Below are 57,671 nucleotides of genomic sequence, written 5' to 3'. Positions count from 1 at the left end.
GAGAACTATTTGGCGAGTTTCCAAGTAAAGATTTCCCTTTAATGGCTAAAATTGTTGATGCTGAGGCACCTTTATCAATACATGTTCATCCTGATGATTCATATGCTTATGAAAATGAAAATGGTCAATATGGCAAGTCCGAATGTTGGTACATTATCGAAGCGGAGGAAGATGCTGAAATTACCATTGGCACTAAAGCATCATCTCGTGAAGAATTTGAACAACAAATAAAGGAAGGCAAGTTCCAAGAAAACTTAAGAAAGATTAAAGTTAAACCTGGAGACTTTTATTTTATTCCTGCTGGCACAATTCATTCTATAGGCGCTGGAATCATGGCATATGAGACAATGCAGTCATCTGACGTATCATATAGAGTATATGACTATGATCGTAAACTTAATAACAATGAACAACGGACACTAAATGTCTCTAAAGCATTAGACGTAATGGAGTACTCTAGTGAACTGCCAAGTATTGTACCTCAGAACGAAGTGATAGAGAATCACAATTGCACCCACGTAGTGTCTAATGACTTCTTTACTATAGTAAAATGGGAAATTTCATGTACATTAAATTATATGAAGCCACGTGAATTTTGCTTAATTTCTGTATTAGAAGGTAATGGTAAAATTATTATTGATGGTGAAATTTTTGAGATTGAAAAGGGAACTAATTTTGTTTTAACATCTGAAGATTTAGATAGCGTATTCGAAGGTGATTTTACGCTTATAATTAGTTATATTTAAACTTGATTAAAAATAAATTGCTAGTAATTATATAGAGATTAATCATACAAGGAGCGTTAGTTTTGAAGCAATTTTTATATATTTCTCTCATTTGTGGAATGATTTCAGGAGCTGGAATATTTTTACATATGCCACATTACCCTACATTAATTCTACCGAGAGTTGTAGCAATTGTAGGTATTATTAGTGCTTTGATTACGATTAAAGATAAAGATATTAATGCTATGCTTAAATTAGGTGGAGTAATGATTAACGTCATTCCGTTATTAGGTAGCATGATTACACCTCATTAATAAAGTTGTTTATTAATAGGTTATGTAAATGTTTATTAAAAGTTTTAATGACTTTTTATTCGAAGCTAAGACAGATGAGTTGTCTTAGCTTCTTTTTCTTAAAATGATAAAAACAGCTAATTGTTAGAGAATATTGAAAATGTGTGATAAAAATTATGATAAAATGGATTTAAAATTTGTATCAAAGTATTCGTAATACACATTTATTTAAATTATAGGTTAGATAAGGAGTATCATAATGACTGAGGAAATTAACTATTTTTGGCTAAATTGTGGTTATAATAGATGGAATCATAATGAACCCCTTGTAGGTCAAACAACTTTATTTGAATCGGGTGCACATTTCAATCCTTCTCAAGGATTTCGTGCTTTTAAAAAGGCCAAAGCAGGAGATCAAGTCATCTTTTATCAAGTACAAACTGATTCTGGTTTATTAGGTATTGGCGAAATTATAAGTGTTCAAGCAGGTGCTCAAAATAAAATCAGAGTAGAATTTAAATTCAATGAAGAACTGAAATCATTGACGACCGACTATTTAAAACGAAGTGAAGCTTTAGATTTTCGTATGAATAATATGAAAGAAACGTTGTTTAATCAAATTAAACAATCAGAATTTGATTTAATTGTAAGTTTAGGAAAAGGGGAAACTAAAATCCCAAGATACTTTTTATTATCTGAAACAGATGACTTTGAACCAGGTAAAAATTATACAATTTTTACGCATACTTACAATGGAATAAAAAGAAATGGTTATCACTTCTATACACAACTTGAAGTTGGAGATAATATTATTATCTATAATAAAGAAAAAGATCAATCAGTAGTAGGTATCGGCGAAGTGTCTCGTCATATTCATGAGAAACCTCCAATTCCAGGTAGAACGAATAGTACGGCTATAGAAATCTTGTATGGCAAGAATATTAACCCAATTTCTTTAGGTCATTTAAATAAACATCAGAAATTAAAGAATTTATATTTCTTACAAGAAAATGCTAAACAAGCTATCGCGAGTATGTCACAAACACAATATGATGCTATATTAGAAATGAGTGACAATAATGGTATTAAAAATCCATTCGAGACTGTTCAAAAATCAGAAGTCACTGAATATCAAAATGATAATTCACTCAAACCATTTATATTATTAGTTGTTGATAGAAAAGAAGAAGGCTTAAAAGCAGCTAATGATTTATTACAAAAAACAAATGCAAATCCTGTCATTACTAGTGGACATCCTGATTTTACAGAGGATATGTTATATGGCAAATATTTACCAAATGAATCAGGCGCTCTATATTATCGCGAAGGATTTATTACGCAATTAATGCCTACCAAAGATAAAAATTATTTAGTTATTGATAATTTTAATCGTATCAATCCAGATATCTTCCAAACGTACATTAATGTATTAGAAGGTTATGAGGTGACATTACCTAGGTACAATAAAGATGGAAGTATGATTAAATGGTCTAAGAACAAAGATTCCTTCTATCACTTTAATCCTAATTGGCATATTATTGGTGTAACATATGATTCTATAGAGGACATTAAACAGAAGTATTCTCAACAGTTTCTTAAGTATACGCGCATTGTACGCGTTAATCATTCAGAGTAAGTTAGTTTAATAGAACATTTTAATTAAATTTTAGAAATTAAATTTGAAATGACTCTCCTCAAACTCTTTACGTTAATAAGTGAAAGTTTTGAGGGGAGCTTTTTATGTTTTAAAGATTCTTAATCGCCATTAAGTTAAATACAAATGCTTTTATTTCAATTAATTAAAATTACTAAAGAAATGTTTGTAAATGAGGAGGCGGCCGTGTTTATGATGTTTTGAAAAAAGGAAATGTAATTGTAAGAGTTAATAAAGGAGGTATTTAATATGCCTATTATATATTATGACGGTAATTGCATTTATTGTTATAATTATGCGATTTGGCTTATTCAAAATGGACTTTCTAAGAGCTATGAGTTCGCAACTATAAAAGGTGAGATTGGCGAACAATTTTTTAATCAACACCCCGAAGCCAAAAATAGAAATAGTGTAATTTTGCAAAAAGGTGAGCATTTAGAATATAAATCAGACGCGATTGCTACGCTTATTACTTCGTTGCCAAACAATAAAAAATGGTTAGGTATAGGTCTAAGAGTACTGCCGAAACCAATACGTGATTTAGGTTATAATTTATTTGCTAATAATAGAGATAAAATGTGGAAGACACACTGGCATAAGCCTACTGAATATGAAAAATCATTCTTTTTAGATGATAATGCTAAAATCAAGTTAACTTAATTGATAATTTTGACTACTAATTGATAATATATAGGTGGAAGTCAAAAAGTAAAAATAACTTTCAATATTAGAAAATATTAGAATTTGTATGTAATGAGTTCATTGATCAATACAAATAAGCATCGTCATAATTTCGACAACAATTTGAAATAATTATAAATAAAAGTGTGATTTTGCTTTACAGATTATAATTATTATAATATAATAATTATTGTAATCAAGGAAAGCTGATTAATTAAGGAGTGTATTTTAAATGAGTAATCAACAAGATGTAGTAAAAGAATTAAATCAACAAGTAGCAAACTGGACAGTAGCATACACAAAATTACACAATTTCCATTGGTACGTAAAAGGACCAAACTTCTTCTCATTACACACTAAATTCGAAGAACTTTATGATGAAGCTAGCCAATATGTAGATGATTTAGCAGAAAGAATCTTAGCTATTGGTGGTAACCCGATCGGTACTTTAACTGAAAGTTTAGATAAATCAATTGTTAAAGAGGCTGGAAAAAATTATGCAGCTGAACAAATGGTAGAAGAACTTTCACATGATTTCACTAATATTTCTAAACAATTAGAACATGCAATTGAAGTAGCAGGTAATGCAGGTGATGATGTATCAGAAGATATGTTTATTGGCATGCAAACTTCAGTTGATAAACATAATTGGATGTTACAATCTTATTTAGGCAAATAATTTGATAGACAACGTTTTAAAAAATAAATTTGGACATAATTGCTAAAAATAATAGCAGTAAGAAGATTTCAATTAGAATCTTCTTACTGCTACTTTTATTTTCAACACTAAGTACTAGTGTTGAACCTTTAATATTTTATTCAGCGATTTCAAGTGCAATTTCCATCATTTGAGTGAATGATGTTTGTCTTTCTTCTGCACTTGTAGCTTCATCACGTAAAATATGGTCACTAACTGTGAAGACGCCAAGTGCTTTTTTGCCTGCATTGATGGCATTTAAATATAAACCTGCAGACTCCATTTCAATTCCTAATATACCCATTTTTTTCCATGCATCGTTAAATGTTGCATCTGCATTATAAAAAGTATCAGATGATAATACATTTCCCACATGTGAAGTAGCACCAATTTCGTCTGCTGCTTTTTTAGCTTTAGTAATTAAGTCAAAATCAGCAATCGGCGCAAAATGTCCAGGAATATTAAATTGATCTACATAATTTGAATTTGTTGATGCAGCTTGAGCAATAATTACATCATATAAATTAACATCCTCTTGAAGTGCACCACATGAACCCACGCGAATAATTGTTTCTACATCAAAGAAATTATATAACTCATAAGAGTAAATACCAATACTTGGAATTCCCATTCCTGACCCCATAACTGAGATTTCTTTACCTTTATAAGTTCCTGTGTAACCAAACATGTTGCGTACTTCATTAAACTGTTCAACATTTTCTAAGAAGTTATCCGCAATATATTTAGCACGTAGCGGGTCACCAGGCATTAATACAGTTTTAGCAATTTTTACACCATTTGGTTGAATATGAGGTGTACCATTCGTCATAAGTTATCTTCTCCTTATTATTTAAGTTATCAATATAGATTAAAAAGCTTTATATCACAATATAAGATAACATTTGTTTATCTTTTATGCGAATTTTTGTACTATATAATTGTAAGTAAATATTATGTGATTATTAACTAAGTGTGAAGCTGTATAACAAATTAAATTAAAATTTAGTGACTTCTAGACACATTTTTCTGTCATCTTCAGAAGTATACCAGGACTTATATTTGTATGCTAGTTCCATTCTTAGTAAGCAGTTACATATATTTTGAAAAATGGAGGAACGGAAATGAACGTAGCAAAATATATAGATCATACTTTACTAAAACCTGATTCAACTAGAGAACAAATTGATAAAATTCTTGAAGAAGCTAAAAAGTATCAATTCAAATCAGTGTGCATTAATCCAACTCATGTTAGTTATGCAAGTCAACAATTACTAGATACAGATGTACTTGTGTGTACTGTAATCGGATTTCCATTAGGGGCAACTACGACTGACGTAAAGGTCTTCGAAACTGAAAATGCAATTAAAAATGGTGCTTCAGAAATAGATATGGTTATTAATATTGGGGCTTTAAAAGATCAACGCTATGATGAAGTGCAAAAAGATATTGAGGGTGTTATCGCAGCTGCTAATGGAAAAACAGTTAAAGTGATAATTGAAACAGTACTTTTAACTGATGAAGAAAAAGTTAAGGCTTGTGAATTAGCTGAAAAAGCAGGCGCTACTTTTGTTAAAACATCTACAGGATTTGCTGGTGGGGGAGCTACACCAGAAGACGTCAAATTAATGAAAGATACTGTAGGCAACCGCTTAGAAGTAAAAGCATCTGGAGGAGTGAGAAGTCTAGAAGACTTTGAAAAAATGATTGAAGCAGGTGCGACAAGAATTGGTGCAAGTGCGGGAGTCCAAATTATAGAGGGTCTTGATTCCAACTCAGATTATTAAAAGATTCATTTAAGGGAATGATTTTTATGAGAATGATAGATATTATTGAGAAAAAACGTGACGGACATGCGCTAACAGAAAAAGAGATTGAATTTTTTATTAATGGTTATACGAAAGGTGACATCCCTGATTATCAAGCTTCGAGTTTAGCTATGGCCATCTTTTTCCAAGACATGAATCAAGAAGAAAGAGCAGCAATGACGATGGCAATGGTTAATTCAGGAGATAAGATTGATTTATCTCAAATTAAAGGCGTAAAAGTGGATAAGCACTCTACTGGTGGTGTAGGAGATACGACAACATTAGTATTAGCGCCTTTAGTAGCGTCATTGGGTGTACCAGTAGCTAAAATGAGTGGTCGTGGTTTAGGTCATACTGGAGGAACGATTGATAAATTAGAATCAGTAAATGGTTTTAATGTAGAGATAAGTGAACAAGAATTTATTAAACTTGTTAATGAAGATAAAGTTGCTGTGATAGGTCAATCTGGAAATTTAACACCAGCTGATAAAAAACTATATGCACTAAGAGATGTTACGGGTTCTGTTAATTCTATTTCATTAATCGCGTCATCAATTATGAGTAAAAAAATCGCAGCTGGTGCAGATGCAATTGTTCTTGATGTAAAAACCGGGAGCGGTGCTTTCATGAAAACATTAGAGGAAGCAGAAGCATTAGCACATGCAATGGTAAGTATAGGTAATAATGTAGGTAGAAATACTATGGCGATTATTTCTGATATGAGCCAACCATTGGGTCGTGCAATTGGTAATGCTTTAGAATTAAAAGAAGCGATTGAGACACTAAAAGGCCAAGGGCCAAAAGATTTAACGGAACTTGTATTAACATTAGGCTCACAAATGGTAGTGTTAGCTCAAAAAGCGCAATCATTAGAAGAAGCACGTCAAATGCTTGAGGAAGCTATTCAATCAGGTAAAGCTTTAGAGAAATTTAAAACCTTTATTAGTCACCAAGGTGGTGATTCGTCTATTGTTGATGACCCAGATAAGTTGCCTCATGCGAAGTATCAAATTCATTTTCAAGCGAAAAAGGATGGCGTGATTACCAAGATAGTTGCAAATGAAATCGGTGTTGCTTCAATGATGCTTGGTGCAGGACGTCAAACGAAAGAAGATAAAATTGATTTAGGTGTAGGGATTGTTCTAAATAAAAAAGTTGGGGATTCTGTCAAAGAAGGAGACAATATTCTCACAATTCATAGCAATAAAGAAAATGTTAATGAAATATTAGACAAATTAGACGAGAGTATTACAATTGAAGAAAAAGGTGAAATACCAACCTTAATTCACAAAATTATAACCGAGTAGGAGATGTAAAGAATGACTACAGCGTTTAATCGAATCCATCTTATCGTTATGGACTCAGTAGGTATTGGTGAGGGTCCGGATGCGGCTGCATTTAAAGATGAGGGTTCTCATACACTCAAACACACTTTAGAAGGATTTAATCAAGAACTTCCAAATTTACAACGACTTGGATTAGGAAATATTGATTCTTTACCAGTAGTTTCTAAGGTTGAAAAACCAGGTGCATTTTATACAAAATTGAGCGAAGCTTCAGTTGGTAAAGATACAATGACTGGGCATTGGGAAATTATGGGTTTAAATATTATGCAACCATTTAAAGTATATCCTAATGGTTTCCCAGATGAACTTGTTAAGGAAATTGAAGAGATGACAGGACGTAAAGTTGTTGCGAATCGTCCCGCTTCAGGTACTCAAATCATCGATGAGTGGGGCGAACATCAAATGAAGACAGGCGACTTAATTGTTTACACAAGTGCTGACCCTGTACTTCAAATTGCTGCTCATGAAGATATCATTCCACTTGATGAATTATATGATATATGTGAAAAAGTTCGTGAATTAACTAAAGACCCTAAGTATTTAATTGGACGTATTATTGCAAGACCATATGTAGGTGAACCTGGCAACTTTACACGTACATCAAATCGCCATGATTATGCATTGAAACCTTTTGGTAAAACAGTGATGAATACGTTACAAGATAATGATTACGATGTCATTGCTATTGGTAAAATTAATGATATTTATGATGGTGAAGGTGTGACAGAAGCCATTCGTACCAAAAATAATATGGATGGTATGGACAAACTCATTGAAGTAGTACAAAAAGACTTTAAAGGGATTAGTTTCTTAAATTTAGTAGACTTTGATGCGCTTTATGGTCACCGACGAGATAAAGAAGGCTATGCTCAAGCTATTAAAGACTTTGATAATCGTTTACCGGAATTAATTGAACACTTACAAGAAGACGATTTAGTGATTATTACAGCTGATCACGGAAATGACCCAATAGCCGATGGTACGGATCATACACGCGAATATATACCAGTATTAATGTTTAGTCCTAAGATTAATCAGTATCATGAACTATCTCAAGACACGACATTTAGTTCAATCGGTGCTACAATTGCAGATAACTTCAACGTAGAATTACCAGAATACGGTAAAAGTTATTTAAAAGAAATGGGAGTTGAACACAAATGAAATTCTTAAGATTTCTATTAGGAATCGCATTTGGAACAGCTGGCGTATTACATTTTACGAATGAACGTCAATTTAGAAATATTGTTCCAGATTATTTACCTTTACAAAAAACAGCTGTATTAGTTACAGGTGTTTTTGAAATCTTCTTTGGAATGATGCTATTAATTCAAAGACTAGCAAGTTGGTCGAAGAAAGGAATTAACTTATTCCTATTAGCAGTATTCCCTGCAAATATTTATATGGCACGTAAAAAATTACCATTGGGTGATAAAGAAGTTCCTAAATGGGCACTTTATTTAAGATTACCATTACAATTTGTATTAATGGGTATTGTTAAGAAACTATAATTCATTATTGAACTACAACTGCTATTGAGTAGTTGTAGTTTTATTTATTTTTAAATGGGAAAAACCATGCATCATTAAATAATGAAAAAGATAAAAGGGAGTTTATTTAAATGATAGTTATTACAGGTGCAACGGGTACATTAGGAAGAATTGTAGTAGAAGAAGCTTTAAAAGTATATCCCGCAAATGAATTGGGAGTAAGCGTGAGAGATGCTTCAAAAGCACAAGACTTAGCTGATAAAGGTGTAAGTGTAAGGGAGGGCGATTTCAAAAAGCCAGAAACTTTAAAACAAGCCTTTGAAAACGCGGATCAATTATTAGTTATCTCAGGAAATGGACAAGGTGATGAACTTGTTGAAGCTCATAAAAACGTGATTGAAGCAGCTAAAGAAATTGGTGTCAACCGTATACTATATACTAGTCAAATTGGAAGTGCGCCTCAATCACACTTCCAACCTATGGTAGATCATTATAAAACTGAGCAAATGTTAGAAGAAAGTGGTTTGAACTTTATTGCTTTTAGAAACGGTTTCTATTCAGCAAATGGTCAGCAATTTTTCTTAGGTGGATTACAAGATAATCAACTTAAATTACCTAAAGATGGTCCGGTAAACTGGACAACACATGAAGACTTAGCAGAAGGTATGGTTAAGATTTTACAAGATGAGCAATTTAAGGAACGTTACCCTCAGCTAACAGCATCACGCACATTAACAATGGAAGATATAGCAAAAGAATATAAACAAGATGGCATCGAAAGAGTGATTATTAGTAACGATGAATATAAAGAAACTTTAGGATTTATACCTAACTTATCTGAAGAAATGAAACAAATGTTTGTCGATATTTTCGAAGCAAGTGTTGATGGTGATTTTGATAAATCTTCTTCTTTATTGGAAGATTTATTGGGACGTAAACCTCAAGATATCGTTGAAATTCTAAATAATAAATAATTATGCAGTAAAAGAAAGACTCTAGATCATCTTGCGATAAGCAAGTAAATCTAGAGTCTTATTTAATATTAAATTCATTTATTTTCCCGTACCGTAAATATCATTCCATTGGTCGCGTTTATTTAAGAAAGCTTGAGCAATTTCTTTAGCACCTTCTAATGAATGGCTTGCTGCCCATCCACATTGCACTTCATTACAAGCTGGCACTTCTGTAGCATTTAAGACATCGTTCAATGTCTTTTCAACAATATTTAAAACATCATCATAATCGTCATGATTAATAAATGATACATAGAAACCAGTTTGGCAACCCATAGGACTTAAATCAACAACTTTATCAGTGTGATTTCTAATGTTTTCGGCCATTAAGTGTTCTAAAGAATGTAAACCAGGCATTTCCATATGTTCTTTATTAGGTTGTTTGAAACGGATATCATATTTATGGATAATATCTCCATTCAATCCTTCCATCGTACCCGCTAAACGGATAAATGGTGCAACAACTTTAGTATGATCTAAATTAAAACTTTCAACGTTCATTTTAGGCATGATTGTGTCCTCCTTATTGCAATTACGCAATTTATTGTTCATTTCAATAATTTGATTGTAACAATCCTCGATGTGAATGACAATTTTGAAAAAAGTAGCAAAGCAATTAGCGTTTGAATTGTAAGAAAATTGTGTATATATGTTAAAAAGTAATGACAACAATTATTTATTCCGATAGAATAAGTAATAATTAAATTGAGGAAAGTGAAAAAAGCTAGTGTATGTTAGAAAAAAGTTAGTTATCTTTCCTCATCTTTAAGTAATAGTTTTGAGTAATAGTCATTAAATAATGAGTATGAATAAAGTATAAACTGAATTAAGCTAGTAAGGTTTTCAAGGGAGTTAGGTACAATGAGTGCAAAACAAGAGATATTAGATTTTATAGAAAATAAAAAATATGATTATGTTGAAATCAGTCATCGTATACATGAGCGCCCTGAACTAGGAAATGAAGAAATATTTGCGTCAAGAACGTTAATCGATATTCTAAAATTGCATGAATTCGAAATAGAAACAGATATTGCTGGACATGCTACAGGTTTTATTGCCTCATACGAGTCTGATAAACCAGGTCCTACAATTGGTTTCTTAGCAGAATATGATGCACTACCTGGACTAGGACATGCATGTGGTCACAATATTATTGGAACAGCAAGCGTTTTAGGGGGTACAGCTTTAAAACAAGTTATAGACGAGATAGGTGGTAAAGTTGTTGTACTAGGATGTCCGGCTGAAGAAGGTGGAGAAAATGGTTCTGCTAAAGCGTCTTATGTTAAAGCAGGCATTATAGAAGATATAGATGTTGCGCTCATGGTACATCCAGGTAATGAAACATATCGTACCATCAACACTCTGGCAGTGGATGTATTAGATATTCAATTCTATGGACGAAGTGCTCATGCTTCTGAAAATGCAGACGAAGCACTTAATGCCCTTGATGCTATGATTTCTTATTTCAATGGTGTTGCACAGTTAAGACAACATATAAAAAAGGGACAACGTGTACATGGCGTTATATTAGATGGTGGGAAAGCTGCAAATATTATACCTGATTATACACATGCTCGTTTTTATACCAGAGCTACATCTCGTAAAGAACTAGATGTATTAACAGAAAAGGTGAAGGAAATTGCGCGTGGGGCAGCCATTCAAACAGGTTGTGATTATGAATTTGGTCCCATTCAAAACGGTGTAAATGAATTTATCAAATCGCCTAAATTAGATGACTTATTTGAAAAGTATGCTGAAGAAATGGGAGAGGAAGTCATTAATGATGACTTCGGTTATGGTTCAACAGATACGGGTAACGTGAGTCACATAGTTCCGACTATTCATCCTCATATTAAAATTGGTTCACGTAATCTTGTAGGGCATACACATCGTTTCAGAGAGGCGGCTGCAAGTGTTCATGGTGATCAAGCTTTAATAAGAGGAGCTAAAATCTTAGCCTTAATGGGCTTAGAATTAATTGAAAATGAGAAGTTATTCAATGAAATTGTTGAAGAACATACTCATATAAAGGGGCATGTTAAATAATGAATGAAAAAGTATATGGTCCGATGTTGACTTTAAGTGATTTATACAATGATGATGTGGTTTATACATCTAGACCTTCATATATCTCTAATCCATGGTTAAAACCTGATGAACATCAATCTAATTTTTTAACTGGAAGAGAATTACTCATCGCTAATCGCTTTCCAGTTATTGTGCATGAGGCAAGTGTTACTGAGAAATTAGCATACCTATTTGAATTAGTAGGAAAGCAAATTCCAACTCACATTTACAAGTTTAATAATAAAGAGACATATGAAGAATTATTACAAACTTTAGCTCATAAAGATGGTAAGAAAATTTATTTTCAATATATACATGATGAAGATATTTTAGAGAAAGAGTATTATGCACTTAATAAAGACATATTTGTTGCTTTAAATAATAAATCAAGGATACCTGAATGGACGAACAACAAATATTTACCTGATAGAGAGATTGTACCTATAGAAGAATTTGAAACTCGAATTAAGTCTTGGTCTTATCCATTCGTAATTAAACCCGGAGATGACTTACCTACAGCAGGTGGCTATGGTGTAATGATTTGCTACAATGATCAAGATTTAGAACAAGCTAAAATTCGCATTAAAGAAGCCACTGAAGCTACAGATTATTTAATAATTGAACAAAAAATTGAAGCGGTTAATAACTACTGCGTTCAATATGCTTATGATCCTGATTTGGGAATTAAATATTTAGGTACAGCCCAACAACTAACGAATGAGTATGGTTTTTATAACGGGAATGAAAATGTTAATGATGTACCTGAGCATGTCATTGATGCCGGCAAAGAAATTATGGAGATAGGTGTGAGTAAAGGATTCTTTGGGGTTGCTGGATTTGATTTGTTAGTAGATAAAAATAATGACGTCTTTGCAATTGATTTGAATTTTAGACAAAATGGTTCAACAAGTATGTTGTTGCTCGCAAAGGATTTAGCAAAAGGATATCATAAATTTTATAGTTATTTTTCTAACGGTGATAATACACATTTTTATAATACAATTATTAAATATATAAAGAAGGGTGTTCTTTATCCACTTTCATATTATGATGGCGATTGGTATGGCAAAGATAAAGTGAATTCTCGATTTGGATGTATATGGCACGGATCAAGTAAAGAAGAAATTATTCAGCATGAAAATGAGTTTATTAAAGAATTAGGTTTATAAGTCATACTCGACAAATGCAAATAGATATTTAGTAAAATTTATATTTTCGAAATTTTCAGAAATAACCAGATTTAATTACAGGATATAACGAAATAATATTATTAATTGTACACGATTGACTATCAATTATTAGTCGTTTAACATTTAAATTGACACACTATACGAATAACTAATGAATTGAGGGTTTGACATGTCGTACAAATATGAAGCATTTTTCAAGGATATTTTAATAAACGAATATATTTATTTTGCTTCAAAAAATAAGAAGTTAGTAAGGTTAAATCAAAAAGAACAATCTTATATTGCTATGTGGACAGATGAAGCTATGGCTGAATCATATTTATCTCAACATTCTATAGATTATGATAAGGTTGTTCGAGCTGATATTGACAGATTCGTCACTTATGAATTAGATGATTTATTTGATGAAGGTGATGAAATCTTAGTTAATGTAAATAATGAAGAAGATGGACAACTAGTGGATGTTATTAAAATGACTGATGAATTGATGTCAGAACTTGATGACATCAGAATTAAAGAATTTGTTAAAGATGTAGCTAAATACGATGAAGTTTATGGTTTAACTAATAAAAATGAGAAAAACTTTGTCATGATTAGTGATGATGAACATCAAAAACCTCATATTATGCCGGTTTGGAGTATTAAAAATCGTGCGTCTAAGGTACGAGATGAAGATTTTGAGGAATGTGAAATTATCGAAATTGAAGGTAAAGTTTTTGGAGAATGGTTAGATAAGTTACGTGATGATGATAAAGCAGTAGCTATTGACTTAAAACCTGGAGTCGTGGGCACAGTTGTATCTGCACAAAAATTATCTAACGAAATAACTTTTTAACTTATTAAATAATGACAACGGTAGTGAATGGGAAAATTAATTTTAAAAAATTATTTTCCTTTAACTCACTACCGTTGTTTTATTATTTACAAATGTAAAGCACCTAGTGCACCTGAAAATGCACCATTTTCAATATAATAAGGTTTAAAACCTCTCAATACTGTATAATTTTCAATTACTTCACGTAGTAAATTATTATTATTAAATGATGAACCTATATATACTACATTTTCGGTTTGATACTCACGGGCTAAGGTAATAGCCATTGTTGTAATGACTTCACCAACTACACCAATCACTGATGAAAGCTTATCTGCGGATGAGAAATTGTTATCTAGGTGATGTAACACATTCCCAAAGTTTGCAGCAGTTAAATCTCCTGAAATAGGTGGTTCGCTGTCTTTGTATATATGTTTGACTTTTAAATCAATAGAATCCCGGTCGCCTTTTTGTGCTAAATTAGTAAGCTCTGTATAGTCAGTAATATTTGATAACAAGTAACCTAACCCTTGAATCATACCGCCACCGGTACCTACACCACCCACACGTTGTTGATCCTGACCATTAAAATAGTGCAATGAAGTCCCTGTACCAACATTAGCAAATATGTAAGTATCAATATGATGACCTTGTTCTTCTAACAATATACGCAACCCTCTGGACGATGCATCAAATTCAACATAGCTTTGTGCTGAAATTTTGATATGCTCAGCAATGACGCCAGCATTACCACCAGTTAAGTTAAGCGACTCAATGTCTTCATTATTTAGCCAGTCAATGACTTTATCAATATTTGTTGTAAGTTCTGTTCGATAAAAGCGTTCATTACCTTGTTCTTGAACTATCTTTATTAATGTACCTCCGGCATCAATACCTACCTTCATTTGACTCTCACTCCACATTAAAAATATGTCACTCACTATAGTATATTAAAATCTCTGAAAAACAAGCATTATTTAAATAAATTTAAATTTAAGGTTGTTTAATTTCTTAATAGGGTAATGCTATTGTAAGATAAATTTTCAAAAAGAAAATTGAGCTAAATAGTAATCAATATTTATTTCATATATAATAGAAGTTGTAATTAACGAATAGGGGATTAAATAAATGTTTATCAAAAAAGAATTTGAAGGTATTACAGTCCAAGTGTTTGAAGAAAAGTATCGTGAAGCAGTGAATGAATTTAAATTAAGTGAGAGACAGCAGATTTATTCCTCATTACCTAAAACAGTTTTGGATGATGCTTTAAATGATGAAAACAGAGTAGCCAATATTGCAATGAATCAAGAGGGACAAGTGGTGGGATTCTTTGTCTTACATCAATATTATCAACATGAAGGCTATGATACACCTGAAAATGTCGTTTATGTTCGATCTCTATCAGTAAATGAGAAATATCAAGGTCATGGTTATGGAACGAAGATGATGATGTTCTTACCTCAATATGTGCAAGAATTATTCCCAGATTTTAATCATTTGTATCTAGTAGTTGATGCTGAAAATAAAGGAGCGTGGAACGTTTATGAACGCGCTGGCTTTATGCACACTGCTACCAAAGAGGAAGGCCCTATTGGTAAAGAACGACTCTATTATTTAGACTTAGATTCTAAACATGTTTCTTCACTTCGCTTAGTTGAAAGCGAAACTTCAAATGAGGCTAATATTCATGTAATTAATTTACTTAAAGATAATGAAAAAGTTGGATTTATTGCTATTGAACAGATTGAAGATAGAATGAGAATTTCAGCAATAGAAGTTAATAAAGAGCATCGTAACGAAGGTATAGCGGAAAGTGCTCTAAGACAATTGCCAACTTATATTCGTAAACATTTTGATGATATCAAGGTTTTGGCTATAACGTTATATGGAGAGAATAATGAATTAAAACCTTTGTGTGATAATAGTAATTTTGTGGTTATTGAAGAAGCTGAAGACTATGTTCTATTTGAAAAGTATATCAACTACTAGACTATCAACTGAAAGTTTACATCAATTGAACTATGAGTAGTGATTGCGAAATCAGTAGTTGTCATTTATAATTTATTTTTGTTACTATTAATTAATGAAAATTTGACGTTTAAATAAGAGAAAAATCCTTTGAAAGGAAGTATTTTAATGAAAATTCAAGATTACACAAAAGAAATGGTTGATGAGAAGTCATTTATCGATATGGCTTACACTTTATTAAATGATAAACAAACAACAATGAATTTATACGATATTATCGACGAGTTCAAATCTCTAGGTGGTTATGAGTATGATGATATTGAGAATCGTGTTGTTCAATTCTATACTGACCTTAATACAGATGGTCGTTTCTTAAATGTCGGCGAAAATCAATGGGGACTTCGCGATTGGTACTCTGTAGACGATATTGAAGAAAAGATTGCACCTACAATTCAAAAATTTGATATTCTTGATGACGATGATGAAGAAGATCAAAACCTTAAATTATTAGGTGAAGATGACATTGATGAGGACGATGATATTCCTGCTGAAACTGAAGATCAAGAAACTTTAAATGATCCAGAAGACGAAGAAGTAGAAGAAGAAATCAATGATTCAGATATCGTGATTGAAGAAGATGACGATGATGATATTGCTGAAGAGGAAGAAGAAGAATTTGAAGATGAGGAAGATTTCAACGACTAATTCTTATTTTCTGAACTTTAAAGTGGGACTTTTATTTTTAATTAAAAGATGATAGAATTTTATTCGGGCTCCTTTAATTAGGACACGTGTATTAACTAGATACGCTCCCCCTTACAATTGTTGTGAGAGGGAGCGTTTTTTTATTTTTAAATGACTAAATATTTTAAAGTGAACAGAATTGTAGAGTAATTTAAAATCTATAAACATGTCATATCATGGTCGTCATGTTACTCACAATTTTAATTAATATAATAACAACGAGGTAGCAACCCTAAATTATACAGGAGGTCAGACAATGACAAAATTTATTTTTGTAACAGGCGGAGTAGTGTCATCATTAGGAAAAGGGATTACGGCCGCTTCTCTAGGAAGATTGCTTAAGGATAGAGGTCTTAAAGTTACAATTCAAAAATTTGATCCATATTTAAATGTGGATCCAGGTACTATGAGTCCATATCAACATGGTGAGGTATTTGTAACTGATGATGGCGCAGAAACCGACTTAGACTTAGGTCACTATGAGCGTTTCATCGATATTAATTTGAATAAATATTCTAATGTGACTGCAGGTAAAGTATACTCTCATGTATTAAAGAAAGAACGACGTGGTGATTACTTAGGTGGAACAGTACAAGTTATCCCACATATTACAAATGAAATTAAAGAAAGATTATTATTAGCTGGAGAAAGTACAAACGCTGACGTTGTTATTACAGAAATAGGTGGTACGACTGGTGATATTGAATCACTTCCATTCTTAGAGGCAATTCGTCAAATAAGAAGTGATTTAGGTCGCGATAATGTAATGTATGTACATTGTACTTTATTACCTTACATTAAAGCAGCAGGTGAAATGAAGACGAAACCCACTCAACACAGTGTGAAAGAATTACGTGGTTTAGGAATTCAACCTGATTTAATTGTTGTTAGAACAGAATACGAAATGACTCAAGATTTAAAAGATAAAATTGCATTATTCTGTGATATAAACAAAGAAAGCGTGATTGAATGTCGCGATGCTGAATCACTTTATGAAATTCCACTTCAATTAAGTGACCAAGATATGGACGATATCGTCATTAAACGTCTACAATTAAACGCTAAGTATGAAACTCAACTTGATGAGTGGGAACACTTATTAGATACTGTAAATCATCTTGATGGCAAGATTACAATAGGATTAGTTGGTAAATATGTTAGCTTACAAGACGCATATTTATCAGTTGTTGAATCATTAAAACATGCTGGCTATCCATTCAAGAAAGATGTTGTTGTTAAATGGATAGATTCAAGCGAAGTGACTGATAATAACGTTGAAAGTTATTTATCTGACGTTGATGGTATCTTGGTTCCAGGTGGTTTCGGTTTCCGTGCAAGTGAAGGTAAAATTTCAGCTATTAAATACGCCCGTGAAAACAACATTCCTTTCTTTGGAATTTGTTTAGGTATGCAACTTGCTACTGTTGAATATGCACGTAATGTTTTAGGGTTAGAGGGCGCTCATTCAGCTGAATTAGATCCAAGTACACCATACCCAATCATTGATTTACTACCTGAACAGAAAGATATTGAAGATTTAGGTGGTACACTTCGACTTGGTTTATATCCTTGTCATATTAAAGAAGATACACTTGCAGAATCTATTTATTCTAAAAATGACATCGAAGAACGTCATCGTCATCGTTATGAATTTAACAATGAATTTAGAGAGCAATTAGAAGATAAGGGAATGGTATTCTCAGGTACAAGCCCTGATGGACGTTTAGTAGAGATTGTTGAAATTCCGGAAAATGACTTCTTCATTGCATGTCAATTCCACCCTGAATTCTTATCAAGACCCAACCGTCCTCAACCAATCTTTAGATCATTTATTGAGGCTTCACTTAAATATCAACAACAATAATCGTTAATTGATTATATTTAAAATTTAGATAAATAAGTATTAAAACCAAAGCAGTAAGAAGATTGATAACAATCTTTTTACTGTTTTTTTATCTGTATATTGTGTCGTGTGCTTTCACATTCTTAAGAGGCTACTTTTACAAATAAACAGACTATATAAATAAAGTACTTTTAAAATAAAAAAAGAGATTGCTAATTTTTTATAGCAATCTCAATTATTTTTTAAGTGTATCTTGAGTTAATGTTTAAAATAATGAAGTGTATAAATTTATGAAAATTTAATATGAATAGAGATAAGTTTGATACCTGATTATATAGTTTGCGCAAATGTAGAAGCTTAAGTTATAGATTTAAATCTCGTGTCATCTCTATCATTTGAGTGTAAATTTCATAATATACATAATTAAATGCCATCGCATGAGGTTGAACAATCTTATCGTAATCTTCAGTATAAACAATAGGTCTAGGTGTTGAAAGGTTAACGTAATGCATTAAATGTTCTGGAAAATCATCACGTTTTGGATTGTTACAAACTAATACAAAATCGACATCTAATTCAATTAAACGTTGAACGTCTTGCTCTACATCCTCATTGTAAAAAGGTGAGAATAAAAACACTCTATCTGTAGAATCAATTTCACTCATAGATTTTAAGTCATCTAGTGAACGGCTTGATTCGAGCTTTTCATTACTATTCAATACAAAAGCTTCATAAAATTTTAAATCTTCATATCCTTTAACGTAAACATACCCCTCACCGCCAATAGCTTGTATTAAACATTGTGCTGCCATTTGTATATCTAATGCTTGCTTTTCAAGCCTATTAAAGATACCAGTCAATTGAGTATTTAGAATTTTTGACATGATTTTCCTCCATTCTTTTCAATAAAACATTTTAAATAATACACTAGAGTAATGCAATATTTGACTGATTGTTAAAATGAATGCGGTTGCAACAGTTTAAAATCTAAGGATTGTGAAAATTATTAATATTATATAAAGTATTCGAATGCATTAACTATGTATTTTTGATATAATGATTTTTGAAAAATACGTGCACTTATGCACTCAAGGAGGAACTTTCATGCCTTTAGTTTCAATGAAAGAAATGTTAATTGATGCGAAAGAAAACGGTTATGCAGTTGGTCAATACAACTTAAATAACCTTGAGTTTACACAAGCTATTTTAGAAGCTTCACAAGAAGAGAATGCACCTGTTATTTTAGGTGTATCTGAAGGTGCTGCTCGTTATATGAGTGGTTTCTACACTGTAGTAAAAATGGTTGAAGGTTTAATTCACGATTTAAACATTACAATTCCAGTTGCAATTCACTTAGACCATGGTTCAAGCTTCGAAAAATGTAAAGAAGCGATTGATGCTGGATTCACTTCAGTAATGATTGACGCTTCACACAGTCCATTCGAAGAAAATATTGAAATTACTTCTAAAGTAGTTGAATATGCACATGAAAGAGGTGTTTCTGTAGAAGCTGAATTAGGTACGGTAGGCGGACAAGAAGACGACGTAGTAGCTGACGGCGTTATCTACGCTGATCCTAAAGAATGCCAAGAATTAGTTGAAAAGACTGGCATCGACACTTTAGCACCTGCATTAGGTTCAGTTCATGGACCTTACAAAGGTGAACCAAAATTAGGATTTAAAGAAATGGAAGAAATTGGCGCTTCTACTGGATTACCATTAGTATTACATGGTGGAACTGGTATCCCAACTAAAGACATTCAAAAAGCAATTCCTTATGGTACTGCTAAAATCAATGTAAATACTGAAAACCAAATTGCTTCAGCTAAAGCTGTTCGTGATGTATTAAATAACGATAAAGATGTTTACGATCCTCGTAAATATTTAGGACCAGCTCGTGAAGCAATTAAAGAAACAGTAAAAGGTAAAATTAGAGAATTCGGAACTTCTAACCGAGCTAAATAATTTGATAAATCATTATCATAGACCATTGAACAAAGGTTTCAATGGTCTTTTTTATGGAATATTTTAGAAGATGAAGACTGATAGAATCCCCTTTTAATCAAGGTTTTAAAATGCATAACGACGGGAGTTTGCCACTAGTAAATGAGCTAGGCATGCATGAAATGACAATGAGTGAAAGGGTTTGTCTACAGTCTGAGCCCATTGAACAAAGGTTTCAATAGTCTTATTTATGCTATACTTGAATCAGAATGAAATTCATTTAAATGAATTTCCTCAAATTAATCAGATGTTACATAAAAATAAAAGATATATAAATCATAAATAAACAAAAATTTAACGATTAAGAAGTTGTATATGAGGTAATAGTCTAATATTAATTATTAGAGTATTATTATATAGCGAGAAACTTTGACACTATTTATGTGTAAAGTTGCTAAAATAACTTAACATTGATTAGATTTGAACTATTTTACAAACAAAGTAAAATTATTTTATAATGCTAATAATGTGAAATTTTAAAACGAAGGAAACAAAGGAGATAAATCATATGGTTCAAGAGGTAATAAAAATAAGAGGTGGACAAACACTAAAAGGAGAAGTAGAAATTAGTGGAGCGAAAAATAGTGCAGTAGCTATTATCCCCGCAACTTTATTAGCTCAAGGACATGTAAAGTTGGAAGGTCTTCCCCAAATCTCTGATGTAAAAACTTTAGTAAGTTTGTTAGAAGATTTAAATATTAAAACGACTTTAAAAGGCAAAGAATTGGATGTAGATACAACTGAAATTGAAAATGCGCCGTTACCTAATAATAAGGTTGAATCATTGCGTGCATCTTATTATATGATGGGAGCGATGCTAGGACGTTTTAAAAAATGTGTCATTGGGCTACCAGGTGGATGTCCATTAGGACCACGTCCTATTGATCAACATATAAAAGGTTTCAAAGCATTAGGGGCAGAAATTGATGAATCAAGCGATACTTCTATGAAAATTGAAGCTAAAGAATTAAAAGGTGCAAATATCTTTTTAGATATGGTTAGTGTTGGTGCTACAATAAATATTATGCTTGCTGCTGTACATGCTAAAGGTCAGACTGTCATTGAAAATGCAGCTAAAGAACCTGAAGTTGTAGATGTCGCTAACTTTTTAATGAGTATGGGAGCTAATATTAAAGGCGCAGGAACAACTACCATCAAAATTAATGGCGTGGAAGAGTTGCACGGTTCAGAATATCAAATTATTCCTGATAGAATTGAAGCTGGTTCTTATATGTGTATGGCTGCTGCTATGGGTGAAGAAGTTGTATTAAATAATATTGTACCTAAGCATGTAGAAGCGTTAACTGTTAAATTGAGAGAGCTTGGTGTTGATATCCAAATAGATGATGAGAAAGCAATTATTCGTAAACAATCACCATATAAAAATGTTGATATCAAAACTTTAGTTTATCCTGGCTTTGCTACGGATCTTCAACAACCTATTACACCTTTATTATTTATGACTAATGGGCCATCATTTGTTACAGATACCATTTATCCAGCTAGATTTAAACACGTTGATGAACTACAACGTATGGGCGCAAATATTTATGCTGATGAAGGTACAGCAACTATTAAACCTTCGCGTCTTGAAGGAACAGAAGTATATGCAAGTGATTTACGTGCCGGTGCATGTTTAATTACTGCGGGATTAATCGCTGAAGGTGTAACAACAATATTCAATGTAAAACATATATACAGAGGTTATACAAATATTGTTGAACATTTAAAATCACTCGGAGCAGATATTTGGACTGAAGAAATTTAAGGTTTTATGGTATAATATTTATATTAATAATTGGAAGACAAGAGAGAAATGCCTACAATTATAAGCATATTAAATGTGAGGTGAGGCAAATGGAAATCTGTCCATATCTTGAAGAAACCTTTAAAATTGTTGGTCGTAGTTGGAATGGGCTAATTATTAATTATTTATCAAGATGTGAAAGTCAATCAGCTCACTTTTCCGATATGAAAAGAGATCTAAAGACGATCACTCCTAGAGCTTTAAGCTTAAAATTAACCGACCTAGGAGAATGGAAACTAGTAGAGAAGCAAATTATTTCATCTAGCCCATTAGAAATTGTTTATCAATTGACTGATAAAGGACAAGCTTTAGCCGAAGCATTAAAGCCTATGGAAGCTTGGGCACAAAAATACGTTGAGTTAGAAGCAAATTCTTCAAAATAAATAAGACATGATGAACTGTTTATAAAGTAAAAAACTTTATAAGCAGTTTTTTATGTTGATGCAAAATGATGCTTTATAATTTCCAATATAAAATGAATTGAGCGTAATTCATTTTAGTGTTGCATATGTTTAAAGTAACGCTTTAAAGGATAGAATACACATATAACTTTTCTAAGGAGTGAAGATTTAATATGAGAAATTTCACTAAACAATATATTAATGGCGAATGGGTTGATAGTGCGAGTGGCGAAACAATTGACGTAATCAATCCTGCAACTGAAGAAGTGATGGGATCTGTAGCTAACGGGAATGAAGAAGATGTTAACAAAGCTGTTGAAGCGGCTGACAAAGTTTATTTAGAATTTCGTCATAGTTCAGTTGAAGAACGTAGAGACTTGTTAGATAAAATTGTAAAAGAATATGAAAATAGAAAAGACGATATTATCCAAGCGATTACAGATGAATTAGGTTCTCCATTATCTGTTTCTGAAAATGTTCACTATCAAATGGGACTAAATCACTTTACGGCAGCAAGAGATGCTTTAGATAATTTTGAATTTGAAGAGCAACGTGGAGATGATTTAGTAGTTAAAGAAGCTATTGGTGTCTCAGGATTAGTTACACCTTGGAATTTCCCTACTAATCAAACATCATTAAAATTAGCTGCTGCATTTGCTGCAGGTAGTCCAGTAGTTCTTAAACCTTCTGAAGAAACACCATTTGCAGCTATTATCTTAGCAGAAATCTTTGATAAAGTTGGCGTACCTAAAGGTGTATTCAATTTAGTTAATGGCGATGGTGAAGGAGTAGGAAATCCATTAAGTGAACACCCTAAAGTGAGAATGATGTCATTTACTGGTTCTGGCCCAACAGGATCTAAAATCATGGAAAAAGCCGCAAAAGACTTCAAAAAAGTGTCTCTAGAACTAGGAGGAAAATCTCCTTATATCGTTCTTGACGATGCTGATATCAAGGAAGCAGCTAAAGCTACAACTGGCAAAGTTGTTAATAACACTGGCCAAGTATGTACTGCAGGTACACGTGTACTTATACCTGAAAGCATTAAAGAAGATTTCTTAACAGCAGTTAAAGAAGAATTTAGCCAAGTTAAAGTAGGAAATCCTCGTGAAGATGGTACACAGGTCGGACCAATTATCAGCAAAAAACAATTCGATCAAGTTCAAGACTATATTGATAAAGGCGTAAATGAAGGTGCTGAATTATTCTACGGTGGCCCTGGTAAACCAGAAGGCCTTGATAAAGGTTATTTCGCACGTCCAACTATTTTCATCAATGTAGATAACCATATGACAATTGCTCAAGAAGAAATCTTCGGTCCAGTTATGTCAGTGATCACTTATAATGATTTAGATGAAGCAATTGAAATTGCTAATGATACTAAATATGGTCTTGCTGGCTACGTTATTGGTAAAGATCAAGAAACTTTACGTAAAGTAGCACGTTCAGTTGAAGCAGGAACTATTGAAATCAATGAAGCTGGTAGAAAACCTGACTTACCATTCGGCGGTTATAAACAATCAGGTTTAGGTCGTGAATGGGGCGACTATGGTATTGAAGAATTCTTAGAAGTTAAATCAATTGCTGGTTATTTTAAATAATTGAATAAATTAATTAAAACTTGCAATTAAACGATGCACGGAACTATATTAGTTCCGTGTTTTGTTTTTATTGTTATATTTTCTAAATTCATTTTGTAATTAAATTGAAAATTTGCTATAGTTATTCTAGTAATTAGAAGGTCATGACACATTTGAATATAAAATAAAGACGATAAGGCTTACTGAAATTATTAAATTTTACTCGCACATCTTAAAATTTAATAATTTCATTTAACGTCTATATTTAATATTTATATGTCAAAGTCTCGCAATATAAAAAATAATGAAATGGGTGCAAGTCTATGCCTGAAAGAGAACGAACATCTCCTCAGTATGAATCTTTCCACGAATTATACAAAAACAACACTACTAAAGAGCTCACTCAAAAAGCCAAATCTTTAAAATTAACAAATTATAGTAAATTAAATAAGAAAGAGTTAGTTTTAGCTATCATGGAAGCTCAAATGGAGAAAGATGGCAACTACTACATGGAAGGTATCCTTGATGATATCCAACAGGATGGGTATGGTTTCCTTAGAACCGTTAACTATTCTAAAGGTGAAAAGGATATATATATTTCTGCAAGTCAAATCCGACGTTTTGAGATCAAACGTGGAGACAAAGTAACTGGTAAAGTACGTAAACCGAAAGATAATGAAAAATATTATGGGTTACTTCAAGTCGATTTTGTGAATGATCAAAATGCAGAAGAAGTTAAAAAACGCCCTCATTTCCAAGCGTTAACGCCACTCTATCCGGAAGAAAGAATTTTATTAGAAACGCTTCCGACTAATTATTCAACTCGAATTATGGATTTAGTGACGCCGATTGGTTTAGGGCAACGTGGTTTAATTGTAGCGCCACCTAAAGCAGGTAAAACAAGTTTATTAAAAGAGATTGCTAATGCGATTGCTACAAATAAACCTGAAGCTCAACTTTTTATTTTACTAGTAGGTGAACGACCTGAAGAGGTAACTGATATTGAACGTTCAGTTGAATCAGCGGAAGTAGTGCACTCCACTTTTGATGAGCCGCCAGAACATCATGTCAAAGTAGCAGAATTATTATTAGAACGTGCTAAAAGATTAGTTGAAATAGGTGAAGATGTTATCATCTTAATGGATTCTATTACACGTTTAGCACGTGCTTATAACCTTGTAATCCCACCGAGTGGACGTACGCTATCTGGTGGTTTAGACCCTGCTTCACTGCATAAACCTAAAGCATTTTTCGGTGCAGCAAGGAACATCGAAGCAGGTGGTAGTTTAACCATATTAGCTACTGCACTTGTTGAAACTGGTTCAAGAATGGATGATATGATTTACGAGGAATTTAAAGGTACAGGTAACATGGAATTACACCTTGATCGTAAATTATCAGAACGCCGTATCTTCCCAGCAATTGACATTGGTCGTAGTTCAACACGTAAAGAAGAATTACTTATCTCGAAAGCTGAACTTGACTCATTATGGCAATTACGTAACTTGTTCACAGACTCTACAGACTTTACTGAACGTTTTATTCGCAAGTTAAAACGCTCTAAAAATAATAAAGACTTCTTTTCACAATTACAAAAGTCAGCAGAAGAAAGTACAAAGACAGGTAAACCAATTATCTAAGTTATCTTTGATAAAGGGTTGCGTTTTGATTTGATAACTATTATAATTACACAGTATTGGGTAAAAAACTCACAAATAACTCTGTTCCAGATGGTTCAGGGCAAAGGAGCTGAAAGAAATGAAACAAGGAATTCATCCTGAATACCACAAAGTTATCTTTTTAGATACTACTACAAACTTTAAATTCTTAAGTGGTTCTACTAAAACATCTTCAGAAACTATGGAATGGGAAGATGGAAATGAATACCCAGTTATTCGTTTAGACGTATCATCTGATTCACATCCATTCTATACTGGCCGTCAAAAATTCGCCGCTGCGGATGGTCGTGTGGAACGCTTCAACAAAAAGTTTGGTTTCAAATCAAACAACAACTAAATTTGAATTTCAACTGTCTACGTATCCATATAGGGAATGTAGACAGTTTTTTTATTTTTTAACCCTTTATTATGTGAGTAGATTTTGTTTTTACTTAATTTGTTTGTAAAATGAGAGTATCGTCGTTTAATTTAGAATAATACTTTGAAAATGCATTTAACTACTCATAAAATATGATATAATTAAGCGATTATGTTTTGAAAAAAGGTGGAACTCTCAATGTATGAAACGTACCATTCCGGATGGATTGAAACAATTACTGGAAGTATGTTTAGTGGTAAATCAGAAGAGTTGATTCGTCGTTTAAGACGAGGGATTTACGCGAAACAGAAAGTCATTGTTTTTAAGCCAGCTATTGATGATCGTTACCATAAAGAAAAGGTCGTCTCACACGATGGTAATGAAATTGAAGCGATAAATATTTCTACGTCAAGAGAAATTTTAAACCAAGATTTAGACAATGTAGACGTTATCGGAATAGATGAAGTGCAGTTTTTTGATGGTGAAATAGTAAATATTGTAGAACAACTGGCTAAAAATGGTCACAGAGTTGTTGTTGCAGGTTTAGATATGGATTTTAGGGGAGAACCTTTTGAACCTATGCCGAAATTATTAGCTGTTAGTGAACAAGTGACTAAATTACAGGCAGTTTGTGCTGTTTGTGGGTCACCTTCTAGCCGTACACAAAGATTAATCAATGGAGAACCAGCTAAAATAGATGACCCAATTATATTAGTTGGTGCGAATGAAAGTTACGAACCACGTTGTAGAGCACATCATATTGTGGCTCCAAGTGAAAATGAGAAGGAGGAAATGTAGTGTTTGATCAATTAGATATAGTAGAGGAACGATATGAACAATTAAATGAGATGTTAAGCGACCCTGATGTCGTGAATGATTCAGATAAACTTAGAAAATATTCAAAAGAACAAGCTGATTTACAAAAAACTGTTGAAGTTTATCGTAGTTATAAATCTAAAAAAGAAGAACTTGAAGATATTGAAGAAATGTTAAAAGAAACTTCAGATAAAGAAGAAGTGGATATGCTTAAAGAAGAGAGTGCGTCTTTAAAAGCTGAATTACCTGAAATGGAAGAAGAACTTAAAATCTTATTAATTCCTAAAGACCCTAATGATGAAAAAGACGTTATTGTTGAAATCCGAGCAGCTGCAGGTGGTGACGAAGCGGCCATATTTGCTGGGGACTTGATGAGAATGTATTCTAAATATGCCGAAGCATATGGTTTTAAAACTGAAATTGTTGAAGCTTCTGAAAGTGACCATGGTGGTTATAAGGAAATTAGTTTTTCAGTATCAGGTAGTGGAGCCTATAGTAAATTAAAATTTGAAAACGGTGCTCACCGAGTTCAACGTGTACCAGAAACTGAATCAGGTGGTCGTATACATACTTCTACGGCAACAGTAGCTGTATTGCCAGAAGTAGAAGATGTTGAGATTGAAATTCGTAACGAAGATCTAAAAATTGACACGTATCGTTCAAGTGGTGCGGGTGGTCAGCACGTTAACACAACTGACTCAGCAGTACGTATTACCCACTTACCTACTGGTGTTATTGCAACGTCATCAGAAAAATCACAAATTCAAAACCGTGAGAAAGCGATGAAAGTCTTAAAAGCACGTTTATACGATATGAAGTTACAAGAAGAACAACAAAAATATGCGTCACAAAGAAAATCTGCTGTAGGTACAGGTGACCGTTCAGAACGTATCAGAACATATAACTATCCACAAAGTCGTGTGACTGATCATAGAATTGGCTTAACGCTACAGAAACTTGGTCAGATTATGGAAGGTAATTTAGATGAAATTATAGACGCGCTTACTCTATCTGAACAAACTGAGAAATTGAAAGAACTTAATAATGGTGAACTATAAAGAAAAACTTCAAGAGGCTATTCAATTAACATTAGATAAAGGGTATGAGCAGACTAGGGCAGAATGGCTACTGTTGGACCTTTTTAAATGGTCACGAACAGACTATCTTATCCATCGTGAAGAACAGATGTCACAAGCTGATTTAGCAAAATTTGACCTAGCTCTACATAGAATGTTAAGTGGTGAACCTATTCAATATATCGTAGGCTTTCAATCTTTTTACGGCTATAACTTCGAGGTAGATAATAATTGTCTAATCCCTCGTCCTGAAACTGAAGAAGTGATGCTTCATTTTCTAAATCTATGTCATCATCAAGATACAGTTGCCGATATTGGTACAGGAAGCGGTGCGATTGCTATTACACTTAAGTTGCTTAAGCCAGATTTAAACGTTCTCGCTACAGATTTATATGAAGATACACTGAATGTTGCACGCAATAATGCAACATTACATCAGCAAGAAATTCAATTTCTTCAAGGAAACGCATTGAAACCTCTAATTGATAATAATATTAAAGTTGACGGATTAATTTCTAATCCACCTTATATTGATGAAGGTGAAGCAAGAGATATGGATGATACTGTACTTAAATATGAGCCTCACCATGCTCTGTTTGCTGAAAATGAAGGCTACGCCATCTATGAGGGTATTTTAAAAGATTTACCACAAGTAATGAAAGAACAAGGACATGTCGTGTTTGAAATTGGATATAATCAAGGCAACCAACTAAAAGCATTAATTAATTCTATGTATCCTGACAAGTTAGTCAAAGTTATTAGAGATATTAATGGTAATGAACGCATCGTGTCATTCAAATGGTAAAGAATTCATGAGATTATAATGCGTTTTTTTGTGAAATCAAATGTATCTTTAAATGCGGATAAAGTTTTAAACAAAATTAAAAATGAATGGGTGGAACTTCAACTTCAACAATAATGAACTGAATTGAGTTCCACTCTTTTTAAATTCATAATATAGATAAGAAAGAGGTGAAAATGGTGAATACTCAAATATGGGATCTTAGAAAATATGAAGAGGATGTAGTAAAATATCCTAAGTTAAACGAGATTAAAGAGACATTATTGAATGGTGGATTAGTAGCGATTCCAACAGAGACAGTTTATGGGCTTGGTGCGAACGCAAGAAATGAACATGCGGTAAGAAAAATATATGAAGCTAAAGGACGTCCTTCTGATAATCCTTTAATCGTTCATATACATCAAAGGGAGCAACTTGAAGAGTTTGTAGATGGAATTGATGAACGTGTTTCAAAATTAATGGATGCCTTTTGGCCTGGACCAATTTCATTTATTTTACCTCTTAAAACAGGTTATTTATGTGAAAAAGTTACAGGCGGATTAAACTCTATTGCAGTTCGTATGCCAAGTCATAAAATAGGGCGGGCGTTACTTCAGTATATTGACGAACCTATAGCTGCACCAAGTGCCAATTTAAGTGGTAGACCTTCACCTACAAAGTTTGATCATGTTTTTCAGGATTTAAACGGAAAAGTGGACGGAATTGTTAATGGAGATCAAAGTGAAGAAGGTCTTGAGAGTACAGTGTTAGATTGTACTCAATATCCTTTTAGATTAGCACGCCCAGGTTCTATAACCACTTCAATGATAGAACAAGTTTTACCGGGGAGTATTCAAAAGGCTAATTATTTTGAAAAGGACAAACCTATTGCTCCTGGGATGAAATATAAACATTATTCGCCAGATACGCCACTAACAATTGTTGAAAATTTAACTCACAAAATTGATAATAATGAAAAATGGAATGATGTAGTATTTATTTTTCCTATTAGTATGAAATATTTATTGCCTGAGAATGCTCAATTTATTCCACTATGTGATGATGAGCAAGATATTAAAGGGGCAAACCATAATTTATATAGTGTATTGCACTCTATAGATACCTCTAATGATATTAAACACGCTTATATTTATAGTTTTGAAAAAAAGGATCAGTCTGAAGCGATTATGAATAGAATGTTGAAAGCAGCAGGTAATGAAGTGATAGAAGGTGACGAATTATGAAATTAATATTTGTTTGTACAGGTAATACGTGTAGAAGTCCGTTAGCTGAAAGTATTGCTAAGAAATTGTTGCCAAACGATGACATTCAATCACGTGGTTTATTTGCTATGGAAGGACAAAAAATCTCTAAAGAATCATTACAATTGATTCATAGCCATCATCTACCTAAGCCTTCAAATGCTCAACAATTTACTTTGGAAGATTTAGAAGCAGATTTAATTCTCACAATGTCTCCTTCACATAAAGATTTAATTAAGTCTCAATACGGTCAATATTCAAATGTGTACACGATAAATGAGTATGCAGGTATTGAGGGGCATATAGAAGACCCATTTGGATGTTCTTTTGAAGTATATGAAAAAACTTTTCAAAATATCTACGATTTATTGAAAAAAATTGAAATGAATCGATAACAGAGTAAATTATATATAATTAGTATATGTTAAGCTTTAAATAAGTTATAATAAAGGGGTATAGCAAGTTTGCTATGTTCCTTTTTATTATATTCAAAGGGGTGGGTTTCATTGCGTGATTTACAAAAGCTACTTATTGAATTAAAAGATATGTCATTCTTTAAGAAAGGCGAATTGTGTATTGTCGGTTGTTCAACATCTGAGGTCATTGGCGAACGAATTGGTTCAGTTGGATCATTAGAGATAGCTAAAGAGATTTTTGATGCTTTGAAACAAATTGAAGAGGATACAGGTGTGTCATTTGTCTTTCAAGGATGTGAACATATTAATAGAGCAATCACGATTGAAAGAGCAGATTTTAACCCACTGTCTATGGAAGAGGTAAATGTAGTTCCAGATGTACATGCAGGTGGTAGTTTATCAACGTATGCCTACCAACATATGGATAATCCAATGGTTGTAGAACATATCAGTGTACCTAAAGGTATTGACATTGGCCAAACATTAATTGGTATGCATATCAAGCAAGTATGTGTTCCAGTCAGAACAAGCGTTAAACAAGTTGGAGAAGCTATCGTTACCATAGCGACATCACGACCTAAGAAAATTGGTGGCGAACGTGCTAAATATCAATAATTTAATGAAAGAAGGGGAATTATTTATGTCTTACATTGAAAAACAGGATAAAGTGATTTTTGAAGCAATTCAAAAGGAGTATGACCGTCAAAATAGTAATATCGAATTAATTGCATCTGAGAATTTTGTGTCTGAAGCTGTTATGGAAGCTCAAGGTTCAGTATTGACTAATAAGTATGCCGAAGGTTATCCAGGCCGTCGTTATTATGGTGGTTGTGAATATGTTGATGTTTCTGAAACAGTAGCAATTGATCGTGCTAAAGCACTTTTTGGCGCTGAACATGTTAATGTACAACCTCACTCTGGTTCACAAGCCAACATGGCTGTTTATTTAGTTGCTCTTGAGATGGGAGATACTGTTCTAGGTATGAACTTAAGTCATGGGGGACATTTAACTCATGGATCTCCAGTTAACTTTAGTGGTAAGTTTTATAATTTCGTTGAATACGGAGTTGATAAAGAAACGGAATTAATTAGCTATGATGAAGTACGCAAACTTGCACTAGAACATAAACCTAAATTAATTGTAGCGGGTGCCTCTGCTTATTCTAGAACTATTGATTTTAAAAAGTTCAAAGAAATTGCAGATGAAGTAGGTGCTAAATTAATGGTGGATATGGCTCACATTGCTGGATTAGTTGCAGCTGGTTTACATCCAAATCCTGTTGAATATGCTGATTTTGTCACTACTACTACACATAAAACTTTACGTGGCCCTCGTGGAGGTATGATTTTATGTAAAGAAGAATATAAAAAAGAAATTGATAAGACAATTTTCCCTGGAATTCAAGGTGGCCCACTAGAACACGTAATTGCAGCGAAAGCAGTAGCATTTGGAGAAGCATTACACAGTGACTTCAAATCGTATCAACAACAAGTGATTAAAAATGCTCAAGTTTTAGCTCAAACATTAATTGATGAAGGATTCAGAGTGGTTTCAGGTGGTACTGATAATCATTTAGTTGCAGTTGATGTTAAAGGTTCTATTGAGATTACTGGTAAAGTCGCTGAAGAGACTCTTGATAAAGTAGGTATTACTTGTAATAAAAACACAATTCCTTTCGATCAAGAAAAACCATTCGTTACAAGTGGAATTAGATTAGGCACACCAGCTGCAACTACACGTGGATTCGATGAATCAGCATTCGAGGAAGTGGCAAAAATTATTAGCTTAGCTTTAAAACATACTGACGATGAAGCTAAACTTAATGAAGCTAAAGAAAGAGTGCACGCCCTTACTTCAAAATATCCATTATATGAATAATAGAGAAACACATTGGAGGAAATTATAAATGAGTAAAGTACATGTTTTCGATCATCCTTTAATACAGCATAAACTAAGTTATATTAGAGATGCTCATACCGGTACAAAAGAGTTTAGAGAACTAGTTGATGAAGTAGGTATGTTAATGGCTTATGAAGTGACTAGAGATTTAGAATTACAAGATGTTGAAATTCAAACACCTGTAACTAAAATGACAGCTAAACGACTAGCGGGTAAAAAATTAGCTATAGTGCCAATTTTAAGAGCAGGATTAGGAATGACTGATGGTGTTTTAAGTTTAGTTCCTTCAGCAAGAGTAGGTCACATTGGCTTATATAGAGATCCAGAAACACTTAAAGCAGTAGAGTACTTTGCTAAACTACCTCAAGATATCGATGAAAGACAAATTATCGTTGTAGACCCTATGTTAGCGACTGGTGCTTCAGCAATAGAAGCCATTTCATCACTGAAAAATCGTGGTGCGAAAAATATTCGTTTTATGTGCTTAATTGCTGCGCCAGAAGGTGTGGAAAAAATGCAAGAAGCTCACCCAGACGTAGATATTTATATCGCGACACTTGATGAAAAATTAAATGACAAAGCTTACATCACACCTGGATTAGGGGATGCTGGTGACAGATTATTTGGTACTAAATAATAGATTCGGAGATAGATAGTTTGATGAAAAAAATTATGACCATCTTCGGGACAAGACCTGAAGCTATTAAAATGGCACCACTCGTAAAAGCATTAGAAAAAGATGCTGAATTAGAACCCATCGTTGTTGTTACAGCTCAACATAGGGAAATGCTTGATTCAGTATTAAATACATTTGATATAACACCTTGTCATGATTTGAATATTATGAAATCTGGGCAGACTTTGTCTGATATTACATCAAAATCGATGGTTCTTTTAGAAGAAGTAATTAAAAAAGAATCACCAGATATGGTACTAGTACATGGTGATACAGTTACTACGTTTTCTGGGTCACTAGCAGCTTTTTATAATCAATTACCTATTGGTCATGTTGAAGCTGGGTTAAGAAGTTATGATAAGTATTCTCCTTTTCCTGAGGAGATGAATAGACAAATGGTTGGGGTAATGGCAGACTTGCATTTTGCCCCAACTTTTAATGCAGCTAAGAATTTGCTTGATGAAGGCAAATCATCTAACAATGTGGTAATAACTGGTAATACAGCGATTGATGCTATGAACTATACAATTAATGATAATTATACTTCTCAAATCATCGATAAACATCGTAACAAGAAATTTATTTTATTAACTGCTCATAGAAGGGAAAATATAGGTCAACCTATGATTAACGTGTTTAAGGCAGTTAGAAAGTTAATTAATCAGTATGAAGATTTAGCATTAGTATATCCAGTTCACATGAATCCGAGAGTTAGAGAACTTGCTGAAACGTATTTAGGTCACCATGATCGTATAGAGTTAATTGAACCTTTAGATGTGATAGACTTTCATAATTTTGCTAAGCACGCTTACCTAATTATGACTGATTCTGGAGGAATACAAGAAGAAGCTCCATCTCTACATAAACCTGTACTCGTATTGAGAGATAGTACAGAGAGACCTGAAGGGGTAGAAGCAGGTACTTTAAGGGTTATTGGTACTAATGAGGACTCTGTTTATGAGGAAACTAAGCGTCTTTTAGACGATAAACAGCTTTATAAACATATGAGTGAAGCAAACAATCCTTATGGAGATGGGAATGCAAGTAATAGGATAGTAAATCATATTAAATATTATTTTGGATTAATTAGTGATAAACCCAATCATTTTGAAAAATAAAAAGTTTGTTACGTTACTTTTTGTGAATATTTTGTGACAAAAATGCCGTAAATTTTAACAAGACTTTGAATAGAATTGACACCATACAATAGGCTATATTATCATTTAGATTGTATGAGTGGAACGGTTTACATGATTGGTATAAGACACTCGGAGGCATATAGATGAGTCGTTTCTACATCATTTTTAAACAATATATCCAATATTATCTTTATCTCTTAATAGTATTAGGAATATTGTATCTAATTATACCCCGACCTTTTATTTTAGGATTAATGATAGGAACATGTGGTTCTTTGGTTAATACATACATCTTTGAAAGTTATTTAGCAAAGGCACAACAACAAGATGCTATACATATTTCAACGGGCAATATATGGAGATATCTTGTAGCAATCATTGCGTGTTTGTTATGGTTTTTCTTCAAAGACCACATCAATATCATAGGTGTATTAATTGGTTTAATGATTTCTTATATTGTAATCATATTGCGCCCTCTACTTAAAAGGGAGTAAAAATTAAATAAGAAAGAGGTGAGTTTATGGATCACAAATCCCCACTCGTCAGTTGGAACGTGTTTGGATTCGATATTGTCTTTAACATGGCAAGTGTTATGATGGTGCTCATTACGGCGATTTTAGTTTTTATCATAGCTTTAATATGCACGCGTAATCTTAAAAAACGACCAACTGGAAAGCAAAACTTCATTGAATGGGTATTTGATTTTGTAAGAGGCATCATAGAGAGTAACATGGCTTGGAAAAAAGGTGGAAACTTTCACTTTTTAGCAGTGACATTAATTTTGTTCATCTTTGTAGCCAATATGCTTGGTTTACCGTTTGCTATTGTTACTAAAGATCACTATCTATGGTGGAAATCACCGACAGCTGACGCAACGGTAACTCTTACGTTATCTACAACTATGATTCTACTAACGCATTATTACGGTATTAAAATGCGTGGGCCTAAAGCATATGCAGCCGGATACTTTAAACCTTTCTGGCCACTTGCAATCATTAATGTATTTGAGGAGTTTACATCTACATTAACTTTAGGTTTACGACTATACGGTAATATCTTTGCTGGTGAATTATTACTTGGTTTACTAGCAAGTTTACTTTTCCAACAACCAGCATGGGGTTGGATTATAAGTATTCCAGGATTAATCGTTTGGCAAGCGTTCTCAATATTCGTTGGTTCAATCCAAGCGTATATCTTCATCATGCTTTCAATGGTTTATATGTCACATAAAGTGGCAGATGGACACTAAATTAATTTAATAATTATATACAATTCTTAGGAGGAAAATTTATTATGAATTTAATCGCAGCGGCAATCGCAATTGGTTTATCAGCATTAGGTGCAGGTATCGGTAACGGTCTTATCGTATCTAGAACAGTTGAAGGTGTAGCACGTCAACCAGAAGCACGTGGTCAATTAATGGGTATCATGTTCATTGGTGTTGGTTTAGTTGAGGCTTTACCTATCATTGGTGTTGTAATTGCGTTCATGACATTTGCTGGATAAGACATATTAAGGCGAAGCCTTTACAAGGCTATCGCCGTTCGTTTTGTTTTTTATAGCTTAGTGATTATATCTACGAAAGGAGTGTCATGAGCCCGTGACTGCAACAGCTAATATGTTCGTTTTAGGTGCAGGAGTCGAATGGGGAACAACAATTGTTACACTTGTCACATTCGTAATTCTTCTTGCGCTATTGAAGAAATTTGCTTGGGGTCCATTAAAAGAAGTAATGGACAAACGTGAGCGAGACATCAATAAAGATATTGATGATGCTGAACAAGCTAAAATCAACGCTCAAAAACTTGAAGAAGAAAACAGAAAGACACTTAAAGAAACTCAAGATGAAGTTCAAAGAATCTTAGACGATGCTAAGGTTCAAGCACGTAAGCAACATGAAGAAATTATTCATGAAGCTAATGTAAGAGCTAACGGCATGATTGAGACTGCTCAAAGTGAAATTAACAGTGAAAAAGAACGTGCACTTGCTGATATTAATAATCAAGTATCTGAACTATCAGTATTAATCGCATCTAAAGTTCTTAGAAAAGAAATTTCAGAGCAAGATCAAAAAGATTTAGTTGAAAAGTATTTAAAAGAGGCAGGGGATAAATAATGGTAAAGGTAGCAAATAAATATGCCAAAGCATTATTTGATGTCTCTAATGATACAAATCAATTAGATGTAGTTTATGAAGATTTAGAAACAATCAGCCATTCATCTTTCGACTATATTAAAAGTTTAAAAGCAATTGATAGTAATCCTTCATTAACAGCAGATGAGCGTAAATCATTCGTTAATGAAGTATATAGTGGTGCAAATCAATACGTCGTTAATACGCTAAAAGTTTTAGCTGATAATCGTCATTTATCATTAATTGAAGATGTATTTAGAGCTTTTCAAAGTTTATATAATGCGCATCATAACCAAGACTTTGCAATTGTAGAATCTACTTATGAATTAAATGAAGATGAATTAGCAAGAATAGAACAATTGATTAAAGATCAAACACATTTATCTAGAGTAATTGTTAGCACTAAAATCAATCCAGATTTAATTGGTGGATTTAGAGTTAAGGTCGGCACAACTGTTATGGATGGTAGCGTTAAGAATGACCTTGTTCAATTACAAAGAAAATTTGAAAGAGCTAATTAATATTTAAAGAGGAGTGACATAGATGGCCATCAAAGCTGAAGAAATCAGTGCATTACTTCGCTCACAGATTGAAAATTATGAGTCTGAAATGTCCGTAACTGATGTTGGTACTGTACTTCAAATTGGTGACGGTATCGCATTAATTCACGGATTAAACGACGTTATGGCTGGTGAGCTAGTAGAATTCCACAACGGCGTATTAGGTTTAGCACAAAACCTTGAAGAATCAAATGTTGGTGTGGTTATTTTAGGACCATACAACGATATTAGTGAAGGTGACGAAGTTAAACGTACAGGCCGTATTATGGAAGTACCAGTTGGAGACGAATTAATTGGAAGAGTCGTTAATCCACTTGGTCAACCTATTGATGGACAAGGTCCTATCAATGCAACTAAAACACGTCCAGTTGAGAAAAAAGCAACTGGTGTTATGGATCGTAAATCAGTTGATGAACCATTACAAACAGGTATCAAAGCAATTGACGCTTTAGTACCAATTGGTCGTGGTCAACGTGAGTTAATCATTGGTGACCGTCAAACTGGTAAAACAACTGTTGCTATCGATTCAATCTTGAACCAAAAAGATCAAGATACAATTTGTATTTACGTAGCTATTGGTCAAAAAGATTCAACAGTACGTGCAAATGTTGAGAAATTAAGACAAGCAGGCGCTTTAGATTACACAATCGTTGTTTCTGCTTCTGCAGCTGATCCAGCACCATTACTTTATATCGCACCATATTCAGGTGTAACTATGGGTGAAGAATTCATGTTTAATGGTAAACATGTTCTTATCGTATATGATGATTTAACTAAACAAGCAGCAGCTTATCGTGAATTATCATTATTATTACGTAGACCACCAGGTCGTGAAGCTTACCCAGGTGACGTTTTCTACTTACATAGTAGATTATTAGAAAGAGCAGCGAAGCTTAATGATGAATTGGGTGGCGGTTCAATAACTGCTTTACCTATTATTGAAACGCAAGCTGGTGACATTTCAGCTTATGTCCCAACAAACGTTATTTCAATTACTGATGGACAAATTTTCTTACAATCAGATTTATTCTTCTCTGGTGTAAGACCAGCTATTAATGCTGGACAATCAGTATCTCGTGTTGGTGGTTCTGCTCAAATTAAAGCTATGAAGAAAGTAGCCGGAACGCTACGTTTAGACTTAGCTTCTTATCGTGAATTAGAATCATTCGCACAATTCGGTTCTGATTTAGATGAATTTACTGCTCAAAAATTAGAACGTGGTAAACGTACTGTTGAAGTATTAAAACAAGACCAAAACCACCCTCTACCAGTTGAATATCAAGTTTTAACAATTTATGCATTAACTAAAGGTTATTTAGATGATATTCCAGTAGAAGATATTACTCGATTTGAAGACGAATTAAACCACTGGGCAGATGCAAATGCAACTGACTTATTAAATGAAATCAGAGAAACTGGTGCATTACCAGATGCTGATAAATTTGATTCTGCTATTACAGAATTCAAAAAAGGTTTTAGTAAATCAGAACAATAATTCTTAATTGAAAAATTGTAACTGCAGATATGAGAGTACATTTTCAACGTTAATACTCTAATTAAAAAAGGTGGTGAGATAATGGGCTCTCTAAAAGAGATTGATAATCGAATAAAATCGACTAAAAAGATGAAGCAAATCACTAAGGCGATGAACATGGTTTCTAGTTCTAAATTGCGTAGAGCAGAAAAGAATACGAAGCAGTTCAGACCTTATATGGAAAAAATGCAAGATGCTATTACTGCAGTAGCAGGTGCTAATAGTTCTTCTAACCATCCTATGCTTAAAGCTAGAGATGTAAAACGTAGTGGTTATTTAATCATTACTAGTGATAAAGGACTTGCAGGTGCTTATAGTACAAATGTATTAAAACGTTTAGTGAATGATATTAAAGCGAAACATAATGACAGTAGTGAATACAGTATTATTGTTTTAGGTCAACAAGGTGTTGATTTCTTTAACAATAGAGGTTATGAAATCGAAAGTTCTTTAGTTGACCTTCCGGATCAACCTTCGTTTAAATCAGTTCAAGCGATTGCTAAGCACGCAATTGATTTATATAGCGAAGAAAATATTGATGAATTAACAATTTATTATAGTCACTATGTTAGTGTTCTTGAAAATAAACCAACAACTAAGCAAGTATTACCATTATCTCAAGAAGATTCTAGCCAAGGTCATGGTCAAATGTCATCTTACGAATTTGAACCTGATAAAGAATCTATTTTAAGTGTTATTCTACCGCAGTATGTCGAAAGCTTAATCTATGGAACTATTTTAGATGCTAAAGCAAGTGAACATGCTTCACGTATGACTGCAATGAAAAATGCTTCTGATAATGCGACTGAACTTATTGATGATTTATCATTAGAATATAATAGAGCGAGACAAGCAGCGATCACTCAACAAATCACTGAAATTGTTGGTGGTTCAGCAGCTCTTGAATAATATTAAAAGGAGGAAATCAACATGGGAATTGGCCGTGTAACTCAAGTTATGGGTCCAGTAATCGATGTTCGTTTTGAACATAATGAAGTTCCTGATATTAACAATGCCTTACACATCGAAGTTCCTAAAGAAGATAGCACACTTCATTTAACTTTAGAAGTTGCACTTCAATTAGGTGATGATGTAGTACGTACAATCGCAATGGACTCAACTGACGGCGTTCAAAGAGGTATGGAAGTTAAAGATACAGGTAAAGATATTAGCGTACCTGTTGGTGATGCAACTTTAGGAAGAGTATTTAACGTATTAGGAGAAACAATCGATTTAGATGAAAAGATTGATAATTCAGTACGTCGTGATCCTATTCATAGACAAGCACCTGGCTTCGATGAATTATCTACTAAAGTAGAAATCTTAGAAACAGGAATCAAAGTAGTAGACTTATTAGCACCTTACATTAAAGGTGGTAAAATTGGATTATTTGGTGGTGCCGGTGTTGGTAAGACAGTTTTAATCCAAGAACTTATCAATAATATCGCTCAAGAGCATGGTGGTATTTCAGTATTCGCCGGTGTTGGTGAACGTACACGTGAAGGTAACGACCTTTACTATGAAATGAGCGATAGTGGTGTAATTAAGAAAACAGCGATGGTATTCGGTCAGATGAACGAGCCACCTGGTGCTCGTATGCGTGTTGCATTATCAGGTTTAACAATGGCAGAATATTTCCGTGATGAAGAAGGCCAAGACGTATTATTATTCATTGATAATATCTTCAGATTCACACAAGCTGGTTCTGAAGTTTCAGCATTACTTGGACGTATGCCTTCAGCCGTTGGTTATCAACCAACACTTGCTACTGAAATGGGTCAATTACAAGAACGTATTAGTTCAACTAATAAAGGTTCTGTTACTTCAATTCAAGCTGTATTCGTTCCAGCCGATGACTATACAGACCCTGCGCCAGCAACTACATTCGCTCACTTAGATGCGACAACTAACTTAGAGCGTAAATTAACTGAAATGGGTATTTATCCTGCGGTTGATCCATTATCTTCTACTTCTAGAGCGTTAGAACCATCAATCGTTGGTCAAGACCATTACGATGTTGCTCGTGAAGTTCAGTCTACTTTACAAAAATACAGAGAATTACAAGATATTATTGCAATTCTTGGTATGGATGAGTTATCAGATGAAGATAAACAAACTGTAGAACGTGCTCGTAGAATTCAATTCTTCTTATCACAAAACTTCCACGTAGCTGAGCAATTCACTGGTCAAAAAGGTTCTTATGTACCAGTTAAAACAACAGTATCAGATTTCAGAGATATCTTAGATGGTAAATACGATCATATTCCTGAAGATGCTTTCCGTTTAGTAGGTAGTATGCAAGACGTAATTGAAAAAGCCAAAGATATGGGTGTTGAAGTCTAATAATTAGGAGGTATGGATAATGAATACATTAAGCCTAAATATTGTCACTCCTAATGGTTCTGTCTACGAACGAGAAGATGTAGAACTAGCTGTATTACAAACAACAGCTGGTGAAATGGGTATCATGAGTGGACACATTCCAACAGTTGCCGCATTAAAAACTGGCTATGTTAAAGTTAACTTTCATAATGGTAACGAATATGTAGCAGTTAGTGATGGTTTTGTTGAAGTTAGACAACATAAATTATCAATTATCGTCCAAACAGCAGAAACTGCTAGCGAAATCGATGTTGAGAGAGCTAAATTGGCTAAGTCGAGAGCAGAATCACATTTAGAAGATGATGATGATAACAGTGACATTAATAGAGCCAAAAGAGCGTTAGAACGAGCTAATAACCGTTTACGTGTGGCTGAATTAAAATAACAAAAAAGGTTCGAGGCGTTATATACGCTTCGAACCTTTTTTTATTAAATATTTTAATTTCACAATCGGAATTATTAAAGTATCTTTATCAAGTTATTTCGTGTACAATGTTATACAGTAATCTTACGAAGGAGTAGAACATGGATTATCTTGGTCAATTTGCAATTGTACACCTTATCTTACATGTAATATGTATCTGTATAGCCTATTGGGCTCTAAACTCTGTTAGATTAGATCAATTTTTTAAAAAAGGTTATGCATTACAAGTGCAAATTTGTATGATATTTGTAGCTATTTTAATAGGTACATCGGTAAGTAATTTTATTGTCGATTTATTACAATATTCAACTCAAGTTAAGTATTTATTAAAGTAATTCAAAAACTGTTATTTATATCAAAAACTGGATATAATTATAAAATGAATATTAACTTATTAATCAGGGAAATGAATAAGTAATAGGAGTTATAAGTGGAGGATTTAAGATGGATAAAATAGTAATAAATGGTGGAAACCGATTAACAGGTGAAGTTAAAGTTGAAGGTGCAAAAAATGCTGTATTACCAGTATTAACAGCTTCTTTATTAGCTTCAGAGGGGCAAAGTAAACTTGTTAACGTTCCAGCTTTAAGTGATGTAGAGACGATAAATAATGTTTTATCAACACTTAATGCAGATGTTTCATATAATAAAGAAGAGAATGCAGTTAAAGTTGATGCTACTCAAAAATTGAATGAAGAGGCTCCATATGAATATGTGAGTAAAATGAGAGCGAGTATTTTAGTAATGGGGCCATTACTTGCTAGACTCGGACATGCAATTGTAGCGTTACCTGGTGGTTGTGCAATTGGTAGTAGACCGATTGAACAACATATCAAAGGATTTGAAGCACTAGGTGCCGAAATTCATTTAGAAAATGGTAATATTTATGCTAATGCTAAAAATGGATTAAAAGGTACTCAAATTCATTTAGATTTTCCAAGTGTAGGAGCAACACAAAACATTATCATGGCAGCTTCACTTGCATCAGGTAAATCAATTATTGAAAATGCTGCTAAAGAACCAGAAATTGTAGATTTAGCCAACTATATTAATGAAATGGGCGGTAAAATTACTGGTGCTGGAACAGATACAATCACTATACACGGTGTTGATAAATTACATGGTGTAGAACATTCAATCATTCCAGATAGAATTGAAGCGGGAACATTATTAATCGCCGGTGCAATCACACGTGGAGATATCTTTGTTCGAGGTGCCATCAAAGAGCATATGGCAAGCTTAGTATATAAACTTGAAGAGATGGGGGTTAATTTAGACTTCAAAGAAGACGGTATTCAAGTTTCTGCTGAAGGTGACTTAAAGCCTGTTGATGTAAAAACATTACCACATCCAGGTTTCCCAACTGATATGCAATCGCAAATGATGGCTTTATTACTTACAGCAAATGGGCATAAAGTTATTACTGAAACGGTCTTTGAAAATAGATTCATGCATGTAGCCGAGTTTAGAAGAATGAATGCAAATATTAATGTTGAAGGTAGAAGCGCTAAAATTGAAGGAAAAAGTCAATTACAAGGCGCGCAAGTTAAAGCTACAGATTTAAGAGCTGCAGCAGCATTGATCTTAGCAGGTTTAGTTGCAGATGGTACTACTCAAGTTACTGAACTTAAACATTTAGATCGAGGTTATGTAAATTTACATGGAAAATTAAAAGACCTTGGTGCTGATATTAAGCGTATTAATGATTAAATCATTTTTAAACATCAAAGTTTACATTTTGGAGGTTTAATATAATGGAAACAATTTTTGACTATAATCAAATTAAACAAATTATCCCTCATAGACAACCGTTCTTATTAATTGATAGAGTTGTTGAATATGAAGAAGGAAAACGTTGCGTGGGTTTAAAGCAAGTTTCTGGTAATGAACCATTTTTCCAAGGGCATTTTCCTGAATACGCAGTAATGCCAGGAGTATTAATAACTGAAGCACTAGCTCAAACTGGAGCCGTAGCGATGTTAAACAATGAAGAGAATAAAGGTAAAATAGCTTTATTCGCTGGTATTGATAAATGTCGTTTCAAAAAACAAGTGACACCTGGTGATACGTTAATGTTAGAAGTAGAGATTACTAAAATTAAAGGTCCAATCGGTAAAGGTAGTGCGAAAGCTACAGTCGATGGTCAACTTGCTTGTAGCTGTGAACTAACATTTGCTATTCAAGATGCTTAAACTATTCCATATTATAAAAGGAGTGTATCAAGAACTAATTTAGATGAATTAGTTCCTAATACACTCCTTTTTTATTTATTTAATTTCTTTCAAATTTTTCTTCTTTTAGTTTAGGTTTAGATTGCATCATTCGATTAAAGGTTTTCTTAAGCTCTTCACCAGTTAAACCATCATCTACCAATTCCTCTAGTAAGCTTTCGGCATAGACTTGTCGTAACGTATAGATATGACATTCAAAAACAACAGACATTGTTTTTTTAAAATTAGCGACATTTTTAACCGTAGCATCAAATAAAGCCGGATCATTTGCAGGTCTAGTGATGACTACTCTAATATCTAATAATTGTTTATCATCCATATATGTTTTAAATGTTTCATAGTGCTCATTTGAAATAACAATCTCAAGTAACCAGCCTGTTCCACTACCTTCTTTATTTATGATAACGCCATCTTCGATTTCATATTCTGAAACGCCACCATTCTCATTTACAATTTGAAACCGAACAGCCTTAAATGTTTTCATTATTTCACATCCCAATTGTTTTTTAAATATACAATAAATTAAATTATAAGCAGTTATGAACTTAATTAATGATTATTTTCTTTAAATATATCAAAAACATACTACAAATAGCTATCATTTTAAGGGTATTTGTAATTTTGACCAAATTATAACCCGTCAATTATTATGTATTACAAGAAGGAGGTGACACATGTTAAACAAAATAGTAATAGTAGGAAGGTTGACTAAAGATGCTCAAATTTATGAGAAGGAGGATAGTAAGGTCGCAACATTTTGTGTAGCAACTGAAAGAAATTACAAAGATGAAAATAATGAAATATCAAGTGATTATTTATTGTGTAAAGCTTTCGGCAAAACAGCAACCAATATCGAAAAATATACTTGTCAAGGTACATTAGTAGGTATAACAGGACAAATGCGTTCAAGAAAATATGAAAAAGAAGGACAAACGCATTTTGTAACCGAACTATATGTAGAAACAATTAAATTTATGTCTCCAAAAACTAAACATAATGAAATCCTCTCTCAAAATCAATACGATGAAGACACTTATCATTCAGACGACATTGAAATTATTAATATCTAAAAATTAATTCTCTCCCTAAACTCCATCCTATTTTTAATAAAAATTAAATTATCCTTTTCTTTCAATTATACTCAAGCGACCTACTTTGATCGGCCAATATTAAAGTAAGGTCGCTTTTAATATTTAAGTCATCAATCATTCAATCAACTTATAATTATCTGACAGATTTCAATTATATTACAAACTTGTTTAAGAATCGATACAATCTCAAAACTGTCATGACAGTTTTGAGTAGAAATTTAATTCCAATTATAATTAATATTCATTGTAATTCGAGTGTAAAAAAGAGCTTGTTTTTTTTATTTCACTGTAACCTACACTGTTTATACAGATGTTAGAGTAGTACTTGTAAATTAGTTAAGAAAACAAATCACTTTTAGGAGGATTTTTAATAATGAAAAAGACAATTATTGCATCATCATTAGCAGTAGGATTAGGCGTTGTAGCAGGTAATGCTGGACACGACGCACACGCAAGTGAAGCAACAAACGTTGATAAAGCAGAATTAGCTCAAAAAGCTCAATCAAATGACCAATCATTAAACGAAAGCCCTATCCAAAAAGGTGCTTATAACGTAAACTTTGATTACAATGGTTTCAATTATCACTTTGAATCAAATGGTACTCACTGGAGCTGGAACTATGCACAAAATGGTCAAGCTACTCCACAACAAGATGTAAGCAACCAAACTTCAGCTGACCAAGTAAGTTCACAACAACAAACTAGCCAAGCTCAACAAGCTCAACCAGAACAAACTTCTGCTCCACAAACTGAGCAAACTCAACAACCACAAGCTAAAGCAACTACTTCTTACAGTGCACCAACTAACAACACTGCAAGTAGTCAAGCTTCATCAAACCAAGCTTCAAGTGGTTCATCAGTAAACGTAAATTCACACTTAAAACAAATTGCTCAACGTGAATCAGGTGGCGACATCCACGCTATCAACCCATCAACTGGCGCAGCTGGTAAATATCAATTCTTACAATCAACTTGGGATTCAGTAGCTCCAAGTCAATATCAAGGTCAATCTCCAGCTAACGCTCCAGAAAGCGTACAAGACGCTGCAGCAGTTAAATTATACAACACTGCAGGCGCTAGCCAATGGGTAACTGCATAATTTAAATATATGATTATTAACCATCTTCTCAGTATGAGAAGATGGTTTTTTTATTTAGAAGCACATTTAATTGATTTAGTGAGAGTCGTTTGATAATGTAATTATTGAATTAAATAAATATTAACTACTAGGGGAGCCACAAGGCTGAGATGATATGATTCAGACCCTTATAACCTGATTTGGTTAGTACCAACGTAGGAAAGTAGTCTTTATCAAATAAGCATCGCTATGCCCAGATTTAGCTACTTTTCATTGTTGGAAAGTAGTTTTTTTATTATCCAAGGAGGCTTATTTAATGAAATTTTCACAAGAATTAAGGGAAGAAGCTCAACCAATTATTGAAAGAATTTACAATGATAACTTTATTCAAGAATTATTAGCTGGGACTTTACCTAAACAAGCAGTACGTCAATATTTAAGAGCGGATGCATCATATTTAAAAGAATTTACAAACTTATATGCCTTACTTATTCCAAAGGTTCACACTATGCAAGATGTAAAATTCTTAGTCGAACAGATTGAATTCATGTTAGATGGTGAAGTAGAGGCACATGAAGTACTGGCTGATTATATCAATGAATCTTATGAAGAAATTGTTAAAGAAAAAGTTTGGCCACCAAGTGGAGATCACTATATTAAGCATATGTATTATAATGCTTATGCTCATGAAAATGCAGCATACACTATAGCTGCAATGGCACCTTGTCCTTACGTCTATGCAGTTATAGCTAAGCGTGCGATTAAAGATCCTAAATTAAATAAAGATTCAATTACCGCAAAGTGGTTTGATTTTTATAGTACTGAAATGGATCCACTTGTTGATGTTTTCGATCAATTGATGGATCGTTTAACAGAAGAATGTACTGACAAAGAAAAGCATGAAATCAAAGAAAACTTCTTGCAAAGTACAGTACATGAGCGTCATTTCTTTAATATGGCTTATATCGATGAAAAATGGGATTTTGGAGGAGAAAACCATGAATAAACCTAAAATAGCATTAACGATAGCTGGAACAGATCCCACTGGTGGCGCAGGGGTAATGGCTGATTTAAAATCTTTCCATTCATGTGGCGTATACGGTATGGCAGCAATCACTAGCATTGTCGCTCAAAATACTCTAGGTGTTCAGAGCATTCATAATTTGGAAACAAGTTGGGTACAAGAGCAACTTGATAGTGTTTTTGATGATGAATTACCACATGCTATAAAAACAGGAATGATTGCGACTAAAGAAACAATGGAACTGATACAAAGTTATTTGAAAAAGTATTCAGATATTCCTTATGTTATTGATCCTGTTATGTTGGCGAAGAGTGGAGATTCACTCATGGACGATGATACTAAATCTCACTTACAAACTACCTTATTACCTTTAGCTGATGTTGTAACACCAAATATTCCTGAAGCAGAGGAAATTATTGGTTTGAAAATAGATAGTGAAGACAATATCCGCAAAGCAGGAGATATTTTTATCAATGAGATTGGTAGTAAAGGCGTTGTTATTAAAGGTGGTCATTCTGCTGATTTAAATAACGCTAAAGATTTCTTATTTACGAAGGACGATGTTTATACTTTTGAAAATAAACGTTTCGATACTAAACATACACACGGAACTGGTTGTACATTTTCAGCAGTAATCACTGCAGAACTAGCTAAAGGTCGTTCTATATATCAAGCAGTAGAAAAAGCTAAGTCGTTTATTTCAATGAGTATTGAACATACGCCTGAAATTGGTAAAGGAAGAGGTCCAGTGAATCACTTTGCATATTTAAAGAAAGTAGGTTTAGATGATGAATAATTTAGAAAGATTACGTTCAGAAAATCCACTTATTGTTTGCTATACCAATGACGTTGTTAAAAATTTTACAGCTAACGGGTTACTTAGTTTAGGAGCAAGTCCAGCAATGAGTGAAGCACCTGAAGAAGCAGAAGAATTTTACAAAGTGGCAAGTGCATTAGTGATTAATATAGGTACACTAACTCATGATAATGAAGAAGATATCATGAAAATAGGGAGAATCGCTAACGAACAAGGTACGCCAATTGTCTTCGACCCAGTGGCAGTAGGCGCGTCTTCTTACAGAAAACAATTTTGTAAGAGATTTTTAGAACAAATTGAAGTTTCTGTAATAAAGGGAAACGCATCAGAACTACTTACGCTTGTTGACTCTCAAACTACGATGAAAGGAACAGATAGTGATAGTTCACTTGATGCAGTTGAAATTGCTAGAAAGGCCCATAAAAATCTCGAAACAGCAATTGTCATTACAGGTAAGGAAGACGTTGTCGCACAAAATAATCAAATTGTTAAACTTGCTAATGGCTCTCCTCTTCTAGCTAAAATTACCGGTGCAGGTTGCCTTTTAGGAGGAGTAGTGGCAAGCTTCTTATTTAGAAATACTCGACCAGAAATTGAACAGTTAATTGAAGCGGTTAGTGTGTACAATATTGCTGCAGAATTAGCTGAAAATAAAAACCATGTCCATGGCCCTGGATCATTTTTACCAGAATTGCTCGATCAAATGTATCAAATTGATGAGACAACATTTGAAAAATATGTACATAAAGTAGAGGTTTAATCTTATATGTTTAGCTCAGAGCAATTACAAGTATATTTTATTTGTGGAACTCAAGATATACCAGAAAATAGAACCATTGAACAAGTACTTGATGAGGCTTTGAAAGCCGGAATCACTATGTATCAATTTCGTGAAAAAGGCCCATCATCTTTAATAGGTGAAGAGAAGAAACAGTTAGCAATAAATTTAAAACGAAAATGCAAGAGATATCACGTACCATTCATTGTCAATGACGATATAGAGTTAGCAAAAGATATTGATGCTGATGGCGTTCATGTTGGTCAGGATGATAAAGAAGTTAAAGATTTTGCTATGCAGTTTAGAAATAAAATTATAGGTCTGAGTGTGGGTAATTTAGATGAGTATCAACAATCGGATTTATCTCAAGTGGATTACATAGGTGTAGGGCCTATGTATACCACTTCGTCAAAAGATGATGCTAACGCTCCTGTTGGTCCTCATATGATTACAAAATTGCGAGATTATGTTGGAGAATTACCTATTGTAGCAATAGGTGGTATTAATGAAACAAATATTGAACCAATTGCTGAAGCCGGTGCTGATGGCGTTTCAGTAATTTCTGCAATAACTAGAAGTAAGAATATTGACAAGACTGTTAAGCATTTTCGTAAATACTTTAATTAATCAATATATTTTTCCACTTTTTGTTTTCTACTATAGTATGAGTATGATAAAATGAATCCTATGTGAATATTACAATAGAGGTGGAAAAATGAAGAAAAAAGCGTTACTACCTTTGTTTTTAGGGATAATGGTTTTTCTAGCAGGGTGTGACTACTCTAAACCTGAAAAGCAGGACGGATTCTTCTTTAATACATTCGTTCAGCCAATGAAACATCTCTTACAATGGTTAGGAAATGATGTATTTAATAACGACTATGGACTAGCGATTATTATCTTAGTTCTTGTTATACGTTTAATCTTGTTACCATTCATGTTATCAAACTATAAAAATAGTCATATGATGCGTGAAAAAATGAAAGTAGCTAAGCCAGAAGTTGATGGTATTCAAGAAAAAGTTAAACGTGCTCGTACTCAAGAAGAGAAAATGGCGGCAAACCAAGAATTGATGGAAGTTTATAAAAAATATGATATGAATCCGATGAAGAGCATGCTCGGTTGTTTACCAATGCTTATTCAAATGCCAATTATCATGGGATTATATTTCGTATTAAAAGATAAACTTGTTAATGGACTTTCTGATCATCCACATTTCTTATGGTTTAATTTAACTAAACCAGATATTTGGATTACGATTATTGCCGGTGTTCTTTACTTTGTTCAAGCATATGTTTCTAGTAAAACGATGCCTCAAGAGCAACGCCAAATGGGATACATGATGATGATTGTTTCACCAATCATGATTATTTGGATTTCATTACAAGCGTCATCTGCACTTGGTTTATATTGGTCAGTCAGTGCTTTATTCTTAGTAATACAAACGCATTTTGCAAATATGTATTACTCTAAACTTGCTAAAAAAGAAGTTCAACCTTTCATCGAACAATATGAAAAAGAACATAATCCGTCTTCTAATAAAAAAGGCAAAAATACGCAAGTTGTTTCTAAAAAGAATAAGAAATAGGTAATAAGAAAAGCCAGCAAATTAAATTATGATTTGCTGGCTTTTTCATATGTCAAATTTACAAATTTGTGTTGTTATTGAAATTCCATTCGTGTAAAAATTGTTTTAAGAATTGAAGCATAAAATGATGACGTTCTTCAGCAAGCTTTCTTCCAGTTGAGGTATGCATTAAACTTTTAAGTTTTAATAATTTTTCGTAAAAGTGCTTAATTGCTGAAGGATCAAATGCTTCAATATTATCAGTATGTAGTGATTCGAATGGCACGTTAGATTCAGTCCACATTGGTTCGCCGAAATATCCAGCGAATTGAAAAGTTCGAGCAATTCCGATTGCGCCTAGCGCCTCCAAACGATCAGCATCTCTCACGATTTGTCCTTCAATTGATAATGTGGCTTGATTGTTTTTCCCACCACGGTAACTCATATTTTGTATGATATGTAAAACATGTTGAATATCATCTTGGGTTAAGTCAATCGTTTCTAGAAAAGTAGAAAGTTTATCATATGCTTGTTGTTCATTCGTTATTTTGCTATCCACTGTGTCATGTAATAAAGCGGCAAGTTCTATAATCGTTGTATGTACTAAACCCTCATTTAAAGCGATATACTTTGCTAATGTATGAACCCGTTCTACATGCGCGATATCGTGCCCAGTGTGATCATCTTTATGAACCATTTTCATATAGTTACATGCGTGTTTAATTTTTAATTCATTTTCCATAATAGTCTCCTTCACATATTAAAAGGTCTAGGAACAACCCAGACCTTTCAATTTATTATAGAATTGGTGACAATAATTGAGAAATACCTTCTTTAAATTTAATCCAAGTACTGCGTTGCTCGTATCTTTCTTCTGTAAGTCTAGATGACACTTTCATATCGTTAATAAATGCTTGCTTAAGGGAGCGTGCGACACTCTCATCATAAATAAAGGCATTTACTTCAAAATTCAATGTGAAACTACGATTATCCATATTAGCAGTACCTACACTTGCGAGTTCATCATCGATGACCAATACTTTAGAATGTAGGAAGCCATTCTCGTAATGATACACCTTTACGCCGGCCTCAAGTAAAGATGCGACATTTTTAAGTGTAGCCCAGTATACGAATGGATGGTCTGGCATACTTGGAATCATAATATTGACTTCCACACCACCAAGTGCAGCAATTTTAATTGAGTCTAAAAATGCTTGATCTGGTATAAAGTAGGGGGATTGAATATAAATTGATTCTTTAGCTGATGATATCATTTTTAAGTAACCGTATTTGATTTGTTCCCAATCTTCATCAGGTCCACTAGAAGCGATTTGAATGCCGATTGTTCCTCCAGAATTAACATCAGGGAAATATCGTTCTTGATAAGTTAAATTGTCTCGGGTAGATTGTGAATTCCAATCTAAAATAAATCGAAGTTGTAATGCATTTACAGCATCACCTACAATACGTAGATGCGTGTCACGCCAGTAACCAAACTTCTTAGATTTACCTAAATATTCATCACCTACATTGAAACCACCAACATAACCAATTTTACCGTCTATAATAACGATTTTTCTGTGGTTTCGGTTATTCATACGTAAATTAATTAATGGCAATTTTGATGGGAAGAATGATTCAGCATGCCCACCTTTATTTCTAAAATGTTTTAAATCCTTTTTACGTAAGTCCCTCGAACCCATATCGTCATATAGCATTTTCACTTCAATGCCTTCTTCGGCTTTCTTTTCAAGTTCACTAAGAATTTGTTTCCCAAGTCCATCACTATGAAAGATATAGTACTGAATATGTATGTAGTCTTGAGCATTACGAATATCATTAATTAAATCATCGAATTTTTGTTGACCATCAGTATAAATAGTTAAATCATTATCAGTCGTTAGAAAGGCAGCATTATTATAAAGTAACATTTGCACCATTTCTTTAAATTTAACTATTTGATGGTTACCTTTAGAGAAATCTTGTTTCTTGAGCGCTTCCAATTGCTCATCGACAATCATTTCTAAACCGACTTTATCTTCTTTATTTAATTTAAAGATTTGATCTCTTTGGATTTGACGACCTAACAATAGATATAAAATGAACCCAATTAAAGGTAGAAATACGAGCACAAGTAACCATGCCCATATAGAATTAGCTGTACGTCTCTCCATAAAGATAATTGTAAATGCAAAGATCAAGTTTAAAATGAAAGCGCCAATTAAGATAACATTAATGATTATATTTGAATGGTGAAGCGCCATAGTAAAGACTTCTAACATATGGTACCTCCTTTGTATTTCTCATAATTTCGTTGAAGATATTCAAAAAAGTTTTAACTATACAATTATAGCATGAAGAATGTTGAAGATCATAGTCGGTTTTATTTTAAAAAGTGAATGAATCAATTGACTTAATAATTATTGAATAATACGATGATGAAGAATAAAGAAACGAGGTGACGCTTGTGACTGAAAATGAAACTGCACATCACTCAGAGCAAACGAAAGCAAATCTAAAGTCAAGATTAAATCGTATCGAAGGTCAAGTACGCGCAATTAATCGAATGATTGAAGACGATGTGTATTGCGATGATGTTTTAACTCAAATAAGAGCGACACGCTCTGCTTTAAACAGTGTGGCTATTAAATTGTTAGATCATCATATGAAAAGTTGTATTATGGATAAAGTGAATAATGGTGCACAAGAAGAAGCGATGGAAGAACTATTGGTTACTTTTCAAAAATTAATTAAAGATTAATGAGGTAGATTACAATGGAAAATGGAATTGTTTATGTTGCAAATATTGAGACTATAGAGGAAGAAAACCAATTAAAGACACGTTTAGAAAATATGATTGGTGTCGAAAAAGTAGATATTGATAGTAAAGTAGGAGAAATAAAGGTATTATTTGAAACGCCTGCGAATTTAAATAGTATTGAAAAAGAAGTATATGATTCTGGCTTTCGCGTGCGTTATTAGAGTAATGTTCAATTTACTTACATATAGCATATTTATAGATTTGTAAATAATTTTTTAAAATTTAAGAATTGATGTAGTAAAGTAGTATAAATTGGGGTATGATAATTTTGAAGTCAATCCAAACGAGGTGATTATAGTGAAGAATCCAGATAAGATTCAAAACGTAGTCAAATTATTGTCATCATTAGGTGTGAATATTAAAAAAACTAAATCTCGTTTAGATATTATTAATACTTTACCTACATCTAATCAAGTAAGTCATGAGTTAAAATAATTTGCTTAAATGATCAAAAGCACTCACTATGTGTGAGTGCTTTTTTGTTTGTAAATTATGCAGTTTTAGCAGTATCTAAAGTATCAGGTTCTTGATAACGCTTAGGTTCATGATAATAAATAGATAGAATGACACCTATGCCTGTCATTAAACTCCAAAGTGAGCTCCCACCATAACTAATAAATGGTAAAGGTATACCAGTAATTGGTAATAATTGAACCGTCATTCCAACATTTTGAAGTACATGGAAGACGATAAGAGAAACATACCCGATAATAAAGACTTTATTATATTGACTATTGATTTTGCTTGCTAATCTAATTAAATGAAACACTAAAAATAAGAATATGAGAATTAGCACAACAGACCCAATGAAGCCCATCTCTTCGCCTACAACTGAGAAGATAAAGTCTGTATGATTTTCAGGGATATAAACTTCACCGTGATTGTAACCTTTACCTATTAATTGACCAGATCCAATTGCTTTAAGTGATTCAGTTAAATGATATCCATCGCCACTACTATAAGTATAAGGATCCAACCAAGAATTAATTCGCCCCATTTGATACATCTTAATTCCTAATAGATTTTCAATTAATGTAGGTTTGAAAATGATAGCTAAAATAATACTAGCACCACCTACAATTGCTGCAATAAATATAGGTGCAAGGATTCTCCAAGTAATACCACTAACCATCATAACACCGGCGATAACTGCACAAATAACAAGCGTAGTACCGAGGTCATTTTGTAATAAAATTAATAGCATAGGGAATATTGAGACACCTATAATTTTTAAAAATAGCATTAAATCTGACTGGAACGATTTGTTAAAGGTAAATTGATTATGTCTAGAAACTGTTTTAGCTAGGGCTAAAATTAAAATAATCTTCATAAATTCTGAAGGTTGAATACTAATAGGTCCAAAGCTATACCAACTTTTCGCACCGTTGATCACAGGTGTGATGGCTGTTTCAGGTAAAATAAGCAATCCTATGAGTAAAATACAGAAAATGAAATATAAAATATATGTATTATGTTTAATTTTCTTAGGGGAAACTATCATAATCAGAAATGCCATAATAGCTCCGAGGATGTAATAAATAATTTGTCTAATACTGAAGTTCGCACTATATTGTCCGCCACCCATTGCAGAACTAATTAGTGTTACGCTTATGATTGCTAACACAGTAATTACCAGTACTAATATCCAGTCGACTTTACGAAACCAATGTTTGCTTGGTTGTTGACGAGATGAATAATTCATTTCCTACTCCTTTATAATCATGCGCGTATTAATATGATTTATGAATGATTCATTTGAAGCATAAACCATTCATGAATCTGTATAAAATCATAATTTAACGGTTAATAAATAGTCTACATTGATTTTACATGACTTTTTTTAAATTTGCTAGAATATCAAAGTGGCAAGTCGACAAATTATATAGAAATAAGCTTTCTTTTCCATTCAAAGGTAGAGGAATTAAAACAGTCACTAAAAATTAGATTTATTGATGGATTATCAAATGCAATTGATTTTAGAAATATGATAATATTAAGTTTCAGAGACCGTTATGTACATTGAGCTATACATAATAAATAAAATATCACAATTATTAAACAGATAAATGGCATATAAGCCGAGTAATTGTAATGGAGGAAAACGAAATGACAAAAGAGAATATTTGTATCGTTTTTGGAGGAAAAAGTGCTGAACATGATGTTTCAATTTTAACAGCACAAAACGTATTAAACGCAATTAACAAAGATCAATATCAAATAGATATTATTTATATTACAAACGATGGTGAATGGAAGAAGAAAGAAAATATTATTGATGAAATTAAATCTACTGACGAATTAGTGTTAAATAATGTTGAAGCGGGAGAAATATCACAATTACTAAGTAAAGGTAGTACTGGACGTTCTTATGATGCAGTATTCCCACTTTTACATGGACCTAATGGTGAAGACGGTACGATTCAAGGATTATTCGAAGTATTAGATATTCCATATGTAGGTAATGGTGTGTTAGCAGCTTCAAGTTCTATGGACAAATTAGTTATGAAACAATTGTTTGAACATAGAGGATTACCTCAATTACCATACATTAGTTTCTTAAGAAGTGAATATGAAAAGTATGAGAACAACATTATTAAATTAGTTAATGATAAATTAACTTACCCAGTTTTTGTCAAACCTGCTAACTTAGGTTCAAGTGTTGGTATTAGTAAATGTAATAATGAAGAAGAACTTAAATCAGGTATTGAGGAAGCTTTCCAATTTGACCGTAAACTTGTAATTGAACAAGGAATTGAAGCGCGTGAAATTGAAGTGGCTGTATTAGGTAATGATTATCCTGAAACTACATGGCCAGGAGAAGTTGTTAAAGATGTGGCATTTTATGATTACAAATCTAAATATAAAGATGGTAAAGTTCAGCTTCAAATACCAGCCGATTTAGATCAAGACGTTCAAATGACATTACGTAATATGGCGTTAGAGGCTTTTAAAGCCACTGATTGTTCAGGTTTAGTACGTGCAGATTTCTTCGTTACAGAAGACAACCAAATCTATATTAATGAAACAAATGCTATGCCAGGATTTACTTCATTTAGTATGTATCCAAGCTTGTGGGAGAATATGGGATTATCATATCCAGATTTAATTGCAAAATTAATAAATCTCGCTAAAGAACGTCATGAAGATAAAAAGAAAAATAAATATAAAATTGATTAATAGAGGATTTTAAATATGATTAACGTTACATTAGAACAAATCAAACATTGGATATCTTGCGAAATTGATGAACAATATTTAAGCCATTCTATCAATGGTGTAACTATTGATTCTCGTAACATTGAAAAGGATATGCTTTTTATCCCATTCAAAGGTGAGAACGTAGATGGCCATCGATTTGTTGCACAAGCTTTAAAGGATGGTGCTGGTGCTTCATTTTCAGAAAAGGGAACTGAGTTAAGCGAGGATATCGAAGGTCCAATCATTTGGGTTGAAGATACACTTAAAGCATTACAAGACTTAGCCAAAGCATATCTTAAATATGTGAACCCTAAAGTGATTGCAGTAACTGGATCAAACGGTAAAACGACTACAAAAGATATGATTGAGAGTGTCTTAACGACAGAATTTAAAGTAAAGAAAACACAAGGTAACTATAATAATGAGATTGGAATGCCTTTAACAATATTAGACTTAGATGAAGATACAGAAATTTCTATTCTTGAAATGGGCATGTCTGGCTTCCATGAGATAGAGTTATTATCTTCAATTGCTGAGCCGGATATTGCAGTTATCACAAATATTGGTGAATCACATATGCAAGATTTAGGTTCAAGAGAGGGTATTGCTAAAGCCAAGTCTGAAATTACTATTGGTCTTAAAGAGAATGGGACATTCATATATGACGGTGATGAACCATTACTAAAACCGCATCTCGAACAATTAAATAAAGCAAGATTAATAAGTGTAGGTTTAGGTAATAGTAATACGCTCGTATGTCATGTTGATGATATAGAAACAGAAGGTATCGCTTTTACAATAAATGATAAAGAAAGCTTTACACTACCTATCCTAGGTACGCACAATATGAAAAATGCGACGATAGCCATTGCGATAGGACATGAACTTGGTTTGTCATATGAAACAATAAAAGACAATATTAATCATGTTAAGTTAACAGGTATGCGTATGGAGCGTCACCAAACTACTAATAACGTAACTGTCATTAATGATGCTTATAATGCAAGTCCGACAAGTATGAAAGCTGCCATCGATACGCTAAGTAGTATGGAAGGGCGAAAAATCCTTATTCTAGCAGATGTTTTAGAGCTAGGTGAAAATAGTCAATCTATGCACGAAGAAGTCGGGGCTTATCTCAATAATAAAGCAATTGATGTATTATACACTTATGGTGATGAAGCACGATTTATTTTTAACACAGGTCAAAATGAAGTGCCTACTGCACAACACTTTGATGATAAAAGTGAACTGATTAAAGAATTGAAGACTATTGTGAAAGAAAACGATAAAATATTGGTTAAAGGTTCACGAGGTATGAAACTTGAAGAAGTAGTCGAAGCATTAATTTAATATTTTAAAGTAAATGAACATGCATATTTCAATATTCTCGATCTAAACGTTGATGAGTAAGTTGAAATGCATGTTTTTTTGCGTTGAAAATGATTTAAAAATTTTAACCGCTTACATCATGTGATGCGCTATCTTTTTTAAGAGTAATAAATTTAAAATTTAAGAGTAAAACAAAGAAAGTAAGTAACTGCTTTATTGCTATAATATTTTTAAGGTGGTACTATATAGAAGTTGATGAAACAAAAGTGAACATATATGCAAAAACGTATATTAAGAAATAAACACTTAAAAAGGAGAATTATTTTGCAAAATTTTAAAGAATTAGGGATCTCGGATAGAACGGTTCAAACACTGGAATCTATGGGATTTAAAGAACCTACACCTATCCAAAAAGACAGTATCCCTTATGCGTTAGAAGGAGACGACATCCTTGGTCAAGCCCAAACAGGTACGGGGA

At 33.1% G+C, this 57,671-nt stretch carries 64 protein-coding genes and 1 riboswitch (2 of these 65 running past the window's edge); of the genes, 56 read left to right on the top strand and 8 right to left on the bottom strand.

Annotated elements, in window-relative coordinates; genetic code table 11:
* From MHI13_RS18355 to MHI13_RS18335, 5 genes are all read left to right on the top strand, one after another.
* Positions 1-746: the 3' portion of a type I phosphomannose isomerase catalytic subunit gene (locus tag MHI13_RS18355; RefSeq protein WP_064210666.1), read on the top strand. Its footprint begins 193 nt before the window's first position; 746 of the gene's 939 nt are visible here — the last part of the coding sequence; its start codon lies off the left edge, out of view; the stop codon is at positions 744-746.
* 62 nt (positions 747-808) lie between these two features.
* Positions 809-1,039, top strand: coding sequence for a hypothetical protein (locus tag MHI13_RS18350; RefSeq protein ID WP_002453738.1), 231 nt, complete (start codon positions 809-811; stop codon positions 1,037-1,039).
* Between the two features lie 238 nt (positions 1,040-1,277).
* A complete protein-coding gene (locus tag MHI13_RS18345) occupies positions 1,278-2,654 on the top strand; it encodes an EVE domain-containing protein (protein WP_340761766.1) in 1,377 nt (458 codons plus the stop codon).
* 267 nt (positions 2,655-2,921) lie between these two features.
* Positions 2,922-3,332: a thiol-disulfide oxidoreductase DCC family protein gene (locus MHI13_RS18340; RefSeq protein ID WP_047796531.1), complete on the top strand. Its 411-nt coding sequence runs from the start codon at positions 2,922-2,924 to the stop codon at positions 3,330-3,332.
* Between the two features lie 253 nt (positions 3,333-3,585).
* Complete coding sequence (locus tag MHI13_RS18335; protein ID WP_002435760.1) at positions 3,586-4,032, top strand: Dps family protein; 447 nt, start codon at positions 3,586-3,588, stop codon at positions 4,030-4,032.
* Positions 4,033-4,168: 136 nt separating this feature from the next.
* Here the strand turns inward: MHI13_RS18335 and deoD are convergent, their stop codons facing one another.
* A complete protein-coding gene (gene deoD / locus MHI13_RS18330) occupies positions 4,169-4,879 on the bottom strand; it encodes a purine-nucleoside phosphorylase (protein WP_002453735.1) in 711 nt (236 codons plus the stop codon).
* A 292-nt stretch (positions 4,880-5,171) separates the two neighbouring features.
* Here deoD and deoC point away from each other — a divergent pair, with 292 nt between their 5' ends.
* The 5 genes from deoC to MHI13_RS18305 all read left to right on the top strand — a co-directional run bounded on the left by deoC (position 5,172) and on the right by MHI13_RS18305 (position 9,665).
* A complete protein-coding gene (deoC, locus tag MHI13_RS18325) occupies positions 5,172-5,834 on the top strand; it encodes a deoxyribose-phosphate aldolase (RefSeq protein WP_002435874.1) in 663 nt (220 codons plus the stop codon).
* A 26-nt stretch (positions 5,835-5,860) separates the two neighbouring features.
* Positions 5,861-7,162 carry a pyrimidine-nucleoside phosphorylase gene (locus MHI13_RS18320; RefSeq protein WP_340761763.1) on the top strand — a complete coding sequence of 434 codons (1,302 nt, stop codon included), beginning with the start codon at positions 5,861-5,863 and terminating at the stop codon, positions 7,160-7,162.
* Positions 7,163-7,174: 12 nt separating this feature from the next.
* Entirely contained in the window at positions 7,175-8,365 is a 1,191-nt protein-coding gene (deoB, locus tag MHI13_RS18315; protein ID WP_002453732.1) for a phosphopentomutase, read from the top strand.
* The gene (locus tag MHI13_RS18310) at positions 8,362-8,712 is read left to right on the top strand and encodes a DoxX family protein (RefSeq protein WP_340761760.1); all 351 of its coding nucleotides are present in this window, start codon (positions 8,362-8,364) and stop codon (positions 8,710-8,712) included. The genes deoB and MHI13_RS18310 overlap by 4 nt, the downstream gene beginning before the upstream one ends.
* A gap of 110 nt (positions 8,713-8,822) precedes the next feature.
* Complete coding sequence (locus MHI13_RS18305; RefSeq protein ID WP_064210662.1) at positions 8,823-9,665, top strand: NmrA family NAD(P)-binding protein; 843 nt, start codon at positions 8,823-8,825, stop codon at positions 9,663-9,665.
* Between the two features lie 78 nt (positions 9,666-9,743).
* Here MHI13_RS18305 and MHI13_RS18300 read toward each other — a convergent pair whose 3' ends face one another.
* Positions 9,744-10,214, bottom strand: a complete 471-nt coding sequence (locus MHI13_RS18300) for an S-ribosylhomocysteine lyase (RefSeq protein ID WP_064210661.1) — start codon at positions 10,212-10,214, stop codon at positions 9,744-9,746.
* A 351-nt stretch (positions 10,215-10,565) separates the two neighbouring features.
* Here MHI13_RS18300 and MHI13_RS18295 point away from each other — a divergent pair, with 351 nt between their 5' ends.
* The 3 genes from MHI13_RS18295 (at position 10,566) to MHI13_RS18285 (ending at position 13,796) form a co-directional block, all read left to right on the top strand.
* A complete protein-coding gene (locus MHI13_RS18295) occupies positions 10,566-11,750 on the top strand; it encodes a M20 family metallopeptidase (RefSeq protein ID WP_002435805.1) in 1,185 nt (394 codons plus the stop codon).
* Entirely contained in the window at positions 11,750-12,940 is a 1,191-nt protein-coding gene (gene ldmS / locus MHI13_RS18290; protein WP_064210660.1) for an L-aspartate--L-methionine ligase LdmS, read from the top strand. Before MHI13_RS18295 ends, ldmS begins: the two co-directional genes overlap by 1 nt.
* A gap of 190 nt (positions 12,941-13,130) precedes the next feature.
* The gene (locus MHI13_RS18285; RefSeq protein ID WP_002469798.1) at positions 13,131-13,796 is read left to right on the top strand and encodes a DUF2750 domain-containing protein; all 666 of its coding nucleotides are present in this window, start codon (positions 13,131-13,133) and stop codon (positions 13,794-13,796) included.
* 86 nt (positions 13,797-13,882) lie between these two features.
* Here the strand turns inward: MHI13_RS18285 and coaW are convergent, their stop codons facing one another.
* A complete protein-coding gene (coaW, locus tag MHI13_RS18280; protein WP_002435515.1) occupies positions 13,883-14,680 on the bottom strand; it encodes a type II pantothenate kinase in 798 nt (265 codons plus the stop codon).
* A 223-nt stretch (positions 14,681-14,903) separates the two neighbouring features.
* On the opposite strand from coaW, the gene MHI13_RS18275 reads away from it, so the two are divergent.
* From MHI13_RS18275 to MHI13_RS18265, 3 genes are all read left to right on the top strand, one after another.
* Positions 14,904-15,764: a GNAT family N-acetyltransferase gene (locus tag MHI13_RS18275; RefSeq protein WP_023351346.1), complete on the top strand. Its 861-nt coding sequence runs from the start codon at positions 14,904-14,906 to the stop codon at positions 15,762-15,764.
* 147 nt (positions 15,765-15,911) lie between these two features.
* Complete coding sequence (gene rpoE, locus MHI13_RS18270; RefSeq protein ID WP_064210659.1) at positions 15,912-16,448, top strand: DNA-directed RNA polymerase subunit delta; 537 nt, start codon at positions 15,912-15,914, stop codon at positions 16,446-16,448.
* Positions 16,449-16,743: 295 nt separating this feature from the next.
* The gene (locus tag MHI13_RS18265) at positions 16,744-18,351 is read left to right on the top strand and encodes a CTP synthase (protein WP_340761755.1); all 1,608 of its coding nucleotides are present in this window, start codon (positions 16,744-16,746) and stop codon (positions 18,349-18,351) included.
* 341 nt (positions 18,352-18,692) lie between these two features.
* On the opposite strand, the gene MHI13_RS18260 is transcribed toward MHI13_RS18265, so the two are convergent.
* Positions 18,693-19,214 carry a DUF2529 domain-containing protein gene (locus tag MHI13_RS18260; RefSeq protein ID WP_002435809.1) on the bottom strand — a complete coding sequence of 174 codons (522 nt, stop codon included), beginning with the start codon at positions 19,212-19,214 and terminating at the stop codon, positions 18,693-18,695.
* A gap of 220 nt (positions 19,215-19,434) precedes the next feature.
* Between MHI13_RS18260 and fdaB the strand changes: the two genes are divergently transcribed.
* The 27 genes from fdaB to fabZ all read left to right on the top strand — a co-directional run bounded on the left by fdaB (position 19,435) and on the right by fabZ (position 43,451).
* A complete protein-coding gene (fdaB, locus tag MHI13_RS18255; protein ID WP_002435762.1) occupies positions 19,435-20,295 on the top strand; it encodes a class IIb fructose-bisphosphate aldolase FdaB in 861 nt (286 codons plus the stop codon).
* Between the two features lie 547 nt (positions 20,296-20,842).
* On the top strand, positions 20,843-22,102 hold the full coding sequence (locus MHI13_RS18250) for a UDP-N-acetylglucosamine 1-carboxyvinyltransferase (protein ID WP_002453720.1): 1,260 nt from the start codon (positions 20,843-20,845) through the stop codon (positions 22,100-22,102).
* 89 nt (positions 22,103-22,191) lie between these two features.
* Entirely contained in the window at positions 22,192-22,524 is a 333-nt protein-coding gene (locus tag MHI13_RS18245) for a winged helix-turn-helix transcriptional regulator (RefSeq protein WP_002435794.1), read from the top strand.
* Positions 22,525-22,715: 191 nt separating this feature from the next.
* Positions 22,716-24,143, top strand: coding sequence for an aldehyde dehydrogenase family protein (locus tag MHI13_RS18240; RefSeq protein ID WP_064210657.1), 1,428 nt, complete (start codon positions 22,716-22,718; stop codon positions 24,141-24,143).
* Between the two features lie 302 nt (positions 24,144-24,445).
* Positions 24,446-25,762, top strand: coding sequence for a transcription termination factor Rho (gene rho / locus MHI13_RS18235; protein ID WP_002435787.1), 1,317 nt, complete (start codon positions 24,446-24,448; stop codon positions 25,760-25,762).
* Between the two features lie 118 nt (positions 25,763-25,880).
* Positions 25,881-26,138 carry a type B 50S ribosomal protein L31 gene (locus tag MHI13_RS18230; protein WP_002435494.1) on the top strand — a complete coding sequence of 86 codons (258 nt, stop codon included), beginning with the start codon at positions 25,881-25,883 and terminating at the stop codon, positions 26,136-26,138.
* 219 nt (positions 26,139-26,357) lie between these two features.
* The gene (locus MHI13_RS18225; protein ID WP_037551293.1) at positions 26,358-26,957 is read left to right on the top strand and encodes a thymidine kinase; all 600 of its coding nucleotides are present in this window, start codon (positions 26,358-26,360) and stop codon (positions 26,955-26,957) included.
* On the top strand, positions 26,957-28,033 hold the full coding sequence (gene prfA, locus MHI13_RS18220) for a peptide chain release factor 1 (RefSeq protein ID WP_002435511.1): 1,077 nt from the start codon (positions 26,957-26,959) through the stop codon (positions 28,031-28,033). Before MHI13_RS18225 ends, prfA begins: the two co-directional genes overlap by 1 nt.
* Entirely contained in the window at positions 28,020-28,856 is an 837-nt protein-coding gene (gene prmC / locus MHI13_RS18215) for a peptide chain release factor N(5)-glutamine methyltransferase (RefSeq protein ID WP_064210656.1), read from the top strand. The genes prfA and prmC overlap by 14 nt, the downstream gene beginning before the upstream one ends.
* A gap of 176 nt (positions 28,857-29,032) precedes the next feature.
* Positions 29,033-30,076 (top strand): L-threonylcarbamoyladenylate synthase, encoded by a 1,044-nt coding sequence (locus MHI13_RS18210; protein WP_064210676.1) that lies wholly within the window; start codon positions 29,033-29,035, stop codon positions 30,074-30,076.
* Positions 30,073-30,489, top strand: coding sequence for a low molecular weight protein arginine phosphatase (locus tag MHI13_RS18205; RefSeq protein WP_002435769.1), 417 nt, complete (start codon positions 30,073-30,075; stop codon positions 30,487-30,489). The genes MHI13_RS18210 and MHI13_RS18205 overlap by 4 nt, the downstream gene beginning before the upstream one ends.
* Before the next feature lie 111 nt (positions 30,490-30,600).
* Positions 30,601-31,125: a TIGR01440 family protein gene (locus MHI13_RS18200; RefSeq protein ID WP_064210655.1), complete on the top strand. Its 525-nt coding sequence runs from the start codon at positions 30,601-30,603 to the stop codon at positions 31,123-31,125.
* Between the two features lie 25 nt (positions 31,126-31,150).
* Positions 31,151-32,389 (top strand): serine hydroxymethyltransferase, encoded by a 1,239-nt coding sequence (gene glyA / locus MHI13_RS18195; protein ID WP_064210675.1) that lies wholly within the window; start codon positions 31,151-31,153, stop codon positions 32,387-32,389.
* A 28-nt stretch (positions 32,390-32,417) separates the two neighbouring features.
* Complete coding sequence (gene upp / locus MHI13_RS18190) at positions 32,418-33,047, top strand: uracil phosphoribosyltransferase (RefSeq protein ID WP_002435776.1); 630 nt, start codon at positions 32,418-32,420, stop codon at positions 33,045-33,047.
* Positions 33,048-33,070: 23 nt separating this feature from the next.
* Positions 33,071-34,204 (top strand): non-hydrolyzing UDP-N-acetylglucosamine 2-epimerase, encoded by a 1,134-nt coding sequence (wecB, locus tag MHI13_RS18185; RefSeq protein WP_064210654.1) that lies wholly within the window; start codon positions 33,071-33,073, stop codon positions 34,202-34,204.
* Between the two features lie 164 nt (positions 34,205-34,368).
* Positions 34,369-34,719, top strand: a complete 351-nt coding sequence (locus tag MHI13_RS18180; protein WP_002453711.1) for an ATP synthase subunit I — start codon at positions 34,369-34,371, stop codon at positions 34,717-34,719.
* A gap of 26 nt (positions 34,720-34,745) precedes the next feature.
* Positions 34,746-35,474 (top strand): F0F1 ATP synthase subunit A, encoded by a 729-nt coding sequence (atpB, locus tag MHI13_RS18175; protein WP_002453710.1) that lies wholly within the window; start codon positions 34,746-34,748, stop codon positions 35,472-35,474.
* A 44-nt stretch (positions 35,475-35,518) separates the two neighbouring features.
* On the top strand, positions 35,519-35,731 hold the full coding sequence (gene atpE / locus MHI13_RS18170) for a F0F1 ATP synthase subunit C (protein ID WP_001048816.1): 213 nt from the start codon (positions 35,519-35,521) through the stop codon (positions 35,729-35,731).
* Positions 35,732-35,825: 94 nt separating this feature from the next.
* The gene (locus MHI13_RS18165) at positions 35,826-36,341 is read left to right on the top strand and encodes a F0F1 ATP synthase subunit B (RefSeq protein ID WP_002435523.1); all 516 of its coding nucleotides are present in this window, start codon (positions 35,826-35,828) and stop codon (positions 36,339-36,341) included.
* Entirely contained in the window at positions 36,341-36,880 is a 540-nt protein-coding gene (locus MHI13_RS18160; RefSeq protein ID WP_023351357.1) for a F0F1 ATP synthase subunit delta, read from the top strand. The genes MHI13_RS18165 and MHI13_RS18160 overlap by 1 nt, the downstream gene beginning before the upstream one ends.
* A 22-nt stretch (positions 36,881-36,902) precedes the next feature.
* A complete protein-coding gene (gene atpA, locus MHI13_RS18155) occupies positions 36,903-38,414 on the top strand; it encodes a F0F1 ATP synthase subunit alpha (protein ID WP_002435859.1) in 1,512 nt (503 codons plus the stop codon).
* 81 nt (positions 38,415-38,495) lie between these two features.
* Positions 38,496-39,362: an ATP synthase F1 subunit gamma gene (gene atpG / locus MHI13_RS18150; protein ID WP_002435866.1), complete on the top strand. Its 867-nt coding sequence runs from the start codon at positions 38,496-38,498 to the stop codon at positions 39,360-39,362.
* Positions 39,363-39,383: 21 nt separating this feature from the next.
* Complete coding sequence (atpD, locus tag MHI13_RS18145) at positions 39,384-40,796, top strand: F0F1 ATP synthase subunit beta (RefSeq protein ID WP_340761746.1); 1,413 nt, start codon at positions 39,384-39,386, stop codon at positions 40,794-40,796.
* A gap of 19 nt (positions 40,797-40,815) precedes the next feature.
* The gene (locus MHI13_RS18140; RefSeq protein WP_002435826.1) at positions 40,816-41,220 is read left to right on the top strand and encodes a F0F1 ATP synthase subunit epsilon; all 405 of its coding nucleotides are present in this window, start codon (positions 40,816-40,818) and stop codon (positions 41,218-41,220) included.
* Positions 41,221-41,360: 140 nt separating this feature from the next.
* Complete coding sequence (locus MHI13_RS18135; protein WP_002453705.1) at positions 41,361-41,594, top strand: DUF1146 family protein; 234 nt, start codon at positions 41,361-41,363, stop codon at positions 41,592-41,594.
* A gap of 109 nt (positions 41,595-41,703) precedes the next feature.
* Positions 41,704-42,969 (top strand): UDP-N-acetylglucosamine 1-carboxyvinyltransferase, encoded by a 1,266-nt coding sequence (gene murA, locus MHI13_RS18130; protein ID WP_002435807.1) that lies wholly within the window; start codon positions 41,704-41,706, stop codon positions 42,967-42,969.
* Between the two features lie 44 nt (positions 42,970-43,013).
* Positions 43,014-43,451, top strand: a complete 438-nt coding sequence (gene fabZ / locus MHI13_RS18125) for a 3-hydroxyacyl-ACP dehydratase FabZ (protein WP_002435844.1) — start codon at positions 43,014-43,016, stop codon at positions 43,449-43,451.
* 79 nt (positions 43,452-43,530) lie between these two features.
* Here fabZ and MHI13_RS18120 read toward each other — a convergent pair whose 3' ends face one another.
* The gene (locus MHI13_RS18120) at positions 43,531-43,974 is read right to left on the bottom strand and encodes a YwpF-like family protein (RefSeq protein ID WP_064210652.1); all 444 of its coding nucleotides are present in this window, start codon (positions 43,972-43,974) and stop codon (positions 43,531-43,533) included.
* 190 nt (positions 43,975-44,164) lie between these two features.
* Here MHI13_RS18120 and MHI13_RS18115 point away from each other — a divergent pair, with 190 nt between their 5' ends.
* From MHI13_RS18115 to yidC, 7 genes are all read left to right on the top strand, one after another.
* Positions 44,165-44,560 carry a single-stranded DNA-binding protein gene (locus tag MHI13_RS18115; protein ID WP_064210651.1) on the top strand — a complete coding sequence of 132 codons (396 nt, stop codon included), beginning with the start codon at positions 44,165-44,167 and terminating at the stop codon, positions 44,558-44,560.
* Between the two features lie 394 nt (positions 44,561-44,954).
* Positions 44,955-45,680, top strand: coding sequence for a transglycosylase family protein (locus MHI13_RS18110; RefSeq protein WP_064210650.1), 726 nt, complete (start codon positions 44,955-44,957; stop codon positions 45,678-45,680).
* 119 nt (positions 45,681-45,799) lie between these two features.
* A riboswitch (TPP riboswitch) is annotated at positions 45,800-45,898 on the top strand.
* 77 nt (positions 45,899-45,975) lie between these two features.
* Positions 45,976-46,665: a thiaminase II gene (gene tenA / locus MHI13_RS18105; protein WP_064210649.1), complete on the top strand. Its 690-nt coding sequence runs from the start codon at positions 45,976-45,978 to the stop codon at positions 46,663-46,665.
* Positions 46,658-47,479 carry a bifunctional hydroxymethylpyrimidine kinase/phosphomethylpyrimidine kinase gene (gene thiD, locus MHI13_RS18100; RefSeq protein WP_064210648.1) on the top strand — a complete coding sequence of 274 codons (822 nt, stop codon included), beginning with the start codon at positions 46,658-46,660 and terminating at the stop codon, positions 47,477-47,479. The genes tenA and thiD overlap by 8 nt, the downstream gene beginning before the upstream one ends.
* A complete protein-coding gene (gene thiM, locus MHI13_RS18095) occupies positions 47,472-48,260 on the top strand; it encodes a hydroxyethylthiazole kinase (protein WP_002435520.1) in 789 nt (262 codons plus the stop codon). Before thiD ends, thiM begins: the two co-directional genes overlap by 8 nt.
* 6 nt (positions 48,261-48,266) lie before the next feature.
* Positions 48,267-48,905, top strand: a complete 639-nt coding sequence (gene thiE, locus MHI13_RS18090; RefSeq protein ID WP_064210647.1) for a thiamine phosphate synthase — start codon at positions 48,267-48,269, stop codon at positions 48,903-48,905.
* Between the two features lie 88 nt (positions 48,906-48,993).
* Entirely contained in the window at positions 48,994-49,866 is an 873-nt protein-coding gene (gene yidC / locus MHI13_RS18085; RefSeq protein WP_002435877.1) for a membrane protein insertase YidC, read from the top strand.
* Positions 49,867-49,924: 58 nt separating this feature from the next.
* Here the strand turns inward: yidC and MHI13_RS18080 are convergent, their stop codons facing one another.
* Both MHI13_RS18080 and cls read right to left on the bottom strand, forming a co-directional pair.
* Entirely contained in the window at positions 49,925-50,587 is a 663-nt protein-coding gene (locus MHI13_RS18080) for an HD domain-containing protein (RefSeq protein WP_064210646.1), read from the bottom strand.
* Between the two features lie 55 nt (positions 50,588-50,642).
* A complete protein-coding gene (cls, locus tag MHI13_RS18075) occupies positions 50,643-52,127 on the bottom strand; it encodes a cardiolipin synthase (RefSeq protein ID WP_002435854.1) in 1,485 nt (494 codons plus the stop codon).
* Positions 52,128-52,312: 185 nt separating this feature from the next.
* On the opposite strand from cls, the gene csoR reads away from it, so the two are divergent.
* The 3 genes from csoR to MHI13_RS18060 all read left to right on the top strand — a co-directional run bounded on the left by csoR (position 52,313) and on the right by MHI13_RS18060 (position 53,101).
* Entirely contained in the window at positions 52,313-52,606 is a 294-nt protein-coding gene (csoR, locus tag MHI13_RS18070) for a copper-sensing transcriptional repressor CsoR (RefSeq protein WP_064210645.1), read from the top strand.
* A 14-nt stretch (positions 52,607-52,620) separates the two neighbouring features.
* The gene (gene csoZ / locus MHI13_RS18065; RefSeq protein ID WP_023351364.1) at positions 52,621-52,827 is read left to right on the top strand and encodes a putative copper chaperone CsoZ; all 207 of its coding nucleotides are present in this window, start codon (positions 52,621-52,623) and stop codon (positions 52,825-52,827) included.
* 136 nt (positions 52,828-52,963) lie between these two features.
* Complete coding sequence (locus tag MHI13_RS18060; protein WP_002435861.1) at positions 52,964-53,101, top strand: Lmo0850 family protein; 138 nt, start codon at positions 52,964-52,966, stop codon at positions 53,099-53,101.
* A 55-nt stretch (positions 53,102-53,156) separates the two neighbouring features.
* Here the strand turns inward: MHI13_RS18060 and MHI13_RS18055 are convergent, their stop codons facing one another.
* Complete coding sequence (locus tag MHI13_RS18055) at positions 53,157-54,368, bottom strand: FtsW/RodA/SpoVE family cell cycle protein (RefSeq protein WP_064210644.1); 1,212 nt, start codon at positions 54,366-54,368, stop codon at positions 53,157-53,159.
* 404 nt (positions 54,369-54,772) lie between these two features.
* Here MHI13_RS18055 and MHI13_RS18050 point away from each other — a divergent pair, with 404 nt between their 5' ends.
* The 3 genes from MHI13_RS18050 to cshA form a co-directional block, all read left to right on the top strand.
* Positions 54,773-55,843, top strand: coding sequence for a D-alanine--D-alanine ligase (locus MHI13_RS18050; protein WP_064210643.1), 1,071 nt, complete (start codon positions 54,773-54,775; stop codon positions 55,841-55,843).
* A 15-nt stretch (positions 55,844-55,858) separates the two neighbouring features.
* Entirely contained in the window at positions 55,859-57,214 is a 1,356-nt protein-coding gene (locus MHI13_RS18045) for a UDP-N-acetylmuramoyl-tripeptide--D-alanyl-D-alanine ligase (protein WP_064210642.1), read from the top strand.
* Between the two features lie 303 nt (positions 57,215-57,517).
* On the top strand, positions 57,518-57,671 hold the beginning of the coding sequence (gene cshA, locus MHI13_RS18040) for a degradosome RNA helicase CshA (protein WP_002435499.1). The gene runs 1,382 nt beyond the window's last position; 154 of the gene's 1,536 nt are visible here — the first part of the coding sequence; it begins with the start codon at positions 57,518-57,520; the stop codon falls past the right edge of the window.

The sequence above is a fragment of the Staphylococcus sp. FSL K6-0223 genome, from assembly GCF_038008285.1.
Note: the sequence above shows the minus strand (reverse complement) of the source record. Positions and strands in the feature narration are given on the sequence as shown.

What these genes read in the sequence shown, in the direction of transcription:
- MHI13_RS18345 (WP_340761766.1), top strand. Translation starts at nt 1,278, where the DNA reads ATGACTGAGGAAATTAACTATTTTTGGCTAAATTGTGGTTATAATAGA.
- MHI13_RS18340 (WP_047796531.1), top strand. Translation starts at nt 2,922, where the DNA reads ATGCCTATTATATATTATGACGGTAATTGCATTTATTGTTATAATTAT.
- MHI13_RS18335 (WP_002435760.1), top strand. Translation starts at nt 3,586, where the DNA reads ATGAGTAATCAACAAGATGTAGTAAAAGAATTAAATCAACAAGTAGCA.
- deoD (WP_002453735.1), bottom strand. Translation starts at nt 4,879, where the DNA reads ATGACGAATGGTACACCTCATATTCAACCAAATGGTGTAAAAATTGCT.
- deoC (WP_002435874.1), top strand. Translation starts at nt 5,172, where the DNA reads ATGAACGTAGCAAAATATATAGATCATACTTTACTAAAACCTGATTCA.
- MHI13_RS18320 (WP_340761763.1), top strand. Translation starts at nt 5,861, where the DNA reads ATGAGAATGATAGATATTATTGAGAAAAAACGTGACGGACATGCGCTA.
- deoB (WP_002453732.1), top strand. Translation starts at nt 7,175, where the DNA reads ATGACTACAGCGTTTAATCGAATCCATCTTATCGTTATGGACTCAGTA.
- MHI13_RS18310 (WP_340761760.1), top strand. Translation starts at nt 8,362, where the DNA reads ATGAAATTCTTAAGATTTCTATTAGGAATCGCATTTGGAACAGCTGGC.
- MHI13_RS18305 (WP_064210662.1), top strand. Translation starts at nt 8,823, where the DNA reads ATGATAGTTATTACAGGTGCAACGGGTACATTAGGAAGAATTGTAGTA.
- MHI13_RS18300 (WP_064210661.1), bottom strand. Translation starts at nt 10,214, where the DNA reads ATGCCTAAAATGAACGTTGAAAGTTTTAATTTAGATCATACTAAAGTT.
- MHI13_RS18295 (WP_002435805.1), top strand. Translation starts at nt 10,566, where the DNA reads ATGAGTGCAAAACAAGAGATATTAGATTTTATAGAAAATAAAAAATAT.
- ldmS (WP_064210660.1), top strand. Translation starts at nt 11,750, where the DNA reads ATGAATGAAAAAGTATATGGTCCGATGTTGACTTTAAGTGATTTATAC.
- MHI13_RS18285 (WP_002469798.1), top strand. Translation starts at nt 13,131, where the DNA reads ATGTCGTACAAATATGAAGCATTTTTCAAGGATATTTTAATAAACGAA.
- coaW (WP_002435515.1), bottom strand. Translation starts at nt 14,680, where the DNA reads ATGAAGGTAGGTATTGATGCCGGAGGTACATTAATAAAGATAGTTCAA.
- MHI13_RS18275 (WP_023351346.1), top strand. Translation starts at nt 14,904, where the DNA reads ATGTTTATCAAAAAAGAATTTGAAGGTATTACAGTCCAAGTGTTTGAA.
- rpoE (WP_064210659.1), top strand. Translation starts at nt 15,912, where the DNA reads ATGAAAATTCAAGATTACACAAAAGAAATGGTTGATGAGAAGTCATTT.
- MHI13_RS18265 (WP_340761755.1), top strand. Translation starts at nt 16,744, where the DNA reads ATGACAAAATTTATTTTTGTAACAGGCGGAGTAGTGTCATCATTAGGA.
- MHI13_RS18260 (WP_002435809.1), bottom strand. Translation starts at nt 19,214, where the DNA reads ATGTCAAAAATTCTAAATACTCAATTGACTGGTATCTTTAATAGGCTT.
- fdaB (WP_002435762.1), top strand. Translation starts at nt 19,435, where the DNA reads ATGCCTTTAGTTTCAATGAAAGAAATGTTAATTGATGCGAAAGAAAAC.
- MHI13_RS18250 (WP_002453720.1), top strand. Translation starts at nt 20,843, where the DNA reads ATGGTTCAAGAGGTAATAAAAATAAGAGGTGGACAAACACTAAAAGGA.
- MHI13_RS18245 (WP_002435794.1), top strand. Translation starts at nt 22,192, where the DNA reads ATGGAAATCTGTCCATATCTTGAAGAAACCTTTAAAATTGTTGGTCGT.
- MHI13_RS18240 (WP_064210657.1), top strand. Translation starts at nt 22,716, where the DNA reads ATGAGAAATTTCACTAAACAATATATTAATGGCGAATGGGTTGATAGT.
- rho (WP_002435787.1), top strand. Translation starts at nt 24,446, where the DNA reads ATGCCTGAAAGAGAACGAACATCTCCTCAGTATGAATCTTTCCACGAA.
- MHI13_RS18230 (WP_002435494.1), top strand. Translation starts at nt 25,881, where the DNA reads ATGAAACAAGGAATTCATCCTGAATACCACAAAGTTATCTTTTTAGAT.
- MHI13_RS18225 (WP_037551293.1), top strand. Translation starts at nt 26,358, where the DNA reads ATGTATGAAACGTACCATTCCGGATGGATTGAAACAATTACTGGAAGT.
- prmC (WP_064210656.1), top strand. Translation starts at nt 28,020, where the DNA reads ATGGTGAACTATAAAGAAAAACTTCAAGAGGCTATTCAATTAACATTA.
- MHI13_RS18205 (WP_002435769.1), top strand. Translation starts at nt 30,073, where the DNA reads ATGAAATTAATATTTGTTTGTACAGGTAATACGTGTAGAAGTCCGTTA.
- glyA (WP_064210675.1), top strand. Translation starts at nt 31,151, where the DNA reads ATGTCTTACATTGAAAAACAGGATAAAGTGATTTTTGAAGCAATTCAA.
- upp (WP_002435776.1), top strand. Translation starts at nt 32,418, where the DNA reads ATGAGTAAAGTACATGTTTTCGATCATCCTTTAATACAGCATAAACTA.
- wecB (WP_064210654.1), top strand. Translation starts at nt 33,071, where the DNA reads ATGAAAAAAATTATGACCATCTTCGGGACAAGACCTGAAGCTATTAAA.
- MHI13_RS18180 (WP_002453711.1), top strand. Translation starts at nt 34,369, where the DNA reads ATGAGTCGTTTCTACATCATTTTTAAACAATATATCCAATATTATCTT.
- atpB (WP_002453710.1), top strand. Translation starts at nt 34,746, where the DNA reads ATGGATCACAAATCCCCACTCGTCAGTTGGAACGTGTTTGGATTCGAT.
- atpE (WP_001048816.1), top strand. Translation starts at nt 35,519, where the DNA reads ATGAATTTAATCGCAGCGGCAATCGCAATTGGTTTATCAGCATTAGGT.
- MHI13_RS18160 (WP_023351357.1), top strand. Translation starts at nt 36,341, where the DNA reads ATGGTAAAGGTAGCAAATAAATATGCCAAAGCATTATTTGATGTCTCT.
- atpA (WP_002435859.1), top strand. Translation starts at nt 36,903, where the DNA reads ATGGCCATCAAAGCTGAAGAAATCAGTGCATTACTTCGCTCACAGATT.
- atpG (WP_002435866.1), top strand. Translation starts at nt 38,496, where the DNA reads ATGGGCTCTCTAAAAGAGATTGATAATCGAATAAAATCGACTAAAAAG.
- atpD (WP_340761746.1), top strand. Translation starts at nt 39,384, where the DNA reads ATGGGAATTGGCCGTGTAACTCAAGTTATGGGTCCAGTAATCGATGTT.
- MHI13_RS18140 (WP_002435826.1), top strand. Translation starts at nt 40,816, where the DNA reads ATGAATACATTAAGCCTAAATATTGTCACTCCTAATGGTTCTGTCTAC.
- MHI13_RS18135 (WP_002453705.1), top strand. Translation starts at nt 41,361, where the DNA reads ATGGATTATCTTGGTCAATTTGCAATTGTACACCTTATCTTACATGTA.
- murA (WP_002435807.1), top strand. Translation starts at nt 41,704, where the DNA reads ATGGATAAAATAGTAATAAATGGTGGAAACCGATTAACAGGTGAAGTT.
- fabZ (WP_002435844.1), top strand. Translation starts at nt 43,014, where the DNA reads ATGGAAACAATTTTTGACTATAATCAAATTAAACAAATTATCCCTCAT.
- MHI13_RS18120 (WP_064210652.1), bottom strand. Translation starts at nt 43,974, where the DNA reads ATGAAAACATTTAAGGCTGTTCGGTTTCAAATTGTAAATGAGAATGGT.
- MHI13_RS18115 (WP_064210651.1), top strand. Translation starts at nt 44,165, where the DNA reads ATGTTAAACAAAATAGTAATAGTAGGAAGGTTGACTAAAGATGCTCAA.
- MHI13_RS18110 (WP_064210650.1), top strand. Translation starts at nt 44,955, where the DNA reads ATGAAAAAGACAATTATTGCATCATCATTAGCAGTAGGATTAGGCGTT.
- tenA (WP_064210649.1), top strand. Translation starts at nt 45,976, where the DNA reads ATGAAATTTTCACAAGAATTAAGGGAAGAAGCTCAACCAATTATTGAA.
- thiD (WP_064210648.1), top strand. Translation starts at nt 46,658, where the DNA reads ATGAATAAACCTAAAATAGCATTAACGATAGCTGGAACAGATCCCACT.
- thiM (WP_002435520.1), top strand. Translation starts at nt 47,472, where the DNA reads ATGAATAATTTAGAAAGATTACGTTCAGAAAATCCACTTATTGTTTGC.
- thiE (WP_064210647.1), top strand. Translation starts at nt 48,267, where the DNA reads ATGTTTAGCTCAGAGCAATTACAAGTATATTTTATTTGTGGAACTCAA.
- yidC (WP_002435877.1), top strand. Translation starts at nt 48,994, where the DNA reads ATGAAGAAAAAAGCGTTACTACCTTTGTTTTTAGGGATAATGGTTTTT.
- MHI13_RS18080 (WP_064210646.1), bottom strand. Translation starts at nt 50,587, where the DNA reads ATGGAAAATGAATTAAAAATTAAACACGCATGTAACTATATGAAAATG.
- cls (WP_002435854.1), bottom strand. Translation starts at nt 52,127, where the DNA reads ATGTTAGAAGTCTTTACTATGGCGCTTCACCATTCAAATATAATCATT.
- csoZ (WP_023351364.1), top strand. Translation starts at nt 52,621, where the DNA reads ATGGAAAATGGAATTGTTTATGTTGCAAATATTGAGACTATAGAGGAA.
- MHI13_RS18055 (WP_064210644.1), bottom strand. Translation starts at nt 54,368, where the DNA reads ATGAATTATTCATCTCGTCAACAACCAAGCAAACATTGGTTTCGTAAA.
- MHI13_RS18050 (WP_064210643.1), top strand. Translation starts at nt 54,773, where the DNA reads ATGACAAAAGAGAATATTTGTATCGTTTTTGGAGGAAAAAGTGCTGAA.
- MHI13_RS18045 (WP_064210642.1), top strand. Translation starts at nt 55,859, where the DNA reads ATGATTAACGTTACATTAGAACAAATCAAACATTGGATATCTTGCGAA.